This is a genomic window from Rosistilla carotiformis (genome assembly GCF_007753095.1).
GTDB lineage: Bacteria > Planctomycetota > Planctomycetia > Pirellulales > Pirellulaceae > Rosistilla > Rosistilla carotiformis.
The window spans coordinates 5896181-5953851 of record NZ_CP036348.1 but is presented as its reverse complement, the minus strand read 5'-3'; the positions used below and the strand labels follow the sequence as shown (position 1 = coordinate 5953851).

The 57671-nt window shown below is 59.4% G+C and carries 43 protein-coding genes (2 of these 43 running past the window's edge); 18 read left to right on the top strand and 25 right to left on the bottom strand.

Features of this window, described 5'->3' with window-relative positions; translation table 11 throughout:
• The 5 genes from pgsB to Poly24_RS21535 all read right to left on the bottom strand — a co-directional run.
• Window positions 1-1161 carry the 5' portion of a poly-gamma-glutamate synthase PgsB gene (gene pgsB, locus Poly24_RS21555; protein ID WP_145100511.1) on the bottom strand. 72 nt of this gene lie to the left of the window's left edge, so the window shows 1161 of its 1233 coding nt (coding positions 1-1161); the start codon lies at window positions 1159-1161; its stop codon lies off the left edge, out of view.
• 1493 nt (window positions 1162-2654) lie between these two features.
• Entirely contained in the window at window positions 2655-3947 is a 1293-nt protein-coding gene (locus Poly24_RS21550) for a DUF1501 domain-containing protein (protein WP_145100508.1), read from the bottom strand.
• A gap of 13 nt (window positions 3948-3960) precedes the next feature.
• Window positions 3961-7656: a DUF1553 domain-containing protein gene (locus Poly24_RS21545; RefSeq protein WP_145100505.1), complete on the bottom strand. Its 3696-nt coding sequence runs from the start codon at window positions 7654-7656 to the stop codon at window positions 3961-3963.
• Between the two features lie 68 nt (window positions 7657-7724).
• Entirely contained in the window at window positions 7725-9479 is a 1755-nt protein-coding gene (locus Poly24_RS21540; RefSeq protein ID WP_197452084.1) for a FecR domain-containing protein, read from the bottom strand.
• Window positions 9476-10072, bottom strand: a complete 597-nt coding sequence (locus Poly24_RS21535) for a sigma-70 family RNA polymerase sigma factor (RefSeq protein ID WP_145100500.1) — start codon at window positions 10070-10072, stop codon at window positions 9476-9478. The genes Poly24_RS21540 and Poly24_RS21535 overlap by 4 nt, the downstream gene beginning before the upstream one ends.
• A 178-nt stretch (window positions 10073-10250) precedes the next feature.
• On the opposite strand from Poly24_RS21535, the gene Poly24_RS21530 reads away from it, so the two are divergent.
• Window positions 10251-11333: a formylglycine-generating enzyme family protein gene (locus tag Poly24_RS21530; RefSeq protein ID WP_145100497.1), complete on the top strand. Its 1083-nt coding sequence runs from the start codon at window positions 10251-10253 to the stop codon at window positions 11331-11333.
• A 177-nt stretch (window positions 11334-11510) separates the two neighbouring features.
• The gene (locus Poly24_RS21525) at window positions 11511-11966 is read left to right on the top strand and encodes a DUF1569 domain-containing protein (RefSeq protein WP_145100494.1); all 456 of its coding nucleotides are present in this window, start codon (window positions 11511-11513) and stop codon (window positions 11964-11966) included.
• Window positions 11967-12029: 63 nt separating this feature from the next.
• Here the strand turns inward: Poly24_RS21525 and ppk2 are convergent, their stop codons facing one another.
• The 4 genes from ppk2 to Poly24_RS21505 form a co-directional block, all read right to left on the bottom strand.
• The gene (gene ppk2, locus Poly24_RS21520; protein WP_145100491.1) at window positions 12030-12944 is read right to left on the bottom strand and encodes a polyphosphate kinase 2; all 915 of its coding nucleotides are present in this window, start codon (window positions 12942-12944) and stop codon (window positions 12030-12032) included.
• A gap of 102 nt (window positions 12945-13046) precedes the next feature.
• Window positions 13047-14189: a 5-(carboxyamino)imidazole ribonucleotide synthase gene (locus Poly24_RS21515; RefSeq protein ID WP_145100488.1), complete on the bottom strand. Its 1143-nt coding sequence runs from the start codon at window positions 14187-14189 to the stop codon at window positions 13047-13049.
• The gene (gene purE, locus Poly24_RS21510) at window positions 14186-14707 is read right to left on the bottom strand and encodes a 5-(carboxyamino)imidazole ribonucleotide mutase (protein WP_145100485.1); all 522 of its coding nucleotides are present in this window, start codon (window positions 14705-14707) and stop codon (window positions 14186-14188) included. The genes Poly24_RS21515 and purE overlap by 4 nt, the downstream gene beginning before the upstream one ends.
• 94 nt (window positions 14708-14801) lie before the next feature.
• On the bottom strand, window positions 14802-16061 hold the full coding sequence (locus tag Poly24_RS21505) for an LL-diaminopimelate aminotransferase (protein ID WP_145100483.1): 1260 nt from the start codon (window positions 16059-16061) through the stop codon (window positions 14802-14804).
• A 334-nt stretch (window positions 16062-16395) separates the two neighbouring features.
• Between Poly24_RS21505 and Poly24_RS21500 the strand changes: the two genes are divergently transcribed.
• Window positions 16396-17319, top strand: a complete 924-nt coding sequence (locus Poly24_RS21500) for a sugar phosphate isomerase/epimerase family protein (RefSeq protein WP_231753278.1) — start codon at window positions 16396-16398, stop codon at window positions 17317-17319.
• Window positions 17320-17337: 18 nt separating this feature from the next.
• Here Poly24_RS21500 and Poly24_RS21495 read toward each other — a convergent pair whose 3' ends face one another.
• Together Poly24_RS21495 and Poly24_RS21490 are read right to left on the bottom strand one after the other, a co-directional pair.
• Complete coding sequence (locus tag Poly24_RS21495) at window positions 17338-18252, bottom strand: sigma-70 family RNA polymerase sigma factor (protein WP_145100480.1); 915 nt, start codon at window positions 18250-18252, stop codon at window positions 17338-17340.
• Window positions 18253-18533: 281 nt separating this feature from the next.
• Window positions 18534-21095, bottom strand: a complete 2562-nt coding sequence (locus Poly24_RS21490) for a hypothetical protein (protein WP_145100477.1) — start codon at window positions 21093-21095, stop codon at window positions 18534-18536.
• A gap of 471 nt (window positions 21096-21566) precedes the next feature.
• Here Poly24_RS21490 and Poly24_RS21485 point away from each other — a divergent pair, with 471 nt between their 5' ends.
• Window positions 21567-21857, top strand: a complete 291-nt coding sequence (locus tag Poly24_RS21485) for a transcriptional regulator (protein ID WP_145100474.1) — start codon at window positions 21567-21569, stop codon at window positions 21855-21857.
• 99 nt (window positions 21858-21956) lie between these two features.
• Window positions 21957-23444, top strand: coding sequence for a serine/threonine-protein kinase (locus tag Poly24_RS21480; RefSeq protein ID WP_145100470.1), 1488 nt, complete (start codon window positions 21957-21959; stop codon window positions 23442-23444).
• A gap of 78 nt (window positions 23445-23522) precedes the next feature.
• On the opposite strand, the gene Poly24_RS21475 is transcribed toward Poly24_RS21480, so the two are convergent.
• Window positions 23523-24725 (bottom strand): hypothetical protein, encoded by a 1203-nt coding sequence (locus Poly24_RS21475; protein ID WP_145100467.1) that lies wholly within the window; start codon window positions 24723-24725, stop codon window positions 23523-23525.
• A gap of 276 nt (window positions 24726-25001) precedes the next feature.
• Between Poly24_RS21475 and Poly24_RS21470 the strand changes: the two genes are divergently transcribed.
• Together Poly24_RS21470 and Poly24_RS21465 are read left to right on the top strand one after the other, a co-directional pair.
• The gene (locus Poly24_RS21470) at window positions 25002-25922 is read left to right on the top strand and encodes a hypothetical protein (protein ID WP_145100464.1); all 921 of its coding nucleotides are present in this window, start codon (window positions 25002-25004) and stop codon (window positions 25920-25922) included.
• Window positions 25923-26090: 168 nt separating this feature from the next.
• A complete protein-coding gene (locus Poly24_RS21465) occupies window positions 26091-28169 on the top strand; it encodes an FAD-dependent oxidoreductase (RefSeq protein ID WP_145100461.1) in 2079 nt (692 codons plus the stop codon).
• Window positions 28170-28238: 69 nt separating this feature from the next.
• On the opposite strand, the gene Poly24_RS21460 is transcribed toward Poly24_RS21465, so the two are convergent.
• Together Poly24_RS21460 and Poly24_RS21455 are read right to left on the bottom strand one after the other, a co-directional pair.
• Window positions 28239-29681 carry a PP2C family protein-serine/threonine phosphatase gene (locus Poly24_RS21460; RefSeq protein WP_145100458.1) on the bottom strand — a complete coding sequence of 481 codons (1443 nt, stop codon included), beginning with the start codon at window positions 29679-29681 and terminating at the stop codon, window positions 28239-28241.
• A gap of 477 nt (window positions 29682-30158) precedes the next feature.
• Window positions 30159-31160, bottom strand: coding sequence for an LOG family protein (locus Poly24_RS21455; RefSeq protein ID WP_145100454.1), 1002 nt, complete (start codon window positions 31158-31160; stop codon window positions 30159-30161).
• Between Poly24_RS21455 and Poly24_RS21450 the strand changes: the two genes are divergently transcribed.
• Together Poly24_RS21450 and Poly24_RS21445 are read left to right on the top strand one after the other, a co-directional pair.
• The gene (locus tag Poly24_RS21450) at window positions 31071-31898 is read left to right on the top strand and encodes an NADPH-dependent F420 reductase (RefSeq protein ID WP_261343127.1); all 828 of its coding nucleotides are present in this window, start codon (window positions 31071-31073) and stop codon (window positions 31896-31898) included. The genes Poly24_RS21455 and Poly24_RS21450 overlap by 90 nt on opposite strands.
• Before the next feature lie 72 nt (window positions 31899-31970).
• Window positions 31971-32990 (top strand): DUF6807 domain-containing protein, encoded by a 1020-nt coding sequence (locus Poly24_RS21445; RefSeq protein WP_145100450.1) that lies wholly within the window; start codon window positions 31971-31973, stop codon window positions 32988-32990.
• A gap of 41 nt (window positions 32991-33031) precedes the next feature.
• On the opposite strand, the gene Poly24_RS21440 is transcribed toward Poly24_RS21445, so the two are convergent.
• The 4 genes from Poly24_RS21440 to Poly24_RS21425 all read right to left on the bottom strand — a co-directional run bounded on the left by Poly24_RS21440 (window position 33032) and on the right by Poly24_RS21425 (window position 37915).
• Complete coding sequence (locus Poly24_RS21440; RefSeq protein ID WP_145100447.1) at window positions 33032-34072, bottom strand: aldo/keto reductase; 1041 nt, start codon at window positions 34070-34072, stop codon at window positions 33032-33034.
• 21 nt (window positions 34073-34093) lie between these two features.
• Complete coding sequence (gene sdhB / locus Poly24_RS21435; protein ID WP_145100442.1) at window positions 34094-34939, bottom strand: succinate dehydrogenase iron-sulfur subunit; 846 nt, start codon at window positions 34937-34939, stop codon at window positions 34094-34096.
• Window positions 34940-34978: 39 nt separating this feature from the next.
• Complete coding sequence (sdhA, locus tag Poly24_RS21430; protein ID WP_145100439.1) at window positions 34979-36952, bottom strand: succinate dehydrogenase flavoprotein subunit; 1974 nt, start codon at window positions 36950-36952, stop codon at window positions 34979-34981.
• Window positions 36953-37021: 69 nt separating this feature from the next.
• A complete protein-coding gene (locus Poly24_RS21425) occupies window positions 37022-37915 on the bottom strand; it encodes a succinate dehydrogenase cytochrome b558 subunit (RefSeq protein WP_231753277.1) in 894 nt (297 codons plus the stop codon).
• Window positions 37916-38316: 401 nt separating this feature from the next.
• Between Poly24_RS21425 and Poly24_RS21420 the strand changes: the two genes are divergently transcribed.
• Both Poly24_RS21420 and Poly24_RS21415 read left to right on the top strand, forming a co-directional pair.
• Window positions 38317-38733, top strand: coding sequence for a response regulator (locus Poly24_RS21420; RefSeq protein WP_197452082.1), 417 nt, complete (start codon window positions 38317-38319; stop codon window positions 38731-38733).
• Between the two features lie 282 nt (window positions 38734-39015).
• Complete coding sequence (locus Poly24_RS21415) at window positions 39016-39801, top strand: hypothetical protein (protein ID WP_145100432.1); 786 nt, start codon at window positions 39016-39018, stop codon at window positions 39799-39801.
• Between the two features lie 102 nt (window positions 39802-39903).
• Here the strand turns inward: Poly24_RS21415 and Poly24_RS21410 are convergent, their stop codons facing one another.
• Entirely contained in the window at window positions 39904-40497 is a 594-nt protein-coding gene (locus tag Poly24_RS21410) for a peroxiredoxin (protein WP_145100429.1), read from the bottom strand.
• Window positions 40498-40921: 424 nt separating this feature from the next.
• Between Poly24_RS21410 and Poly24_RS21405 the strand changes: the two genes are divergently transcribed.
• Window positions 40922-42658 (top strand): methionine-R-sulfoxide reductase, encoded by a 1737-nt coding sequence (locus Poly24_RS21405; protein WP_231753276.1) that lies wholly within the window; start codon window positions 40922-40924, stop codon window positions 42656-42658.
• A 361-nt stretch (window positions 42659-43019) separates the two neighbouring features.
• Complete coding sequence (locus Poly24_RS21395) at window positions 43020-44267, top strand: hypothetical protein (RefSeq protein ID WP_145100425.1); 1248 nt, start codon at window positions 43020-43022, stop codon at window positions 44265-44267.
• Between the two features lie 91 nt (window positions 44268-44358).
• Here Poly24_RS21395 and Poly24_RS21390 read toward each other — a convergent pair whose 3' ends face one another.
• Window positions 44359-44820 carry a hypothetical protein gene (locus Poly24_RS21390; protein ID WP_145100422.1) on the bottom strand — a complete coding sequence of 154 codons (462 nt, stop codon included), beginning with the start codon at window positions 44818-44820 and terminating at the stop codon, window positions 44359-44361.
• Between the two features lie 119 nt (window positions 44821-44939).
• Window positions 44940-45800 (bottom strand): OmpA/MotB family protein, encoded by an 861-nt coding sequence (locus Poly24_RS21385; RefSeq protein ID WP_145100419.1) that lies wholly within the window; start codon window positions 45798-45800, stop codon window positions 44940-44942.
• A gap of 257 nt (window positions 45801-46057) precedes the next feature.
• On the opposite strand from Poly24_RS21385, the gene coaE reads away from it, so the two are divergent.
• The 3 genes from coaE (at window position 46058) to ribH (ending at window position 48880) form a co-directional block, all read left to right on the top strand.
• On the top strand, window positions 46058-46666 hold the full coding sequence (gene coaE / locus Poly24_RS21380; RefSeq protein ID WP_145100416.1) for a dephospho-CoA kinase: 609 nt from the start codon (window positions 46058-46060) through the stop codon (window positions 46664-46666).
• A gap of 211 nt (window positions 46667-46877) precedes the next feature.
• Window positions 46878-48374, top strand: coding sequence for a transcription termination factor Rho (gene rho / locus Poly24_RS21375; RefSeq protein ID WP_145100413.1), 1497 nt, complete (start codon window positions 46878-46880; stop codon window positions 48372-48374).
• A gap of 2 nt (window positions 48375-48376) precedes the next feature.
• Window positions 48377-48880 (top strand): 6,7-dimethyl-8-ribityllumazine synthase, encoded by a 504-nt coding sequence (ribH, locus tag Poly24_RS21370; RefSeq protein WP_145100410.1) that lies wholly within the window; start codon window positions 48377-48379, stop codon window positions 48878-48880.
• A gap of 51 nt (window positions 48881-48931) precedes the next feature.
• On the opposite strand, the gene Poly24_RS27690 is transcribed toward ribH, so the two are convergent.
• Together Poly24_RS27690 and Poly24_RS21360 are read right to left on the bottom strand one after the other, a co-directional pair.
• A complete protein-coding gene (locus tag Poly24_RS27690) occupies window positions 48932-51301 on the bottom strand; it encodes a transglutaminase domain-containing protein (RefSeq protein WP_145100407.1) in 2370 nt (789 codons plus the stop codon).
• Window positions 51298-52551 (bottom strand): DUF58 domain-containing protein, encoded by a 1254-nt coding sequence (locus Poly24_RS21360; RefSeq protein ID WP_197452080.1) that lies wholly within the window; start codon window positions 52549-52551, stop codon window positions 51298-51300. The genes Poly24_RS27690 and Poly24_RS21360 overlap by 4 nt, the downstream gene beginning before the upstream one ends.
• A 284-nt stretch (window positions 52552-52835) precedes the next feature.
• On the opposite strand from Poly24_RS21360, the gene Poly24_RS21355 reads away from it, so the two are divergent.
• Complete coding sequence (locus Poly24_RS21355; protein WP_197452079.1) at window positions 52836-53852, top strand: AAA family ATPase; 1017 nt, start codon at window positions 52836-52838, stop codon at window positions 53850-53852.
• Window positions 53849-56017, top strand: a complete 2169-nt coding sequence (locus Poly24_RS21350; protein ID WP_145100399.1) for a tetratricopeptide repeat protein — start codon at window positions 53849-53851, stop codon at window positions 56015-56017. Before Poly24_RS21355 ends, Poly24_RS21350 begins: the two co-directional genes overlap by 4 nt.
• A 213-nt stretch (window positions 56018-56230) precedes the next feature.
• On the opposite strand, the gene Poly24_RS21345 is transcribed toward Poly24_RS21350, so the two are convergent.
• Together Poly24_RS21345 and Poly24_RS21340 are read right to left on the bottom strand one after the other, a co-directional pair.
• The gene (locus Poly24_RS21345; protein ID WP_145100396.1) at window positions 56231-57571 is read right to left on the bottom strand and encodes a DUF1552 domain-containing protein; all 1341 of its coding nucleotides are present in this window, start codon (window positions 57569-57571) and stop codon (window positions 56231-56233) included.
• Window positions 57561-57671, bottom strand: the end of a protein-coding gene (locus Poly24_RS21340) for a DUF1592 domain-containing protein (RefSeq protein WP_145100393.1). Its footprint extends 2349 nt past the window's final position; only the last 111 of its 2460 coding nucleotides appear in the window; its start codon lies off the right edge, out of view — the gene reads right to left on this strand; its stop codon occupies window positions 57561-57563. The genes Poly24_RS21345 and Poly24_RS21340 overlap by 11 nt, the downstream gene beginning before the upstream one ends.

Below are 57671 nucleotides of genomic sequence, written 5' to 3'. Positions count from 1 at the left end.
CAGCAGATCCATTCCTGGCCCGGCAATGTTTCCCATCCCCATGACCATCGAGCTACGCCCCGATTGGCCCTGCATCAATTCGACGATCCGCGCGGCCGGTTGATGCTCCGCACAGGTCAAGCGATCTTTGGAGAGTCCCTTCTGGATCGCTCGGCGAGCAAACGTCTCGGTCCCCGTTCCCGAAAGAATGTAGTGGTCGGCGGGGCGCCAACGGACACAGGCATCGGCCAGTTGCAGCGATCGGTCGATCCGATCCTCGCGGCAATTGAACAATGCGATCCGCCGTTCGACCTTTTCGTAGCGGTCGAACAAGGTGTTCCAGCTGTGCCCGGTCGATTCGGGATCGTTGGCGGCAAATCCGTTGACGAAGACCATCTCCCGCTCGGGATCGGCGATCCGATACAGCCGCATCACTCCCGGATCGGCGTCGGCGGCCCACATCCCTCGCAAAGCGGTCTGCCGGTCGACTCCCAGATCGCTGCAGATCCGCAGCGCGAGAGCCAGGTTGTCGGGATGTTCGATATGAGAAAACCCGGCCAGTTCATCCCAAGTGACTTCGGCGACGCTGTCGTCCAGAATCGAAACCATCTTCGATCCGCGATCCTTCGCCGCCGCGGCGATCACGTCGCGTGGTATCTGCCGCTGTTCGGCGGTGTACATCGTTCCGCCGACCGGCACGGTTCCGGACAACGCCTGAGCGACGCCGCGAACATCGGGTCCCATCACATCCAAGTGATCGGCGCGGGCGTTGGTGATCACGCCGTGAGTCGATTGGATCAGCTGCAATTCACACAGCGATTGCAGTTGAGGTTGCAGCGCCATGCACTCGACGACAAGCGCTTCGGCTCCCAATCGAGCGGCCGCGCGGACGACCCGTCGCTGTTCGATCACGTTGGCTCGCGAGGGACGAAAGACCGCTGCCTCGCTGCCGTCGGGGAAGATCATCCGAGGCACGGTACCAGTTGTCTTTGCACACGTCCGAATCCCGCCAGCTCGCAAACCCGCAGCAATTAAGCGCGTAACACTCGACTTCCCACGCGTCCCATTAACATGAATCCGTACCGGGATCTTATGCAGATTGTGGTTGTGCCACCAAGATTCGGCGATACCCGCAGCAGACAACGCGAGCGCACCACCAGCCATTACCAGAGTGCCGTCCATGGCCTCTCCTTTGCATCGAAGCAATTGAGTTAGAAAAGATAAGCAGAAAAGTTTTCACATCTCGGGGGGCGAACCGCTTCGTGTCCGCAACGCCGATGTAAAAATGTCGGTTCGGGTGGTAAACGTTACAAACCCCGTACAGGCCTGACTACCAACCCGTCTGATTCCCAAGGCTTTGCAGTCCCGAGAATCGTTGGGAAACAAACACCAAGCTGATTTGTAAATTTTTCAAATCGGCTTGGACATTCCCCAACCGCCATCTGGAAAGAGAACAGTTGCAACCTGCGTGCCAAACGCAAAAAGAAACAAGCGACAGAAAAGCTAGCATCCGGTTCTTAGGCCGGAGGCCGACACATGCCGGCGACGGAGGTGTCGCTCCAACCAGAAGTGCGGTGCCCGCCTCTACAACGGCGAAAGCAACGGCGAAAGGGACAGGCACATTCCTCACACGCCTGGCGCGGGCCGAAGGTCCAGCAATTTGCATAGCCCAGCCAGCAGGGCTGGGTATCAGTCGACGGCGCCCGGTTTCATTTCACAGCGGGCGAAGGGGCAACGCCCCGGGGGAGGTGGTGACAATCGACCGGGCCTACAGCCCAACCATGTCAACCATCGCCGCTAGAACCCAGGCCGATGGCCTGGGCTAGGCAAATGGTCGAGCCTGCGGCCCTGACTCGGATGAATGCGATGGGCAACGGCGAAAGGGACAGGCACATTCCTCACACGCCTGGCGCGGGCCGAAGGTCCGGCAATTTGCATAGCCCAGCCTGCAGGGCTGGGTATCAGCCGACGGCGCCCGGTTTCATTTCACAGCGGGCGAAGGGGCAACGCCCCGGGGGAGGTGGTGACAATCGACCGGGCCTACAGCCCAACCATGTCAACCATCGCCGCTAGAACCCAGGCCGATGGCCTGGGCTAGGCAAATGGTCGAGCCTGCGGCCCTGGCTCGGATGAATGCGATGTGGAACGGCGAAAGGGACAGGCACGTTCCTCACACGCCAGGCGCGGGCCGAACGTCCAGCAATTTGCATAGCCCAGCCTGCAGGGCTGGGTATCAGCCGACGGCGCCCGGTTTCATTTCACAACGGGCGAAGGGGCAACGCCCCGGGGTAGGTGGTGACAATCGACCGGGCCTACAGGCCAACCATGTCAACCATCGCCGCTAGAACCCAGGCCGATGGCCTGGGCTAGGCAAATGGTCGAGCCTGCGGCCCTGGCTCGGATGCATGCGATGTGCAACGGTCTGCGACGAACGAAAGACTTCTCACTAGATTGGCAAGCGTTCGGTCGCGACAACTCAAAATGACTTACGTATAACTGCCGGAGGTGCAAGCCTCCGGTCCACAGCAGCCCCCCAAAACAAAGGCCGGAGGCCGACACACGCGGGCGATGGAGGTGTCGATCCAACCAGAGGTGTGATGTCCGTCTCTTAGAGAGACATCAGCCGCCGACGTTTTGTCGGCGGCAGCTAAATCGAGCAGTTACAAATCGAAACGCTAGCTTTGCAGCAGCTTCGCGATCGGTTCCCCGCGATCGGTGATCGGGACCGGGCGGTCGCCGGCGTACAGATTCTTCGTCCAATCGATTCCGACGGCGGCGCAGATCGTGGCGAAGAAGTCGGGGACGCCGACCGGGTCGGAGACGATCTTCTTGGACAGTTCATCCGTCTCGCCCCAGGCGCCTCGATGCGCCAGCCCGCCGCCGGCCAAGACGCACGTAAACGCACGCCCTTGGTGGCCGCGACCGCCACCGCTATCAAACTCCGGCGGCCGGCCAAATTCGCTGGTGATCACGATCAACGTTTTATCGAGCAGCTTCTTTTGCTCCAGGTCCAAGATCAACGTCGAGACGGCGGTATCCATCTCTTGGATCAGTTTGTGCTGCTGCAGGATGCCCGCATTGTGCACGTCCCAGCCAGCCCCGTTTAAGAAGTTCAGGTTGTGAGAGACTTCGATAAACCGGACGCCTCGTTCGACCAGTCGGCGGCTGAGCAGACATCGCTGCCCAAACTCCCCTCCGTAACGCTGACGCAGATCGTCCGGTTCGTTATCGAGATCGAAGACGCGCGTGAATTCCGGACCACTCAGCTTTAAGCTCTGTTGGATCGCGGCGTCGTAATCGGCCAGTCGCTGCTGTGCCGCCGCCGCACCGTTTTGTTGCAGCGTCGCCAAAAAGCGTTCGCGGCGCGATTGGCGATCGGGCGTGATCCCATCGGGGCGACTGAGTCCCGCCGGTCCGCGACTGGTGTCGGTCAGATAGAGATAGCTGTCGCGAGCTCCCAGGAAACCGGGGCCTCGCGTGACGTTCGGATAACCGATCAGAACGTACGGCGGAGCGATGTCGTTAGCCGCACCGCGCTCGTGAGCGACGATCGATCCGATCGACGGATAGGAGATCGTTCCGCTGATCGGCCGGCCGGTGTGCATCCGGTTGGTCGCCGCGGCATGTTCGTCGATCATCTCATGATGCACGCTGCGGACCGCCGTCACGCGATCCATCAACGGAGCCATCTGCGACAAGTGCTCGCAGACCTGCACGTCGGGCACGGCGGTATCGGTCGCGTCGTAATAGGCGCCCGCTTTTCGGTTGGCCGGATCCCCTTTGCGTTTCGGATCGAACGTGTCGATCTGCCCCATGCCGCCGCCCAGCCAGATCGAGATCACATGCTCGGCTTGGCCCATCATCGACGGGAGGGAGGATTCGGCGGAGGCCGATCGTGGCAGGGCGATTCCGCCTGCGGCCAGCGCACCTGCACTCAACAGGTCGCGGCGAGTGATAGATGATTTCATAAGAGTCTCTCCGTTACGGAATCCAAACAAATTCACGGTGGTTTACCAGGCTCCAGACGATGTCCTCGTAGACCTCTCGCCAATCTGCTTGCAGCCGGGGGTGGGGGATTGGGCCCGCGTTTGCGCGGCGTTCCATTTCAACTTGAATTTCATTTGCCTTCGGACGCAGATGGTTAAACCACGTCACCTGTTGCAGCCGCGGTGGCGGCTCGGGCATCACGACCTCGTCGTCCAGGACGATCCGCGCGTCGAAGCCATCGGCCAACGCCAATGTGAACGCTTGGCGTTCGGCTTCGGTTGGCGTGCGACATAAAAATCGTAGGAACAGCGTGTCGACAAGCTGGTCGGGGGAATCGGCATCGATCGCCAGTTCCGCCAAATCGCTTTTATAAGCGGCCCGCGTTAGGTTCATCGAAAGTGTACCGTTGGCGAGGATGCCAGGCTGCAAGACGTTCGGATCGGTCTCGCGGTCGACGATCGGCATCTGCCGGGCTCCGGTCCAACCGAAGGCTTCCAACACGTCGACGACAGCCCGCGCCTTGGGGAGCGACAAGCTAGGTCGATCGCGTTCATTCTTTAGATCGCCAAACATCCACGCCCGGCTCGGGCTGCCAAGCGTTTGCCGGCTGCCCAACAGGGCGCGGCCGTCGTGCACGAAGGTCAGCGGTTCGACATCGATCTCGCATCCGGTCGCTTGATGCAGCGAATCGACCACTTGTTCCGCAGTCAATCGACGACGCTCGGTCGCATTAAAAAATCGCATCTCAGCCGACGCGTCGAGATTCTTTCCCGTCGCGGCCCGTTGGTAAGTCTCCGACGTCGCGATCAACCGCACGATGTGACGGGTGTCGTAACCGCTGGAGACCAGTTCGCGAGCGAGCCACTGCAGCAGACCAGGATGGCTGGCGATGCTCCCCTCCCAATCGTGGACCGGTTCGACCAAGCCCGCACCGATCAATTGCTTCCAGATCCGATTGACGATCACTTCGGCGAACCGCGTGTTTTGCGGCGTGGTGATCAGAGCGGCCAGTCGTTCCCGCGTATCGGACGGCTTCATCATCAACGCATCGATCTCGGGACCATCGACGGCGCCGGTCGCCGTGGCGAAAGGCCACTCGGCGGTGACAGGTTCATCCGGCTTCAGCGTCACTTGGATCAGCGAGACGCGATCTTTTTGGCTTTCAAAAAACGCATCCGGCACGCGACTGGTCTTCGGCACAGTGACCGACTTGCGTCCCATCATCGCCGCCAACGAATAGAGATCGCGTTGCGAAGTGCTGTGGTAGGGAGAATCGTGACAGCGGGCGCATTGCAGTTCGATCCCCAAAAACGCCGATGCGATGATGTGCCCTTTGGCCGCCATCGGAGCATCGTTTTCGGCGGCGATGCCAAACCCGGCACTTCCCCCTTCGGCCGCCCCGCCTCGCAGCATCAGCAGCTCGGTCACCATCCGATCCAGCGGCTTGTCGTCTCGCAACGCTTCGTACACGAACCAACGAAACGGTCCGGTACTGTTGAGCGATGCGTTCAGCAGCGACGGGTTTTCGGCGAGCGCGTCGAGCCAGAAACTCATCCAATGGTCGGCGTATCGCGGATCGTCCAGCAAGCTGTCGATCAGTCGCGTTCGCTTGTCGGAATGCGAATCGGCGAGAAACGCCTGGGCTTCGGCGAACGTCGGCGGAACGCCCACGGTATCGAGATAGATCCGCCGCAGAAACGCTTGTTCGTCGACGACCGCCGCCAACGCGACATCGGCGTCAGCCAGCGGCGGCGCGGGCCAAACCGCTCCGTCGCGAACCCATTGCTCCAGTAGTTCAATCTGTGGTTCGGAGAGTCCATCGTCGGTCGGCGGCATCGCGCCGCTGCGAATTTGCGAAATCAATTCGCTGGCATCGAGATCGCCCGGCACCACCGCGGGGATCTCCGATTCGCCAGCCTTCAACGCCGCTTCGCGCGAGTTCAGCTTCAGATCCCCTTTGCTCTTCTCTCCGTGACATCGGAAGCACTGCTCCCGCAACAGCGGCAAAACTTTGCCGTGAAAATGTTCGGCTTGCTTCGGATCGGTGTCCGCGGATGCGGCGACGGCGCCTGCAATCTTTGCGGCGATAAACCTGTCGATCGGATTTTGATCGTCGCCAGCCTGCACTGCGACAGCCACGTCGGCAGGATTTTCAGCCGCCCATTGCCGCGCGATTTCGTGACGCCGATCCCAATACGGATCTTCAGACGCTGCAGCGGCACGCCGTCGCTGGTCGTCCAGTTGAACGAGTTGTTGTTCGATTCGATCGATCGCTGGCACAACGGCCGCGTCGGTCAGTGGTAATCGTGTGTCGTTGGCACCCAGCAGGTCGTACCGCTTGCCGTCGGGAGAGAGCATCGCAACGCAGATCTCTCCCGTTTCGGTCCGGCGGCCAGGACCACCCACCACCAGTTCCAAGACGACGCGGCAGCGACGCGTTTCGCTGTCCCCTTCGGTCTCGATCGTCGCTTCGCCAACAACCTCCTGCTGGCGGTAACCTGGCAGTCGATGTCCGGGCAACGGCGGCTGAGTCAGCGGCTGCATCGGCTCCTCGCCATCGGGCGGACGCCCCGTCGACGATTTCGTCTTGGCTACCAATTGGCCGTCGACCCACAATCGCGCTTGATCGCGAACCCGCATCAAAAACGGATGTGTTCCCGCTGGCAGATCGACGTCGGCCGCCATCCGCAACAACAGCGGCGCCTTCCAGCTGGACCGGATGCCCCAGCTGTCGTATTCCATCGGAAGCCGCGACAACAGGAATTCGTCTCCGTTCCAACGCATCGATTCGGCCGGCCATTCCTCGCCTTCATACAGCCACCGCTCTCGCGACGGCAAGCCGCCCGAAATTTGGAACATCACGCGTCCCTTGGGAAGGTCTTGCAACTGCGGCATAACTTCGGGTTGCAGCCGGGCGATGCGAGCTTCACCAACGCGGCGGAAGCGAGCCGCCATGACTTTTTCGTCCAACACTTCGCGATGGACCGCAACCGCATCGATCAGTCCTTTGAAACCGCTGCCGATGCGGATCTCATCGTCGTCGACCACCGGCGCCAACTTGGTCGCTCCGCCCATATCCCAGGTCCCCGGCGTCGGTTCGCCGTTGATGTAGCCGCGGATCGAACTCGGATCGCCAAAACGATAGGAGATCGCGATGTGATACCAACCGGTGTTCGTGCGGAAACTCTGCTTCGACGTCCAACGATGCCAATGCCGATCGCCGCTGCCTAACTTCGACGCGAACAGGAAATTGACTTTCGCTTCGCTTCCCTTCCCGGCCAATCGCAACGCCCAGTTCTGGTTGTCGCGAGCGAATTTCGGAGAACCGGTCCGCCCCTTGCCGATCACCACGTGCGGCGAACCAGTAATCCCGCCGATCGGACTGACCCAAGCTTCCAGCGTGATCGCGTCGCCGTTGGTGAAGTCGAACTCGCTGTCGGCTCCCGCGTCGGGAATGCTGAAGTAGCCCCCGTCGAAACGGACCGCGGTGTTGCTGGCGTCCAAATCGGGGAACTCCGGCGGACGCGGGCCGGCCTGGTCGCGTTGGAGATTGCCGTTGGCTTTCATCGGCGTCGCTTCTTCGCTGCCAAAGTCCCAGCGTGCGACCGGCGGAGAATCACCGGGCGTTCGGCTGGCGGTTGCGACAACAATCGAAATGACGACAAGCAGGGTGGGAAAGAATCGGTGCATTGGGGAATGAACTCCGAGCTGGCATGCACTGCCAGCAGGTCGGTTGAGCAAAGGGATGAAGGGGGAAATCATGGAGTCTCTCCTGAGGCAGCCGCCATCGCTGGCAGGCCTCCAATAAATACGGGATCGACGTGGTGGCGGTCGTCCATCGCATCTTGAATGAACAGGCCGTCGACGCGCTGGCCATCGGCGTAGCCCAAATCGGAAAGGTCGATGCCGACGGCCAAGCCGCGAAATTTGAGCACCTTGCCGTTGGGGAAACACTCCTGCGTCTGCAGGTCCGCAATCGAATCGACCGGCTGGGCGAACTGATGAATGTAGAAAGCGGTCAGATCCCGCGCGTTGGGCGATTCCATCGTCAGGTCGTAGACGCGGATCGAGTGCGATCGCAGTCCCTCGCGGAAGCGAAGCGGACTGACGTGAAAGGCATCGCCATCGGGCGGGTTGGAAAACGTTTGTACGTCAAAGAACACGACGTCGGGTCCGGGACCGTTTTCGACCGGGCTGGCGAACTGGATCGCCATCCCTGGCGTTGCCGAGGGGCCGCTCAACACGGGGCCGCTCAACACGGGGCCGCTCAACACGGGGTCGCTCGTCAACGGTTCGCGGCTTCCGCCGGGATTGATCGCGCCGGTGACCAGGCTGCGGTCCGAAGAGGTGCCGATCCGTCCGTCGGGAAGCGTCTGGCCGGTGCTAACAAAAAGCGGCCCCGGTTCGGTCGCTTTGAACGACGCAACGCGAATCGGAATCAGGTCTTCCACGGGAACGGTCACGACGCGGCCACCGCGCTGCAGCGTGACGCCGGTCAGATTTTCTGCGCCTCCATCTTCGGCGGCTGTTGTTGTTTCGTAAGCGATGATGCGATCGGGCAGTCGGCTGCGATAGCGGCTGGCATCAAACGGAATCGCACCGCCGGCAAAGGCCTGGCCGCGGCTGAATTTTTGAGCGTCGCCGTCGGTCATGCGGATCGTCGGATCGCGATCGGGCATCGGTTCGCCATCGCCACCGATGTCGTAGATGTCCGCCGCTCCTTCGATCACTTGCACCTCGGTCTCGCTGGTCTCCGAAACGTTTACCGAGAACCGCGTGCCACGATCGACCACGCGCGTGGCGGGTGTCTCCACGCGAAAGCCTTCGGCGCCGTCGGGGGCGTGAACCGAACAACTCCCCACATCCAAGGCGAGGCATTCGTCGGACATCACGCGAAAGACCGCAGGGCCTTCAAGGATCGCCGACGCGCCGGCGGGGAAGGCAACTTCGATCATGCCGCTCATCAGCACATAATCTCGCTCGCCAGCAAGCACCGCTCCCACGGGAGGCGACAGTTCGCCGAAGAACTTCGCATTGGAATTGCTCGCCAAACGAACATCCGCTGCCACGGTCGCGCTGCCGATGGGCTGGTTCTCGGAATCGTGAGCGATCTGCGGTTGAGTTGGATTTCCGAAGTAAAACGCTGCCACAGCGGCCAACATGATGGCGGCGGCGATTCCAATCGCGGCAGCTTTCGTACGAAACGCGTTTCGCTTCGGCGGCGTCGCAGACGTCGACGCATCGGGTTCCATGTTGGACATCACGCGACGGACGAAGGCATCCTGATTGTCGGGCAGCCGCGACATCGCTTCGCGGACAAACTGATCTTGTCGCGATTTGGATTCGTCGACGGCCAACGCTAACAAACGATGCGTCTGAAACATGTCAGCCGCCAACGTCACGCGCCGAGGATCTTCCGCCATCAGTTGGCGAAGCTCGGCCAGACCTTGCTCGTCGAGCTCGCCTTCGAGATAGTCGGTCCAGAGCTGGGCAAAACGATCGAAAGCGTTCATTGCAGACCTCCATCGGCCCGCGCCAGTCGCGTTTCCACGCATTGTTGGAGCGCCTGGCGAGCCTTCCAAAGTTGTTTTTTGACTGCGGCAACCGAGCGGCCGCAGCGGGCAGCCATCTCCTCGAGCGGGATTTCTTCTTCGTATCGCCAGTCGACGAAACGGCGGAGCGGTTCGCTCAGCGCATCCAGGCAAAGGTGCAAGCTATCCAAACGCGTGTCCCAGCGCTGGGGAGCTTCCTCGCTGCGTCGGTCCAATTCGCGTTGCAGCAGATCGGGCCCGTAACGCGAATGGTAATCGGCGATCCGCCGCAGCCGAGTGGTTTCGGTGCGAAGCTGGAATCGGGCGATCGTGAACAGCCAAGCGGCGAATTGCGTGCCGGGTTGGTAATCGGACAGCCGGCAATAGGCGGCGACAAACGTTCGCTGGGCCACTTCGTCGACATCGATACCGGGGGGCACGTGGCCAGCCAGCCAACTGCGCAGCGGTTTCTCAAACCGGCGAATCACGGTTTCGAAAGCAGCCTTGTCGCCATCGCGGGTGCGGCGGATCGCGTCTTCAAGGTGGGCGTCGTTGGAGGGGGGGGGATCGGTCATCAGTAGATTATGGCAGCACTGGCGGTGAGGTTACCCGTGACGCCCGTTTTTTGGGAAAATTAGTCACCGCGATGTCGGATTGCACGTTTTAGACGTCGCGGGCAAGCTCGGGGCGTTGGGATCGGCTAAACTCAGCCCTTTATTTAGTTGCGTCCCCACCTCATGCGAGCCGTGAACGATGTCGGATTTCAGAAATGTTTGGGTACCCGTTGCCGCTCTTGCTCTTTTGTTGACGGGGGCGGTCAACCGAGGGCTGGCGGAAGATCCGGTGCAGGGCGCAACACGGATTGTCGATCTTGGCGACGCGGTCGATCTGGAGCTGGTGTTCATTCCCGCGGGCGAATTCAAGATGGGCAGCACGGCGGAGGAGCGAGCTTGGGCGACGGGCATCGAAGGCGGCGCGACGCCGGGAACCGAACGCGAGTCCTATGAAGGGGAGCAACCGCGGGCGATGCGCGTTGCCGACGGGTTCTGGATGGGACGGACCGAGGTCAGCGTGGGGCAGTTCCGCCGCTTCGCCGATGAATCGGGATATGTGACCGATGCGGAAAAGCCGGGAGGCCAGCCGCATTGCTTTGATCCCGAGTGGGAGATCTCCGCGATCGCCCCGCCTCATCCGTGGATCCCCAGCCCGGGGAAGAGTTGGCGCGATCCGGGCTTTGGTTTTCCTCTACGCAGCGTCTATCCCGTCGTCTGCGTCAGCTGGAACGATGGCCGCGCGTTCTGTGCTTGGTTGACCGAACGAGAACGGATGGCCGGCCGCTTGCCGAAGGGGCTCGAATACCGCCTGCCGACTGAAGCGGAATGGGCTTATGCCTGTCGCGGTGGCCGCGAAAGCACTTATTTCTGGTGGGGCAATGATTTGAAAGAAGGCGAAGGGCGGTTGAACATTTCGGCTGTCGATTTCCTGCCGGGGCGAAACAAGATCTGGCCGCTGGCGAACGTTCCGTGGAGCGACGGTTTCGCGTTCGTCTCGCCGGTCGACCACTACGGCCCGCAGGGCCGCAATGGTTTCGGGCTGGCCGATATGTGTGGCGGCGTTTGGGAGATCGTCTTGGATCATTTCGATCCCAAGGGAGGGCATGAGCAGCTGTATGTGACCGATTCGAACTACCGTCCGGTCTGTCGCGGCGGCAATTATTTCGATGTCCCCGGCAACGCTCGCTGCGCCGTTCGACTGGGACTGCAAGGTCCCGCCTACGGTGACTCCCGTGACGGTTTTCGGATCTGTCTAGGCGTGCCACGCGGAGTTCGCGATTAAAAAGATCCCGACTTGCATCGGTGGGGAATCCTTCAAAACACTGTCCGCATGGGGCTGATAGGGCTACGTCACAATCGTGACTTCCCTGAGCACGGACTTGCGAGATTTCGCCACAGCGGGAACGCTGGTGTCGAATTCCTATATCAACTTCAAACCAACAAGGTTCTTTACGATTCCATGTCCCGGCGAAAATTAGATTTGGAAAACCTCGACGATGCGGCGACGGAATGTCAGCGGTTGTTGCAGTCGGGGTATGAACGCAACGGCAATTGGTCGTTAGCGCAGATCTGCAATCACATGCGGATGACCATCGATTCGAGCATCGACGGCTATCCCAAATGGATGGCGATTGGGAAGCCGTTGAGGCCGCTGCTGCGCTGGTTGATGCTGCCCAAGCTGCTGCGCGGCGATTCGCCCGCGGGGATCAAGACCGCTTCGACTTTTGTGCCCGCGGAAGATTTGAGCGACGCCGAAGAGGTAGCGCTGTTTACCGAAAGCGTCCGGCGGTTCCGAACGCATACCGGATACCTGCATCCCCATCCAGGGTTTGGGAAATTTGATCACGCCTCCCTGGAACAATTCCACGCCTGCCACGCGGCGCATCACCTGGGCTTCCTCGCAGCCCGCGAGTGAATTAACTGGCGGTGGGTTCGACGCGGGGCTGCCGCGAATCGAGACTCCTCGCCTCGGCTCGCATCAATAAAACGCGGGGACGATCATATCCGAGGGGATCGGGTTGCGTTCGTAGTCGGGTTCGCGCTGTCGGCTCGGCAGTTCGACGGTCGACTGTTCGACTTCGGCATAATCGATCTGATCCAACAGATGGCGGATGCAGTTCAATCGGGCGCGCTTCTTGTCGTCCGCTTCGATGATCCACCATGGGGATTCGGGGCGGTGCGTCGCTTGCAACATCCGCTCTTTCGCCACGGTGTATTGTTCCCATCGACGTCGCGATTCGAGATCCATCGGGCTCAATTTCCACTGCTTCAACGGATCGTGGATCCGGCAATTGAAACGGAACTCTTGCTGTTCGTCGGTGATCGAGAACCAGTATTTGATCAGATGGATTCCCGAATCGACAAGCATCTTTTCGAAGACGGGAGCGGTTTGCAGGAAGTCTTCGTATTCTTTATCGGTGCAGAAGCCCATCACCCGTTCGACGCCCGCGCGGTTGTACCAGCTGCGGTCGAACAGCAGGATCTCGCCTCCGGCGGGCAGATGGGCGATGAAGCGTTGGAAGTACCACTGCGTCTTCTCGCGTTCGCTGGGGGCTGGCAGGGCGGCGACCTTGCAGACCCGTGGGTTCAGTCGCTGCGTGATCCGTTTGATCGCGCCCCCTTTCCCCGCCGCGTCGCGTCCTTCGAAGATCACGACGATCTTGGCGTTTGTTTTGACGACCCAATCTTGCAGCTTGACCAGTTCGCGTTGCAGCCGCAGCAGTTCGCGGAAGTAGGTCGTGCGGGCGAGCTTCTTCGCATCGCTCTCTCCCACGCCCCGTTCGCTCAGCTGTTCAAACCGAGAGTCATCTAGCTCCAATTCGATCTCTTCATCGATCGAATCGAGGAACTCTTCTTGCAGTCGATTCAGATGCTCGGCGTATTGGTCACTCAATGGTCGTCTCCTTCGCAGCGGCTGGGGATGTTTAGAGCCTCATCGTAAAATGTGGGCGAAGAAGATTTGTGAAGTTACTGGATTCAATCCGTGAAGATTGTGTTAGCGTTTCAGCTGGTCGCGTGCCGCCAGTACATTGGCCAACGCCGCTTCGATCGAATCGGCCGTTGCGGTCAGGTGTCCCATCTTTCGCCCCGGTACAGCGTCTTGCTTGCCGTACAAATGCAGTTGGACCGCTTCAACCGCCAAGGCGTTCTCGAACGCGGGAGCTCCGCCTTCCCAGACGTCTCCCAGAAGGTTCGCCATCGCGGCGGGACGCGTTTGCGGTTCGGTTCCCAGTGGCAATCCGCAGATCGCTCGCAACAACTGTTGGTACTGACAGCAGGGGAAAGCTTCGATCGTGAGGTGACCGGAGTTGTGAGGTCGCGGGGCGAGTTCGTTGATCAGCAGGCGGTCGTCCGATTGGACGAAAAGTTCGATGCACAACAGGCCGACGAGATCCAACGATTTGGCGGTCGTCAGGGCGATCTGTCGCGCGGCGTCGCGGAGCGTGTCGCTGCCGGCGGCGGGGCAGATCGAATAATCGAGGATGTGGTTGGCGTGGTGGTTTTCGATCAGCGGATACGTCCCCACGCTGCCGTTGCGGCTGCGATAGACGAGGATCGAGACTTCGCGCTGAAAGTCGATCATCTTTTCAGCGACCAGGCGGTCCGACCCGAGTTCGGCTAGCGCCGGTTCGATCGATTCGGGATCGCGAAGGATCCGCTGTCCCTTGCCGTCGTAACCGCTGCGGGCGGTTTTTAGGACGATCGGGTAGCCCAGTTCCTCGGCCGCGCGGCGGACATCGTCGGCATTGAAGACGGGGCGGAAGGGAGTCACCGGCAGTCCGGCATCGGCCAGCGTTTGCTTCTCGATGATCCGGTCTTGAGCCACGTGTAGGACGCGGGCATCGGGATGGACCGGCGTGATCGCTCCGGCCCAGCCGACGGTTTCTACCGGGATGTTTTCGAATTCCAGCGTGATCACATCGCACTGACGAGCAAAGTCTTCGACGGCCGATTGGTCGTCGTATTGGGCGACGATCTCGCGGTCGGCAACTTGTCCGGCGGGGGAATCGGCGTCGGGCGAATAGATCACCACGCGATAGCCCATCTGTTTAGCGACCATCGTAAACATGCGGCCCAATTGTCCGCTGCCAAAGACGCCGATGGTCGATCCTGGTGAGACGATCGCTGTTGGGTTCATCGCTGGAGATCCTCGAGATCTGCGTTTTCGATCTCCGCGTCGGCAAGGACGTCGGCGGTTTGTTGAGCGACAAAATCGGCGAGCCGTTGTTGCAACGCGGGATCGGTCAGCGACAGGATCCGGGCCGCCATCAAGGCTGCGTTTTTCGCTCCCGAAGTCCCGATCGAAAGCGTCCCGACGGGAACGCCGCCGGGCATCTGAACGATCGAAAGCAGCGAATCGAGTCCCTGCAACGCGCGGCTCTGAACCGGCACTCCCAGCACGGGCAGCAGCGTTTCGGAAGCGACCATGCCGGGCAGATGTGCCGCGCCGCCGGCACCGGCGATGATCACTTGGATCCCGCGATCGGCGGCCATTTGAGCGTATTCGAACATCCGTTGAGGAGTCCGATGCGCCGAAACGACTTTGCATTCGTGCGGGATCTGCAGCGCCGACAACATCGCGTCGGCGTGCCGCATCGTTTCCCAATCGGACTTGCTGCCCATGATCACGCCGACGGTTGGCGAAGGATCTGCCATCGTAGCTCTCTTCAAGTTTTTAAGTTCTGGGCGTAGCGGAAGTGTTCGACGAAAGTCTTGACGACTTCCGCTACGAGATGCTTTGCGGCTTTACCTAGAAGGTCAGGCCGGCCGACATCAGACGCTTCTTCGATTCAGCCATCAACGCATCTTCGGCCGCTTCGTCCGCCGCTTCGTAGGTGACGCTGAAACGGATGTAAGGTCCGGCGTCGTCCCAAGGAACGGTGACCATCGAGTGCTGCGTGATCAGATATTGGCTGGCCGCTTCGCCTGAATCGAAGCTGCCGCCGTCGGCCGACGCCACGGGGGCTTTGGTGTACAGGAAGTAGCTGCCGCCGGGCATCTGGCAATCGAAGCCGCATTCGTTCAGCATCGTGACCAACTTTTCCAAGCGACGACGATACTTGGCGTTCACTCGCTTTGTGATCGATTCGTCGTCGAGCGCTGTCACCGCTGCCTTTTGGATCGCGATGAATTGTCCGCTGTCGCAGTTGTCTTTGACGTCGGAGAAGGCGCGGACCAGAGTTGGATTGCCGCAGACCCAGCCCAAACGCCAGCCGATCATGTCGAAACCTTTGCTGAGCGAGTGGACTTCGACGCCGACATCCTTTGCGCCGGGAGTCTCCAGGAAACTTGTCGGCCGTCCGTCGAAGGTCAACATGATGTGCGCCGCGTCTTGCACGACGATGAACTTCTTCTCCTTGGCCAGCTTGACGACCTTCTCGAAGAACTCCGGCGGGCACAAGCGGCCGGTCGGGCTGTTCGGATAGTTCAGGACCAGGATCTTGACGCGTTCCCAGATCTCGTCGGTGATCGAATCGAGATCGGGCAGGAAGTTGTTTTCGGCCAACAGCGGAAGCTTATGGACGGTGCCGCCATAATAGGTCGTGTGAGTTCCCGCGACAGGATATCCCGGTGCGGTCATCAGCGTGATGTCGCCGGGGTTGATGAAGCAGGCGGGCAACATCGACAGGGCGGTCTTGCTGCCGATGCAGTGGTTGATTTCGGTCGCGGGATCGAGCGTGACATTGAAGTTCCGCTGCATGAACCGAGCGACCGCCTGCTGGAAATCGCCGATGCCGTTGTCGGCGTAGCCGCGATTTTCGGGCTGGTTGATCTCGACCGCCATCCGCTCGCGGACCTTCGCGTCGGCGACGCCATCGTTTTCACCGATGCCGAAATCGATCAACTTGCGATCGGGGAAATCGGCCAACGCTTTCCGCTTGGCACGCTTGATCTTTTCGAATTTGTAGATCGCCGTCCCTTTGCCATAGCCACTGCCACCAATCCGTTCGGCAAACAGCGACTGAAAGTAAGGATCCGCGGAGTTTGTTTCGGAGTTGGTCGTAGACATCAGCGTATGGAATGTTTGATTGGGAAGGGGACTTACCTGACGATTCCAAGCCTACAAGGGAGTCGACTTGAAGATATGCAGCGAATCTACCGGGCGAGGCTGTATTGGGCAATGGTGCGGGCCCCGTACGCTGCCCGGTCGATGGTTCCGACCGCGCGAATCAGCCCGTATAATCCAGCGTTTTCGTTGCGTCCCGCTCGGGGATCCGGAAGTACATCGCTTACCTAACCCTCGCTTGACGGTGCCTCGTGGTTGGGGCCGAGGTGGTCGCCGGTGCGGCGTCGCCGCGGGGCATCCCTCTCCGCTTGGACCGATTTGAAGGAGTTTGACCGCTGTGTTGCAATTAGGTTTTGTGAGTGCGATTCTGCCCGAGTTGTCTTTGGACGAGGTGTTGGCCGTTGCCGCGGAGATCGGTTACGACTGTGTCGAGGTGATGTGTTGGCCGCAGGGAAAGGCGGAGCGGCGGTATGCCGGGATCACGCATATCGATACCGCGGCGCTGGGGCCGGCGGAGGTCGACGCGATCGGGGCGCTCACGCAAAAGCATGGCGTGGCGATCTCGGGACTCGGTTATTATCCGAATCCGCTGGCTGGCGATCTGGACGAAGCGGCAGCGGCGGTCGAACATCTGTACGCGCTGATCAAAGCGTGTCAGCAATTGAGCATCCCGCAATTGAACACCTTCGTCGGCCGCGACTGGACCAAATCGGTCGACGCCAACTGGCCGCGGTTCTTGGAAACCTGGCGACCGATCATCGCGGCGGCGGAACAGCACGGAGTGCGGATCGGGATCGAAAACTGTCCGATGTTTTTCACCGACGACGAATGGCCCGGCGGCAAGAATCTGGCGACGACGCCGGCGATCTGGCGACGGATGTTCGATGCGATCCCAAGCGATCACTTCGGTTTGAACTTCGATCCCTCGCACCTGGTCTGGCAGCAGATCGATCACATCCAACCGGTGTGGGACTTTGCCGATCGGATCTTCCACGCCCACGCCAAGGATGTCCGCGTCGATCGGCATCGCTTGAACCAAGTTGGCATCATGGCCAATCCGCTGGAATACCACTGTCCCAAACTGCCGGGGCTTGGCGAGATCGATTGGGGACGTTTTCTGTCGGTCTTGGGGGACAGTGGGTATGCCGGCCCGGTCTGCGTGGAGGTCGAAGATCGGGCGTACGAAGGGACGTTGGAATCGCGGAAAGCGGCGCTGCGGCAGAGCCATGATTTCCTGCGGAACTTTATCGTGAAGGCGTAGCCATCGAGGGCGTTCCGCTTATGCCAGGCCGATACGTTCTTTGGGGTCTTTGAGGGCATCGGCCATGCGGTTGAGCGCTTCGGTTTCGATTTGACGGACGCGTTCGCGGGTCAGCCCCAGTTCGGCCCCGATTTCTTTGAGCGTGTGGGGTTCGCTGCCGTCGAGTCCAAATCGCATCTTGATCACGGTCGCTTCACGCGATTCCAGGCGGCTGAGCATTTGCAGCGCGTGGTGCATGATGTCGTCATCTTGCATCGCGTCGTCGGGGCTCTTCTGCTTCTCATCCATCACCATCTCGCCCAGCGACCATCCCGATTCGGATTGATCGCTCTGCGGAGTGCTGTTGTTGATACGGATCGCTTTTTTGATGATCGGCAGCTTCTTCTTCGGAAGCCCCAGCACGCGAGCGACCTCTTCATTGGTCGGGGTGCGGCCGAGTTCTTCGGTCAGCCGCGCCGTGGCCCGACGCCATTTGCTGAGCAATTCAACCATGTAGGCGGGGATCCGAATCGTCTTGGCGCTGTTGATCAGAGCGCGTTTGATCGACTGTTTAATCCAATAGCTGGCGTAGGTGCTGAACCGCGTGCCGACGTTGGGGTCAAACCCTTCGACAGCTCGTAACAGCCCCAGGTTTCCCTCTTCGATCAGGTCTTGCAGCCCCAGCCCTTTGCCGGTGTAACCGCGAGCGATGTTGACGACCAATCGCAGGTTGGCGCGGACCATGCGGTCGCGAGCCATCACATCGCCTTGAGCGATCCCGGCGGCCAGTTGCTGCTCTTCTTCGGCCGACAACAGGGCCGTCTCATTGATCTCGCGAAGATAGGTTTCCAGGGGCGATTGGACCGCGGGGTCTTTGGCTCGTACCGTCGTTCGTGAACGCGCCGCTTTGATATCTTCGAGACCTGGATCAACGGCCACTAGTTCTTCGACCATGGGATTGCCTTCAGCACAATAAGGAGGAAACAAAAGGCACTACCGTCGCGGATTGGGAGGTCGCGTGATGGTAGGCCGTAGTGTACGAGCATTTTTCAAATTCGCCTTACTGAAGGTTATCGGCCCGCGGTTCAGTCATTCTGCAAAGATGCCGGAATTAGGTTGTCCGTAACGCTTGGGCGGATTTGCGCGATCGCAACGAATGTGCGTTGGCGCAGGGATTTGCCTCGCAGGGGCATAACGTTCCGGAGGGGCGACACGGCCCCGGGGCAGCTTGTCGCCTAGCGGGCGGGTTCGGAGATCAACGTGTCGGAACGTTCGACGTTCAACGGACGGATCGGCAGGGCCGCCGATTTGGGAACCCATTTGGCGACGGAGAATTGCTCCAGCTGCAATTCACCTTCGCCGATCAATTCGAATGTCGCTTGCAACGGTTGATCGTTGGTTGCGGCCCGGTACATGCGGATGTTGTGCCAGCGGTTGTCGGGGCGGACAAAGAGGCCGAGTTCCGATCCGGCAAACGAATCATAAATCAACGCGCCCCGATGGGGACGGACCGGCCCGTGGGTGCGGATTCGGATTCGGGCATCGATCCGAACGCAGTCGCCTTGTTTGCAGGGGATCGCTTGGCTGCGACCGCGCAGCATGGTTCCGGCGTATCCGCCCGGCAGCGGTTGCCCGCTGAGACTGCGGACCGACAGGCTGAGGACCGTTTTGCCCGGTTCCTCGTGTTCGGTAATTTGCACATCGGATTGGGCCAGATCTTCACGACGTCGATCGTGTGTCCAACCCGATCGCTCCCACAGTTGTGGATTTTCGAAGGGATTTAAGACGGCCGACTCTTGTTTCCATTGCCCACGGTTCGATTGGGGCAGCATGCCGATGTAGAGGCTTGCGGAATTGGGAGCGTTCAGTGCCGGATGGCTGACCAGTCTGTCTTGATCAAACGCCAACGCATCGATCAATTGGCCTGTGGCTTGAATATCCCACGCGTCGGCGCGTCGCAGTAGTCGAAAGGCCGACGCGACGTCGCCCGATTGATGGACCCGGGCCGATTCGTCCAAAGCTTGGTTGGCCTGACGCAAGATCGCGTAGGCCGGATCCGCGGGCGTCGCCATTCCGTACTGTCGCATCGCGTCCCAATCGCGGGTTGTTCGCATGAGCGATTCGCGAACCAGTTGCCAGCGATCGAAACCAATTTGGCTAGACGTTTGATGCAATTGACGGTCAAAGCGGGCGGTTGCTGCGGAGTCATTGGAGACGATAAACAGTTCGACGAAATCGGGCGCGACGACGTCGACGGTCGACCCGCCCGGGGTGGCGTCGAGCTTCAAGCGTTCCAGTTGCATGCCGCTGAACCGAAAGATTTGTTGACCTCGGAGGGTCGGGGGGATGGCGATTCGCAACACCTTGCCGTTTCCCGCGTGGGGCATTGTGCCGACACTGCTGGTCGACGTCGCGATGATCAGTCCCAGGTTACCGTTGCGAAGGTAGCGGGCGCGGTAGGCGGCATCGTAACAGGCCAATTCTGCCGTGGCGGCGCCGGTCGAGATGATGGTTTGCGTTAGTGCGATGTAGCGATTGATCAACCGCAACACGTTGGCGCGTTGAAAATCTTCGGCCCGGCCACTGTCGAGCGCTCCGCTGGAACGGAACACGATCCCGCGCGGCGACGTTTCCAAAGCACGCATCGTTTGCAGCCAGGTCGCATGCCAGCCGTAATCGTCGATCGGGGTGGTGTCGGTGCATGCCGCGAGCCCTTCGATCTGATCGCGCAATGCCCGACTGGGGCCGCTGGCGATCGCCGTTAAGAAACGTGGCGAGTGACCCGTCAAGGCAATCGCTTCGGCCTGCCACGCCGTTTCTTCGGCGGGCGTTAGGCCGCGGACAGGTGGTGGCAGATCGATCGCCAAGCAATCACTGACCGAACGATATTGACGATGGGATTCGATGGGAAACGCGACCAGTTCGCGACGCATCACGCCGGGCAGTCGACGCAGACGACCGGCGATGTCGACGCTGCGGGGAAGATCTTTTTCGAGCAACGCATCCCCCAGGTTCCATGCGATCACGGGAGCCAAGAGGTTGGCGAGATCTTTGCGATCGACGGTGGCGTACGGCGCGATGATCTCTAAACCCGCTTGGTTGGCATCGCGAAGAATTGCCGCGTCGGGAACGCGCTGCAGCAGGATGCCCGTAAAACCGTTCGCCTTCAGCCATGGCAATGATTCGCCGTTGTACTCCAGGAACCGTTTGACAACGCCTCCAGGAAACGCAGGGCGTGTTGTGTCGGACGCTGAGCTTGCGATCGCGCCGCGGTTTTCCAAGCGGTTCAATTGCACCGGCAGCGCGCGATCGATGCGTAGGTCGTCGATGCGTAGGTTCTCGGTGCCAGGTCCCGCGTAGGTATTGATCGTGACGGCGTCGATGTAGGGTTGTCGCAGATCGACCTCACGCCCCAGCGCGTTCCGGACGACTGCTTGCTGCACGACCAATTGTTGATACGCATTGGTTAACGACAGTTGCTGCCATTGTCCCGGTTGGGTGTATTCCACGTTGCCGATCCGGGCGATCGCGGGTTGGCCGGTTCGTGGATCCAAGGCGAACGGGAATCGCACGCGCAGCGAAAGGCGTGCGCCGGGACGTTGCGCCCAATACCAGACCGAGGCCACCAGTTCGTTGATCACCTCGGTTGGGACGATCCTGTAGATGAATTCCGCTCGCGTTCCCGAACCGGTTTGGATGGAAAGCGATTCGCATGGCCCCGCGTCGCGGCCGCCAGCGGCGATCCGTTGATGGGTGATGATCTGCGCACCACAGTCTTCGCGGTCCAGTTGCCACACCGGAGCCCCGCCATCGAAGGAGTCTTGGATCTGGGCAGGGGAATATTTTGGGAAAAACAGCGGAGAAAGTACCGCAATCGCTAAGGTTGCCCAGACCAAATGTTGACCACCCGACTCCCTTTGCGGAAGATGGTTATCAGCGGAGGTGCTCGAAGCACTTTGCCTGCGGATGCCAATAAGGTGGTGCTGTCGCGTCATCTGTTGATTGAAAGCATCGCGATGGGGATGTGTAGGGTCAAATCGTTAAGTCGTTTAAGGACAACGGCTTGCGGCAATGTTGGAGGACCGGAGTGTTGCGTTTTTGCAACCTCATGAGATGCCGACCAATGGGGCTGATTCGCTATAAGTCGTTACCGGAAAGGGAGTTACGGTTCGAAACATGGTTCGGGTGGAAGTTTTGGCACTGAGACTGCTCTACCACAATTACCACCCACACGACAACCTTTTCTTTTTACCGGAGAGTTCGAGCCCATGGCATTCACCGCACCCCACACCAGCGAAGACACCCCGATCGAAATTCAAGAGCTGATCCAAGCGTTCGATACTCTCCCCCAAGAACATCGGGAAACCATTGCTCCGGCACTGCTTCGCGTCGTCGAATGCAGTTCGCGTCGTCGCCGAATCTTGAATCTGGTGCAAGAGGCGTTGGCCCAGTTGCGGTTGGACATGAAATATTTGGTCTTCGATTTGGAAGCGACGCGTCGTGAACGCGATTCGCTGCGGGATCAGATCGAAGGCTCCAGCAACGGCGATCACGAATAGACCAAGCGTTCCAGCTTCCTAGGCATTGCCGCAATCGCGTCGGCCGGGTTGCAGAAATTTGGTCCCTCCCCAATCGCAGGTACGCGACACGACAAGAAAATGATTGACTTCACCCCTGAACAACTCGCTTCCCGGATCGTCGACCTCGGCCTGGCACCGATGGCTGAAGTGGAGGCGGCGCGTTCGGAAGTCGGGACGGGCGAATCGACGATTCAGGACTTCATCAACATCTTGCATGGCAAGGGACTGTTGACGAACCTGCAACTGGATAAGCTTCGCCGCGGTGAGCGTTCAGGCTATTTCTACGGCAAATATAAAGTCATGTACCTGATCGGAGCGGGAACCTTTGCCCGTGTCTATCGCGCCGCCCATCGCGAGACCAATCAGGTTGTCGCTTTGAAGGTGCTGCGGAAGCGGTACCGCGACGAAGTGGCTCAGATGGAGCAGTTTCTTCGCGAGGGGAGGATGGGGTTGCGGCTGCGGCATCCGAACATCGTTTCGATCTACGAAGTCGATCCCAATGTGATGAACCCCTTCATGGTGATGGAGTTTGTCGAGGGAGAGACGCTTCGCGATCTGGTCCGGATCCGGGGCAAGCTGCAGCCCGAGATCGCGATGAAGTTGTTGGTCGATATTGCATCGGGGCTGTCTTATGCGGCATCGCTTGGGATTTCGCATCGCGACTTGAAATTGTCGAACGTTTTGGTCTCCTCCGAAGGCAGGGCGAAGCTTGTCGATTTCGGCTTGGCGGCGTTGGCCGATCGAGACAATCCCGAAAAGGTGGCCGATTGCCCCAACGCGCGGGCGATCGATTATGCCGCGTTGGAACGGGGGACCAATGTTCGCAAGGACGATCCGCGCAGCGACGTCTACTTTGCCGGTGCGATGCTGTACACGATGTTGTGCGGCGAGCCGCCGTTGCTGGAGACGCGGGAGCGGATGAAACGCCTCAACGTGAGCCGGTTCCAAGACATCAAGCCACTTGGGCAAGTCGATCCCACCATTCCGGTCCCTGCGATCCAAGTGGTTGCCAAAGCATTGGAATTTGATCCCGAGAAACGTTTGCAAAGCGCCGCTGCGTTGCAGATGGAAGGGAAGCAGGCGTTGGAACGGATGAAGCAGATCCGCCAGGGGATCCCCGTCACGCCGAGCGCTCCGGCGGGCGAGATGCCGACCAATGAAGGGGAAGGCCGGATTGTGATGTTGGTCGAATCGAAGGCCTCGTTGCAAGACGTGGTTCGCGATCGGCTGAAGAAGCGTGGTTATCGCGTTCTGGTGATTTCCGATCCCACCCGAGCGCTAGGCCGGTTTGTGCCGGGCGACGATCCCCCCGCCGATTGTGTGATCTTCTCGGCTTCGGAACTGGGATCGCTCGCGATGGAAGCGTTCAATCGTTTTGCTGAAGACGAACACACCGCCGACATTCCCGCGGTGCTATTGGCCGATCAATCGCAGCAGAATGTAATTCGGAATGCCAAACTGTCCTCCCACCGCGTTCTGATGTCGATGCCGTTGAAGGTACGGGAAATGCGGAGCATCCTGCAACGGTTGCTGGCCGGTCGACCCAAACGCGAAGAATTCATCTAACCTGGCGTCATCGTCAGGCCTTCGAGCCCGCGAACCTTCGCGCTACAAAGGTTTGTGCTGGACTGGCGTCGCGTCGGTTTAGTACCGGATCGTTAATTCGGTACGCATCAGATGTTCGGCAAAATGACGCTCCGACAATGCGTAGAGTCCACCGATGCCGAACTCAAACTTTCCACAGAAAAGAAAGCGCGTGCCGGGGCCGACATACAGGTAGGTCTCGTTGCTTGACGACTGGGTTCCGAGAACCGGATCGGTGTAAGCCCCATCTTGAAACGACCAACCGACAAAGTCGAGGTTGACGGTCATCAAATTGTCCGGGTCGCGTTGCCAAAAAATTCGGTTCCAGGCGACGCCCCAACGCAGGAGAGCGCCGGCGTATTCCGCGTCCCCTCCCAACGGTATCCATTCGGCGACCTGCGCTTGCAGAAAATCGCGATCGGTGAGGGCCAACCCCATCAACAACGCCGGTTCCAGCGACATGTGTCCAGCGCCGACACCATTTCGGGCTTTGCCTGTGGGAATCGTCGTCGTCGTTTGCATCGTGACCTGCAGCATCCGCGTATCGTGCAGCATGCTTTTGGTACCGATTTGGATGTCGCCAAATCCCGCGCCATGCCCGGCCTGTTCCATGTACAGCGATCGATAGGGGGTGACCGTGAACATCGAAAATTTCCCGTGCGCGGTCTCGGCATACAGACTCATCTCGTGGTAGTCGAGTTGGTTGATGGAGGCGGATCCGGGTTGCGGCGAGGGGCCTTTGCCGCCGATCTTGGCCATGAAATATTCGCTGCGATCGGGCAGGATCATGTCGATCCCATAATCCCAGCGGACGCGTGTACGGTTTTGCGTGCGAGCCGAATCGACCCAGAACGAGGCGGATTCGAGCAGGTGCCATTCAGGCATGTAACACGGATCGGCTTCGCATAGTGCTGCCGAAAAGGCGGAATACAATCGGCCGCTGAATGTGTCGTTGTTTGAATTGTTGGTTCCGCAGGAAACGCAGGAACCGTCGTCGCTGCAGGAACCGCAGAATCCCGAATCGCAGTATCCGATACCGGTCAGCGGTTGGTCGGTCAACACGATCGGTTCGCCGACGGTGGCCCCCGGATATTCGGGTTGTTGCAGCGGGGAGCTTGGTGAGGGGAGCAATTGCGGAGTCCCCGCCGTGGCGGCGGCGCTGCTAGGTTGCTGCAAGCTCCGCGGTTCTTGTCCGACTGCAACGATCCCCACCAACCACATCAGCGGCAGGATCGTGGATCGGCAGAGTGACGATGACGGCATCCGGTATCTTATGGCTTCGGTTAGCAATCCGCGAGCATTTCATGGACCTCGACGGTCAGCGAGTAATGTGCTCGAACGCTCGATCTGGCGGGGGGGTTGTAGGTTAGAACGGGACGGTAGCTCAAGGCCGATCGGCTTTTATTTTCAAGTTTGTGAGCGACCTTGACGCGTCGTCGTCGGAATCGTTAACAGTGCTTCCATCGGGTGCGACCGGCGGTTTTTGCCGCTAGCAATGCACCTCTTGCTTTGAAACTTGTTTCCGTTTTGGGGATTGGGATGCGACTGGCCCTTCGAACCGCCGCCACGCTGATGCTTGCCTTCGCATTGGGCTTGCCTGGCGCTTGGGTCTCCGCCCAGCAAACGTTGCCAGCTCCATCGGAACCGGAGCCGATCAGCCTCTCTGGCTTGGTGGTCCAGTCGTATCCGCCGAAGCCGACGATGATCGAGTCGATGGCGGCGGCGCGCCGGGGCGTTTGCGCTCATCTGCGAGCTTCACCTGTCTGCCAGTTGTTGGATGGATTGCTGCGGCCGTTGAGTGCGCTAACCGGTGGGATGATCCCGGGCGAAAAGATGCCGCTGCCCGGGGAACAGGAGCAGCCCGGTCCCGAGGGAACCGCCGCGCAGGTGAAAGCGGTTGAACTGCAGGCTCCGCAGCGGCAGGCTGCAATCGCTCAACTGCAAGGACTCGATGTCCGTTATTATCCGGAAGCCGAAGCGACGTTGATCTCCGCGCTCCGCGCCGACTCTTCGGTCTGCGTGCGCTTGGAAGCGGCCAAGACGATCGCGACGCTACCGGTCTGCACGCCGCCGCTGGTCAAAGCGCTGCAGGTCTGCATTGCGGGGACCGACGTCGACGGAAACCCAGGCGAGATGGTTGACGCGGTGCGCTCTCAGGCAGCCGTCGCGTTGAACCATTGCCAATGCTGTTCTCCCAATCTCGCGGCGCCCGCGAACCAACGGCCCGAATATCCGGAAAGCCGCGTCGTGCCGGCAGTCGCTTTCGGGGCGACGGCAACCGCGGTTCCGGCTGGAGCTCAATATTCGATGGCGACACCGACCGCATCCGGTGGCCCCGCCCAAGCCTTGTTCACGCAACCTGTGCCCAGCAAGCCGGAGCCGATCAAGCCGGTAGCGGTCCCCGAGGTGAAATCGCAGCCGGGCAACTTGATGGATGTCTTTCGCGCCGCCGCTCAATAGCTTTTCAGGCGTCAGACGTCAGGCGTGAGAAGGGCTGGGCGAGTCCTGGCCCGTTTCGCTGCAAAGCTTGCTTGTTGGCAACCGAGCGACCAAAATGGCGTTCTTCTGTGCGTTTCATTGCACGCCGTTGCATCCGCTCTTTTACGCCTTTTGCAGACCCCCCAACTCATGCAAATCAAATCCATCTTCTGCGCCACCGCTGCGCTATTAAGTTTCTCATTTTCCCATGCCTTAGCCAAAGAATACCATCACGACATCGTGATTTATGGCGGCACCAGCGCTGCGGTGACCACGGCAGTTCAGGCGACGCAAATGGGTCGGTCGGTCGTGATCGTCAGTCCCGATAAGCACCTGGGTGGCCTGACCGCGGGCGGCCTTGGTTGGACCGATTCGGGAAACAAGAACGCGATCGGTGGACTAAGCGGCGAATTCTATCATCGCGTTTGGAAGCACTATCAAAAACCGTCGGCTTGGAATTGGGAAGAGCAGGCGAAGTTTGGCAACAAAAATCAAAGTGGTCTCGGGGGCGATGGAGATGAGGCGAGGATGTGGGTCTTTGAACCCCATGTTGCCGAACAAATCTACGACAACTGGGTCGCGGAAGAGAAGATTCCTGTCTATCGCGATCAATGGCTCGATCGCGACGGCGGCGTGGTCAGCAAGGCGGGGCGGATCGAATCGATCCGAACGCTGAAAGGCGATGTCTTTCATGGCAAGATGTTCATCGACGTGACTTACGAAGGCGATTTGATGGCGACCGCCGGAGTCGACTACCACGTCGGCCGCGAAGCAAATGCCGTCTACGGCGAAACGTGGAACGGCAACCAAGTTGGCGTGTTGCATCACGCGCACTGGTTCAAAGAACCGATCGATCCCTACCTCAAGTCACGCGACATCGGCGGTGAATTGTTGCCCGGGATTAGCGACGAACCGCCAGGCACGCGTGGCGAAGGGGATCACCGGGTGCAGGCGTATTGTTTTCGAATGTGTTTGACAAACGTCCCCGAGAACCGAATCCCTTTTCCAAAACCCGAGGGCTACGACCGGGCACGTTATCAGTTGTTGGTCCGTGTCTTCGATGCGGGGTGGCGGGAGATGTTCCGCAAATTTGATCCGATGCCGAATTACAAAACCGACACCAACAACCACGGTCCCTTCAGTACCGACAACATCGGGATGAATTATGACTACCCCGACGCCGACTACGAGCGTCGTCAGGAGATCATCGAAGAGCATAAGGTTTATCAGCAGGGGTTGATGTATTTTATGGCGAACGATCCGAAGGTGCCGTTGGAGGTTCGTGAAGCGATGTCCAAGTGGGGCTTGCCCAAGGATGAGTTCTTGGACAATGGCGGCTGGCCGCATCAGCTGTACATTCGCGAAGCCCGACGGATGATCGGCGAATATGTGATGACCGAACACGATTGTTTGGATCGGAAGGAAACTCCCGATTCGGTCGGCATGGGCTCGTACACGCTCGATTCGCATAACGTTCGACGCTATGTGACGGCCGATGGCCAGGTGCAGAACGAGGGGGACATCGGCGTCCACACGCCCCGTCCCTATAAGGTTGCCTACGGTGCATTGGTCCCGAAAAAGGCACAGTGCGAAAATCTGCTGGTCCCGGTTTGCGTCTCTTCCAGCCACATCGCGTTTGGTTCGATTCGCATGGAGCCGGTCTTCATGATCTTGGGCCAATCCGCAGCGACCGCGGCGTGCATCGCGTTGGAGCGTGGCGAAGCCGTTCAGGATGTACCTTATGACGTCTTGCAGCAGCGACTGGTTGCCGACGGACAGGTGCTTCAGTTAGAAGATCCCCATCGGATTTCATCGCGGAAACTGCCTGGCGTCGTCGTCGATGATCACACCGCCCGGTTGATCGGCAGATGGGAGCACTCGGGAGCGAATACGAAGTACGTCGACAGCGGATACGTTCACAATCAAAACGAGCAACCGGGAGAGAAGGTCGTTCGTTTCCAGACCGAACTGAAGCCGGGACGTTATGAAGTCCGGGTTTCCTATCCACCAAACAACAACCGCGCGACAGCGGTTCCGGTGAAGGTCACGCACGCGCAAGGGGATTCGACGCATACGGTCAACCAGCGCAAGCCGCCCGAAATCGACGGGCTGTTTACAAAGATCGGCGTTTTCAATTTTGATCGCGATGCAACGGTCGAAGTCGGCACGCGCGACGCCGATGGGTATGTCGTCGTCGATGCGGTCCAGTTCCTACCGGTACCGAAGTAGCAATCGAAGTTGCAGGGCCTTGGCCACGTCGGTTGTTCGGCAACCGACGGCGTGCCCGTTGGCGGCGCGTTATTGCCGTTGCAGGATCGCGAGCGATCGATCGGCGTCCGCTTTGCCGGCTTGGGCGAACAGTCTTCGCAGGCAAGACAGGGCGGGTTCGGGGCCGTTGTGCAGTTCCCTGCGGATCGCGTCGGTCAATTCTTGCTGGGTCAAGCGGCCCGATTGCGGCGAGCCATTGCTGGCCAGCGCGCCTTGGCTGATCAACACCAACGCTTCGCCTGGCAGCAATCGCATCGATTGTACCATCGGCCGAACGTCGGGATCGTGTCCCAGCGGTTTGGTTGGCGAGGTGAGCATCCGGTATCCGTAGCGATTGACGATCAATCCATGGCAATTGCCTGCCGCGGAAAACTGTCCTTCGCCCGTTTCCGGATCGACGTTTGCGTAAAGCAGACTTGTCGATTGATCGCCGGTCGACGTCTGCCACAGCGTATCGTTAACGCGGCTGAGCACTTGATTCGTTTTATGACGGTATCCGGTATGTGATTGCCACGCCGACCGAGCGGTGGCGGCGGTCAAGGCCGATTCGATTCCGCTGGTCCCGACCGATGCGATCGCGATTGCCAGCTTGCCATCGGGCAATACATCCCAGGCGAACCAATCCCCCCCCACGGTGTCGGCGGCTTCGCACCACCCCGACACATCCCAATCTTGATCTAACGGAATTGCGGGAGGCAGCTGACGCGATTGCCAGGCAGAGGCGGAACGGAGTTCGTCGCGGATTTCCGTTTGTTCGATCGACTTGGTATGGATCACCTCGCGTTCGAGTTCAGCCGCGATCCGGCCCGCGGCGAGGGTGGCCGAAGCTTGTTGCGCCGACGTGATGTCGCGCGGCTGATCGTCCCACAACCAAAGCGTTCCCAGCGGCAGGTCGCCACCGCGAATCGCGACCACGATCGCAGCCCCGCGTTCTTCGGGACTCTCCCAGTGTGGCATCCGCGGAATGTCTTCAATTGTGACGACCGGCGAAACCAAAGCTTCCAGATCGCCCAACGATCCACGCAGGGGGCGTGGCGGCTGCATCAATCGCGACTTGGGGAGCCCGAAACACGAACGCAGCTTCAATTGACTGGTATCGGCATCCAACAGGTAGAGTCCCGCCGCGTCGCATCCGGTCGCGACCGTCGCCTCTTGCAGCACTGATTCCAGGCGGTCAGCGATGTGACCTGCGGTGGGCATGTTGCCAGCAAAAGCGTCTTCGACGGCGCGAGTCGCTTCGTCGTGTCTCAGCAAACCTTCGAATTCACGCAAACGGTCGGCGATTCGCGACGCGGCCAGTGCAAGCGTTTCCGCTGCACTTTTTGAAACCGCCGGCTGCGCGTCGGCAGAATCAACATCCATCATCGCCTCGGTGCAGGCGGGCAACAACATCGGCCGGTGCGCCGTGGTGCCAGTGGAAGGTTTGATTCGCCAACCCGTCGCATCAACATAAGCTTGCCAAAAAGCGGACATCTCGTCGCTTGCAGCAAACTTCCGTGGGGAGGTGTTGTCGTCTGCGTGAATTCGAAGGTAGTCAGGTATTTGCAAGGTCACGTCGTCGATCCAGGCTCAGGTGACGCCGCGCTGTCATCGTTGACGGCGGCTTGACATTGGGCACCAGCGAGTCCTTGCCGGAAGCTATCCCTCACGCGGCTCTGAAGCGATCGCACCGCAAACAGCAGTGCATTGGATCGATCCGGTCGCATGAAGACTTAACAGTTTTGATTCCCTTCATGGGTCACACTGCTAGCATCGGCAGACCGGAGAAGCTTTCGTGACCGCAGAAGTCGACGCAGTCGATAAAGTTCACGAACTCGATCGCGCCGCCGTCACAAGCGACACGACCGGACCACCGCCGATGCGGTCATCCCCACATCCGCTTCAACCTGTCCCGACGGGCGTCGCAAACGCCCCGAGAAAATGCCCTGCGAGCTCACCTCGACCGCGAGATCACTCGTCTTCGTTGATAAAGTCGATCAGCATTCGCAGTCGCCCCATCGCCCGACGATTGAACAGAAAGACCAGCCGCGGCAATTCGGCGATCTCTGCTTCGGAGTGCTCCTCCGGCAGTGCAGCCATCTGCTCGAAACCGCCTTTGACGACGATATCGGAGAACCGATCGTTGACCGCTGCCAACTTCGCCGCTCCCAACGGTCGCTGCAACCGCAGCACCAGCTTGCCGTTGACATACCGCATGCTGTGATAGACACGATAGAAGCGATCGAGTTCGGCGACCGCTTCGTCGACTGATTCGGTGATCTTGTACAACCGCAGATCCTCGGGCGAGATCATCCCGCCGTCGAGCAGTTGCGAATCGACAAACTTGCCAAACTCCTTCCAATACGTTCCACCGGGCGAATCCAACAGAACGACTGGAATCATCGGGTGCTTCCCCGTTTGCAGCAGGGTCATCACTTCGGCGGTTTCGTCGAGCGTACCAAAGCCGCCGGGCAGGCTGACCACCGCGTGGCACTCTTTCACAAACATCAACTTGCGAGTGAAAAAGTACTTCATCGTGACCAGCTTGCGATCGCCTTCGATCACCGGGTTGGCACCCTGTTCGAAGGGCAACATGATGTTCAGCCCCATCGAATGCTCGCGTCCCGCGCCGCGGTGCCCCGCCTCCATGATCCCGCTACCCGCACCGGTGACGACCATCCAGTCCTCGGCCGCCATCCGCCGACCAAACTCCTCGGCCGCCTTAAACGTTGGATGCGACGGCGCGGTCCGAGCCGACCCGAAGACGGTCACTTTGCGATGTCGCCGGTAGGGTCGGAAGACGCTAAACGCATATCGCAATTCGATCAACGTGCGGCTGAGGATCTTCAGATCGCCGCGCGCGGTCCGGTCGCGGACCAGCCGATCGATCGTCTTCCGCATCACTTCGATCAAGTCGGGGCTGCGCAACCGTGTCTCTTTGTTGCTTCCCGAATCGTCCGGTTTTTCGGTCATTCTCGTTCTCTTCCGGGGGCGTGTAGCAGGATATCAAGCCATGCGGGTTGCCAATACAATGCAACCAGTCATTCACATCCCCGTTATAGTCAAAGGTTTGAAGCATTGGATATCGCAGTTTTAGGTACGGGCAACGTCGGTGCAACCCTGGGCCGCCGTCTGGCCGGGCTCGGTCACAACATCGTCTTTGGCTCGCGACTGCCACAAAGTGAGCGCGTGCAACAGTTGATCGAAGAGAATCCGCACGCCCATGCAGCCGAAACGATCGCCGAAGCGGCGCGGCAATGCGATACGATCCTGTTCGCCGCCCCATGGACCGCCGCCCGCGAAACGCTGACCAACGCAGGCGATTTGACCGGCAAGACCTTGATCGATTGCACCAACCCGCTAAACGAAACCTTCGACGGGATCACGCTCGGCCACACCGAATCGGCAGCCGAAAAGATCGCGCACTGGGCTGCCGGAGCACACGTTGTCAAAGCCTTCAACACCGCCAGTTTGGCGACGATGGAAAACCCCGATTTCGATGGCCAACGCGCCACGATGTTCTACTGTGGCGACGACGTTACAGCAAAAGCGACCGCAGGAACGCTGATCGACGAGCTTGGTTTTGAGGCGATCGATGCGGGCGACCTGCAATCTGCACGCTACTTGGAACCGATGGCGATGCTCTACATCCAACTCGCCATCCATCAGAAGATGGGCAGCCAGTTCGCTCTGAAAATGCTCCGTCGCTAAACCGCGATGGCATCGGCCTCGCACCGCCCCAACTAGACCTCCCACGGGCCCTCACCAACACAGGACGAATCGATGACACACACGCCCGCATTGCGTTCATTGCTCGCAAGCCTGCTTGCGGTCTCGTCTCTGATTGCATCCCCGCTTGCCGCCGCCGAACTGCAAGTAACGGAGACCGATGCGGCGATCGAGATCGCCAGCGATGGCAAGTCGGTGTTGGTTTACAACAAGCAATCGCCGCCGGTCCCCGACGGAATCGATCCGATCTATCACCGCAGCGGATTCCTGCATCCTGTCGCTTCGCCAGCGGGAAGCGTCGTCACGGCAGCTTTCCCCGCAGATCATCCGCACCAACAGGGGATCTTCAGCGCGTGGGTGAGGACCAACTACGACGGACGCGAGATCGACTTCTGGAATCTTGCCGGAGGCGTCGGACGCGTGTCGCATGAACGCGTCGTCAAGACGTTTACCGTAAATGAATCGGCAGGGTTCGAGGTCGATCTGATTCACCATACGGTCGCCGAACCGAAGGTCGATATACTGCGTGAGCGATGGCGAATCACGGTCCAACCGACCGACGGATCGTACCGCTGCTTCGATCTCCAGACGACTCAGCAAGCACTGACCGACAAGCCGTTGACGGTTGAAAAGTATCATTACGGCGGCGTTGCGACGCGCGGCCCCGCTCGCTGGAGCCTGCCATCGGGAAAGAAAGCTGCCGCCAAAGCAAGCGACGCGAGCAACGAAAGACCAAGCGAACCGATCAGCGAGATCGTCGACGAGCACGGCCATGTCCGGATCACAGGAAACCATCACCCGACGCGATGGGTAACGCTTTCGGGAACCGAAGGGGACGACGTGGTCTGCATCACGATGCTTGGACACGCCGACAACTTTCGCGCCCCGCAGCCGGCGCGGCTCCATCCCAGCATGCCCTACTTCTGCTTTGCACCTTGCGTGACGGGAGAGTTCCAGATCACCAAAGACCAGCCCTACGAAGCGAGCTTTCGATTCCTGGTCACCGATGGAAAGCCCGATCCGGCGTGGATCGAACAGCAATGGCAAGCGTGGTGCGGCGACAAAGCCGAGTAGATCGCAGGATCGTCCGATTCGATCGGCGCCTATCGCGGCTGCTAGCCCAAGAACGGGAACGACGGATCGATCACGTGCATTTCTTTTAAATGCGACCAGAAGCTTGGTGGCGCTGCGCCGTCGACCGCCGCGACGGTTCGTGCGATGTTGTGTGGACTGGAACTGCTGATCGCGACAGCTTGGATCCCTGGAACGCTGCGAGCAAACTCCAGACAAGCCGCCGCCGGCGCGACGTCGAACCGCTGGCACGCGGTTTGAAAACGCTGCCGCCAATCGAGCAGTTCGCGATCCTCGGCCGATTCGCCGGTGACGACACGGTAATCGTAGAACTTGCCGCCGAGCGCGAAGCCGGCGTTAAAGACCGCGGCGTTTAAGATCCCGACTCCGGCTTCATCCAACTGTTCGATAAACGCCAGCAACTCCGGCGGATGTTTCATAATCGTCAGCGAATTGGCCAGCATCACCCAGTCGAGATCGACGCGATCGCAGACGTGGCGGATCGAAGTCCAGTCCTTGGCTCCCACGCCAACGCCCAGGACCTTCCCGTCGCTGCGCAGCTCACCTAGCGCACGATAGGCCTCTTCGATGTCGTGCCAACGCTGCTTGCGATCGGCGGGATCGACTGCCGCAGCGAGATACTCATCGGGATCGTGAACCGAAACCAGACCGGCTTGGTAATCGCCAAGCAGTTCGTTCCCTTGGTGATAGCAGCGGAGGATCCCCTCGTAACTGATCTCCTGACGCGCGTCGTGCGTCAGCCCAAACCAAGCACCCGGTTCAAACGTAGGCTCATCGCCAACCAACGGCTGGCGAGTCCAAGCAAGCTTGTTGCTGATCACCACGTCGGCGGGATCGATGTTCAACCGCGCCAGCTCGCGACCGATAATCTCCAACGACATCCCCGCGCCGTACTTGCCGGCGGAGTCGATAAAAACGGGGGCTTCGACGCGGCGAAACCACTCGGCAACCACCTGCTGCTTCGCCTCGTCGGGGACCTCGGCAAACAGGTTCCCCAAGCTGGTCGAACCGAATACGACCGGCGGAATTCGCAAGCCGGTTTTGCCAAACAGCTGTCGTTGCATCGAGCTTTACCGATTCAGAAATTACCGGTCGAAGAACTGCTTGATCGCGTGAACCGTCGCGGCGCGACCGGCGCGAGCGATCGAGGTCGTCAACGGAATCTCTTTCGGGCAGACCGCGACACAGTTCTGAGCGTTACCGCAAACCTGGATTCCACCTGGCTCGGTCAGCGCTTCCATCCGTTCATCAGCCATCATCTTGCCGACCGGATGATCGTTGAACAGCATTACTTGGCTGATCGCATTGGCACCGATAAATGCGTTGTCGTATTCGGCGTTGCAGCGAGCTTGGTAATCCTCTTCCGACTCGCCAGTGATCCGATCGACTTCGATCTTCTTGTACTGCGGGCAAGCGTCCAGACAGCAACCACAGCTCATGCATTGGCTCAACGGATAAGCCTGTTCCTGCTGTTCGCGACTCTGCCGTTCTCCCGGTCCCATGTCGTAATAACCATCGACGGGCACCCAGGCTTTGATCTTTTTCAGTCCACGGAACAGACGCGATCGATCGACCAACAGATCGCGAAGCACGGGGAACTTGGTCATCGGAGCCAGTTCGATATGTGACGGCTGGTCGGCCAACAACTTGTCGACCAACGCCGAACAACTCTGTCGCACGCGGCCGTTGATGACCATCGTGCACGATCCGCAAACCTCTTCCAAGCAGCCGCAATCCCAAGCGACGGGAGCAACGTCTTTGCCTTCGACGGTCTTCGCTTGCGCGGCGACCTTCTGCAGCACGCTGATCACGTTCATCTCGCGCTCGTACTGGATGCGATGGCGTTCCCAGTATGGCTTTTTACCGGGTCCTTCTTGGCGCAAGATCCGGACATCGATCGTATCGGGCATGGATTTTTCAGGTGCAATCATTGGTATGAAACCGGTAGGCGTGGATCGATTTGATTGTTGTTAGTTGGCTGCGTCTTGAGAGGCTGTCGCGGCGGCGGCTTTCTTCTTGGCAGCCCGTTCGTTCCAGACCTCGCTGATCACTTCAGCACCCTTGAGGCCATACAGCCGTGGACGCGGAGGAATCAGCGACGTATCGACATCTTCGTATGCGATCGACACATCGTTCCCTTCCCAAGTGGCAACGGAACTCTTCAAGAATTTCTTGTTGTTCTCTTCGAAGCGATCGCACCACGCTTCGGCTTCGCGGCGACGATCGGCATCGTTGTCGCTTGTCAATTCGGGCATCGAGAAGGCTGGCTTGAAGTGAGCACCGCGGCACTCATCCCGCTGCAACGCACCCTTCAACAACGCCTTGGCCAACGGGAACATGTCCTGAACCGCTTTGGCAAAGATCACGTTCTGATTGGTCCAGGTGCCGGTATCGGACAGCGAAACCTTCTGCACGCGTTGATGCAAATCGTCGACTGTCTTGATCGCTTCTTCGAGCTGTTCGTTCTTGCGGACCACGGTCGCCGCGCGAGTCAACACGTCGCCAAGTTCCTGATGGATCAAGTAAGGGTTCTCGCCGCCGGCACTCTGGTTCAACAGAGCATCGTGACGTTCCTGTTGCTTGCGAACCGCCGCTTCCACATCGCTGGTCGTTGCTTCGCTGCGACCTTGGATGAAGTTGGCGATGCCAGGACCGCTGAAGAGGCCCGTGAAGATGCAACTGAGCAGCGAGTTGGCACCCAAACGGTTCGCACCGTGGTAGTGGTAATCGCATTCGCCCATCGCGTACAAACCGTTGATGGTTGTCATCTGGTTGCGAGGGTTGCCCGCTTCCATGCCGCCGTCGGCCGAACGGACATAATCAGCCCACAGGCCGCCCATGCTGTAGTGAACCGCGGGGAAGATCTTCATCGGTTCGTCGCGTGGATCGACGCCTTGGAACTTCTCGTAGATCTCCAAGATGCCGCCCAGCTTGCGGTCCAGTTCGGATCGCTCGATATGGGTCAGATCCAAGTAGACGCACATCCGTCCCGCTTCGACGCTCAATCCGTCGTTGACGCAGACGTCGAAGATCTCGCGGGTCGCGATGTCGCGTGGGACCAAGTTGCCGTATTCGGGATAACGTTCTTCCAAGAAGTAGTAGCGTTCGTTCTCGGGGATCTGGCGAGGCGAGCGAGAATCTTGCGGCTTCTTCGGAACCCACACGCGTCCACCTTCGCCACGCGCCGATTCGCTCATCAGTCGCAACTTGTCGGCGCCAGGAATCGCGGTCGGGTGAACCTGAATGAACTCCGCGTTGCCATACTTGGCACCGGCTTGGAAACAGCGACTGGCCGCACTGCCGTTGCAGAAGACGCTCATCGTGCTGCGGCCGTACAACAAACCGCAACCACCACTGGCGACGACAACTGCCGACGCGGGGAAGCCGCGAATTTCCATCGACACCATGTCTTGAGCGACGACGCCGCGACATTCGCCATTGCTGTCTTGGATCGGTCCCAAGAAGTCCCAGAATTCAAACTTGCGAACCAGTCCTTCGCTCTCGCGGCGACGCACCTGTTCGTCCAACGCATACAGCAACTGCTGACCGGTGGTTGCGCCCGAGAAGGCGGTTCGCTTGTACAGCGTTCCGCCGAAGCGACGGCGGTCGATAAAACCTTCGCCGGTGCGATTGAACGGAACGCCCAAGCGATCCATCAACTCGATCACCTTTGGCGCCCACAACGTCATCTCTTTGACCGGCGGTTGGTGCTGCAGGAAGTCACCACCGTAGACGGTATCGTCGAAGTGCTTCCATTCGCTGTCGCCCAACTGACGCGTCTGGTCGTTACAGGCGTTGATGCCACCTTGGGCACACACGCTGTGTGAACGCTTGACCGGCGTCAGGCTGATCAGATCGACCGGAATGCCCAGCTCTGCCAGCTTCATCGTGGCAGACAGACCGGCCAGGCCACCGCCGATAACTACGACCCGTTGCTGGGACATTGATGACTCCAAATGATATAAATCGGTGTGTGTTTGATGATTCGTTAGGTAGGATGCGACGCGGCGAGACTACTCTGCCGCGGAGGTCTCAGACGCGTCAGCTTTTTCCGCATCCGCGTCCGCTTCGTCGGCTGCGTTTGCGTCGCTGTCGGCTTCCGATTCCTCGGACTCAACCGCTTCGGGAGCCGAGCGTTTGTGCGGGTCGTCGAAGACGGCGCCCGATTCCAAGCCCGCTTCGTACATCCGATCCTCGACGATCCGAGCTTCCTTAGGATCGACAGTCAACGCGCCAACCCAAGCGGTGATCGAGATGATGCCGACCAACAGGCCGATCCCGCCACACAACATCGATGCACGTTTCTGAGCTGCAGGCGAAACCCACAATCCCCAGGTGATCCCGGCGGTCCACAGACCGTTAGCAAAGTGATAGACGCACGACAGAACACCGACCAGGTAAAAAGCGGGCCAGAAAACGCCGTCCATCGCGTGAGCCAAACTGGATGCCGCGTTGTAAGGCTTGAACTGAGCCATCCCCAGCGGCGTGGCGATGTAGTCCAACCAAGGACCGAAGTGGAACCAACCATGCAGATGGAAGACATGCATCGTGATGTAGACAAACGCGATGTAGCCGGTGATGCGTTGGAACCGGTAGCGGCGATTCGCCGTGTATTTGTAGCGATCGGTGTTCGATTCGCCGGTCATTCCAATCCAAATGCCAATGATGGCGTGGAACAGCAGCGGCAAAAAGATGAAGGCCCATTCGACGACCGGTAGCGCCGGCCCCAGGCTGTGGATCTGATTCACCATCCGCTGGAAGGCCCCAGGCCCCGCCATCAGGCTAGCATTGGTTGTCAGGTGGACGCACATGTAGAGTCCGATTGGCACGACACCCAGCAAAGAGTGGATGCGGCGAATGGCAAATTCGTGCTTCAGAAAAAATGAAGGTTCAGGTTGCGTTGACACAGAACATACCTACCCCTCATTAGAGGGCGCTGATGGTGAGGTAAAGTCTCGGTGGGTCTAACCGAAAGTCGCAATCGTGCGTAACTTTCGGGATAGTTTAAGGTTGCTACGGCAGGCCGCAAGCGTGGTTGGTGGATTCCCCCAACCCAAATTGCTAGCCTAATCACATCGCCCCATGGAAGAAAAGCGCAAGAATGCGGCTGCGACGATTTGGCAATCTGTGTAAGTTACCCGGACGCGGCAACGATTTATCAGCCATAATAAACAAGACCCGCGTGGTGCAAGCGTTACGAGACCGCTTGGTCTCGAATTTGCTACAACCTGTGGATGCCATCGATTGCCTGACAACTTGGCAGGAAATTTCCTGTCGGATGAGGCAATTTGCCCCAGAGGCCCGTGTGATGAAACTGACGAAGCCCAACCTATTGATTACCGACGACGATCGCGCGTTTCGAGAAACGCTGCGAAGCGTGTTGGATCGGTTCGACTTTGAGATGTATCTGGCCGAAGATGGCGAAGAGGCTCTGGACATCATCAGCCGCCACCAAGTCCACTTGGCGCTCTTCGACGTCCACATGCCCCGATTGAGCGGAATCGAAGCGCTCACGCGAATGCGTGCCTCGGGGCTCTCCCTCCCCTGCATCCTGATGTCGGCTGCCCTGGACGAAGCGATCTGCGACGCGGCAAGCAAGCTGGAGGATGTCTCGGTGATCCCTAAACCGCTGAAAATCCGTGAGATCTCCAGCGTCGTCACCCATCTGCTCGCCAAACGCTACGGCTGGCAAGCCGAATCTCGTGGCGCCGATCGTCCCGAATGACGTCAATCTGACGACATCAGTGTCAATGTGACGACACTTTGCCGCGTTGGGCAACTCTTCATTGTGTCGTCTGCAACCGAACGCAACCTATTGTTGCACAGCGACTTAGCGTCGTCTTGGCGGTCGTCCCCGGCGGTTTGGCACGCTCCCTGCGATACCAATCTATCAGGCCGCTTTGATGGCGGCCTGCTGTCGCCAAGCATGGCACCGCAACGATTGCGGCGACAGCCAAACGATCGCCGACCCTGAGCCATCCCGGCTCCCTCCCCAAGGAACACGAAGATGCGTTACTTGACTGCAACCCTCGCCATCGCCCTGCTGTCCACCGCCGCCACCACCGCACAGGCCGACCACCGGTTGGAATCGGTCGCCCGCGACTATCACCGTTCCGTTCATGTTCTGGCCGATTACATCAAGCACGATCGCCACAGTTCGCCTTACTTGAGCCGTTATGTCAGTCGATTGGACGAAGCTTCGCACGAATTCTACGAAGCGGTTGTCCGCGATCCGTATCGCTCTCGAACTCGCGGCCTGTTCGACGACGTGCGTTCGCTGCACTTCCGCGTTCGCAGCCTGCTGGGGCACGATTGCCGCTCGCTTCCCGGTGCCGCGGGCGTTTGGTACAACGCCGATCACCTCTACTCGCGATTGTCGCACGCATTCGCGGACAGCCACCACCACTCCCATCGGGTGGGACGCGTGATCCTGCCCCCGACGACGGTCCCCTTCCCTCAGCATCGCGTCGAGATTCGCCTGGACGGACCGCGTAGCCCAGGCAAAGGCCGCGATCATGACCGATTTGATTCGCGTGGCCCCTCCAACAACCGCGATCGAGGCGATGCGCGTGGTCCTTCGAACAACCGAGACCAAGGCGATGCACGAGGTCCATCGAACGACCGCGACCGCAACCGAGGCGACGCGGGCCAACCTCGCCATAACCTGGACCGCGAACGCGGCGAACGCAAAGAGAACGAATCGCGCAAACCGGACCGACGCCCTTCGACCTCGCTCCGTTCGGATGCCTCCAACGAAGCGGTCGGCCGATTGCTGACCTCGCTGTTCAACTGAACCGCTCCGGACGAGCCAACACTCCATAAAAAAACCGCGAGTCGGATTCGACTCGCGGTTTTTTATTGGTTGGCTCAGCGGAACGCGTTCGTTCCACTGACGTTACGCCGAGTATTCTGCTCCGAAGAACTCTTTGCTCGCGTCGACGTCTGGCTTGATGGTGCGAGCGCCTTCGGTCCAGTTGGCTGGGCAAACTTCGCCGTTAGCTTCGAAGTATTGCAGTGCTTTGCACATTCGCAACGCTTCGTCGACGCTACGTCCCAGTGGCAGATCGTTGACGACTTGGTGACGGACAACGCCGTCCTTGTCGATCAGGAACAGACCACGCAAAGCGATGCCGCCGTCCAACAGGACGTCGTAATCGCGAGCGATCTGCTTGTTCAGATCGGCAACCAATGGGTATTGGATGTCGCCCAAACCGCCTTGAGCGCGGGGGGTGTTACGCCACGCCAGGTGCGAGAAGTGGCTGTCGACCGAAACGCCCAACAGTTGCACGTTGAGCGCTTCGAACTCTTTGGCCGCTTCGCTCATCGCGATGATTTCAGTCGGGCAGACAAAGGTGAAGTCCAATGGGTAGAAGAAAAGCACGACGTATTTGCCGCGATAATCGGTCAGGCTGATCGATTTGAACGATCCGTCGGCCATCACGGCCTGCGCGGTGAAATTCGGCGCTTCGTGGGTAACGAGCTGTGTCATATTCGGTCGGTCTCCAGATTGGGATGCCCATGGATTGTCAAAGCACCGCCTGATGCGGGGCCCGTCGCGACGACACCTTGTGTAGCCAGGGTTGACATAAACGCCCGGTTGAGAGGACGCAATGGTGTCAATCCGAGCCACAATTGGCATCGAGCCGCGAGCGGTATTGTAGGTCCGATGGCAAGGATCCGAAACTAGGCCAGCGCCGCAAAACACCTTTCCCTCGGCCGGTTTGCCGCGAGAAGCGTTATGTGGGAATGACCGTCGGTTTGTGCTAACCTAGTGAGACCGTGAGTGGCTTCGATGAGGACACTCCGACGCTTTCCCGGCACCGTCCGTGGCTGGGCCTTCCCCAACCGAGCGTCTTGAAATACGGCAACATCCCCCCATGCCCCCACCTGTTTCATTGGAGATCCCGAATCCCATGCGAGCTTTGATCCGTTGCACGTTCCCCGTGAACTGCCTGTTTGTGTTTGCATTGCTTTCCGTCGCGGGTTCGACCAGCTTCGCCCAACCGGCGGCGACCGCTGAATTTGCGATCCCGGCGACCGACGAGGGACTGCCCGGCGCCGGACCGCTGCGACGCGCCGATTGGTTCAAGAAGCTGTGGGAAAGCCGCCGCAGTCTCTGGGCAACTCAGGTTCAACAGGATCAAGGGGCTGTCGTCTTCTTGGGCGATTCGATCACTCAGGGCTGGGGCGCTAAACTGAACGACTATTTCGCCGGAATGAAAGTTGCCAACCGAGGCATCAGCGGCGACACAACCCGCGGCGTGCTGATCCGTCTGGAGGAAGATGTTCTGTCGCTCAATCCAGCGGCTGTGGTCATTCTGATCGGAACCAACGATCTCGAAGATCAAGCGGCCCCCGAGGTGATCGCCAGCAATTTGGAATTGATCATCGCGGCGCTGAAGCAGCACAATCCGAAGATGCCGATCGTGTTGTGCGAAACCTTCCCCAGCTCGGCCAGCAAAGCCCGCCCCGCCGACAAGATCCGCAAGGTGAACGACCTCTATAAGGCGGCCGTCAAAGGGGACAAACAGATCACCGTCGTCGACACCTGGACCTTGTTTGCCGACGAAAACGGCGACGCTTCCAAATCGGAATTCCCCGACCTGCTGCATCCCAACGGCAAGGGCTACCAAAAATGGGCCGACGCGATCCGGCCGATCTTTGCGACGCTTGGCTTCCTGGAAACCGAAGCGGACGACTTCAAGGTCGAACCCGGATTTATCAGCCTATTCAATGGCAAAGACCTCTCGGGCTGGGGATATCGCCAACGGAAAACCCTCAAGCCTCTGGCTAGCTTTGAAGGCCCCGCCAGCACCGACGGACGTTACGTTGCGATCAACGGTCGCTTAGTTGTGACGACGCCCCCCGAAGGTCGCAAAGGTCAACAAATGTGGACCACCCAAGAGTTCGGCGACGACTTTACGTTGAAGCTGCAATTCCGCGCGACCCCCAACGCCGATTCGGGCGTCTTCATTCGCGCTCCCCAATTGCAATGCCGCGATTATCCGCTGGCCGGTCCGTACAAGGATCTGAAAAACTACAAGCCACAACAATGGAACGATCTTGTCGTGACGGTTCGCGGCAACGTGGCCCACTGCACCTGCAATGGCGAAGTCCTCGAAGCCGAAATGAAGGTCCCCGATTCGGGGCCGATCGGACTCGAAGGAGACCGTGGTCAGATGGAATATCGTCGCATCCGAATCAGCGATCCCAAAGCCAACCAATTCAAAGGAGCCACGTTGATGAGCTTTAACAAACTGACCCCCGAAGAAGAATATGTGATCGTTCGCAAGGGGACCGAGCGTCCTGGGACCGGGGCGCTGTTAAACAACAAGAAGAAAGGGACCTACATCTGCCGCCGTTGCAACGCGGCGTTGTACAAGAGCGACAGCAAGTTCGAGAGTCACTGTGGCTGGCCGAGCTTCGACGATGAAATCGAAGGGGCTGTTCGTCGCAGCGTCGATGCCGACGGACGACGTACGGAAATCCTGTGCGAGAACTGCGGCGGCCACTTGGGACACGTCTTCTTAGGCGAAGGCTTTACCAAGAAGAACACACGACACTGCGTCAATTCGCTGTCGATGGCGTTTGTCGAAGAGGATGAAGAACTGCCGCCAGTGGTCAAGCCACCGGCCGACGCCAAGCCCTAGTCTCGATCGTAGCCACGATATCGCTGTCGTCTGTCGCTCTTGGAGCCGGACGCAGCGATCAGGCGTCACCGACGAGAATCTGGCCGATCAGGACCCAAATGCCGGTGAAAACAATGCCAAGACATGCGTGAAAGAAGTCGGGTGTCATGATTGTGGGGATCCTAATGCGTAGCGCGGACAGTTCGATTGCCAGCTCGGCTAAAATCCATAGCCTGTCCAAATTGAGATCCCTCTCATGGCATCAGTGACCTAGATCGGAACTCCACCGAGAAACCTTCACCCTTTTTTTTGCTGCCGGCACGTTTTGCGCAATCGGCCCCTCTTAACATCCAAGCCTGCGACGCGGATCTCAACAAAATACATGCCCTCCAGCCACGACCTCCCCGCGTCCGCGGATCCCGATCCGCAGGTCATCCCGTGGCTTTCTTCTCCCGAGGCGCTCGAAGCGATCGACCGCGCCGAGGCGGCCGGCCAGGCAACCGTCGCCCGGACCGCTGCGCTACGAAAAAAGATCGGCCCCGACCGCGCCGCAGCGGTTCTGTCCGCGGCGGCAGCGCGTAGCAAGGCGATCGACAAATGGGGCGCCGGCCCATGGCTGGTGACCGACCGCGGGATCCAACAAGCGACCGATCGGGCTATCGCTCGCTACAAGTCGCGACGAGTTCCCGCCGGGTTGGAGATCTTCGACTGGTGCTGTGGCGTTGGCGGCGAAGCGATGCCACTGAGCGACCGCGGCCCGCTGACGGCGATCGACCGCGATCCCAAGATCGCTGAAATGGCGAGGCACAATCTGGGCGTGCACCGCGACCAACAAGCGGCCAGCGACAACGAGCCCGTTGAATATCGGTCGACGGTAATCTGCGACGACGTCTTCGCTCATCATCCCCCTGCCGCTGCCTGGCTGAACCTCGATCCCGATCGCCGCAGTGAATCCAACACCTCGGAGACCAGCCGAGCGACGCACTGCGATTACCTGCAACCGCCGTTGGACGATTGGATGCCGGTCGCAAAACAAGTTGCCGGCGCGTCGATCAAACTCGCTCCAGCGACCCAGTTGCCCGAGGAGTGTCACGAGCTGGGAGAGCGTGAATGGATCAGCCATCGCGGCAGCTGTCGCCAGCAAGTGCTGTGGCTCGGGGAGGCGAGTCCGCCTGGAACGATCCGAGCGACCGTTGTCACCGGAGACGATTCGGCGACAAGTTTTGCCGTCGACCAACTGCAGCAGTGCGATGAAACCGACACCTGCGAAGCGTTTGCCTTCGACCTCGATCCGGCGGTTCGGGCGGCGGGATTGAGCGAGTCGTATGCGGCGGCCAAAGGCTTGCGTTCGCTCGGTGGACCGGCCGGATTTTTCACCGCACCACAAAGCGATGTTGACGCGTTGGCTCAGCCGTTTGAAGTCCTCTGGCACGGCGTGGCCGATATGAAAAAGCTCCGCCAAGCGGTCGCTGCGCTCGACGGGTGCGTGACCGAAGTGAAGATCCGCGGCCTCGATTGGAAGCCGCCGACGATCATCAAGAAGCTGGGGCGGCGAGAGGGCAGAAAACTGACGCTGCTGGCCAGCCGAATCGGTTCGTATTGCGGAGCGATCCTGGCGATCCGGCCATAAAAAACGCGGCCCGTTTTGGTGGGACCGCGTGTCGATAAATCGAAGGCGTCGTCGCGGAACGATCGACGGCCGGTGGCAACGTCAGCTGGCGTTACTTCTTGACGATTTCAAAGCCGGTCTTGAACGCTTTTTCACCGAACAGCATTTCCAGCTGAGCGTCCCCTTCGGCTGCCGCTGCTTTGCCTTTGCAGCCGCCACAGCAGAACGCAACTTTGTGGTTGTCGACGGTGACCGATTGATCGGGGTTCGCATCGCGGCCAGCGATCGGGCAATGGACCTGCTTGGCTTGGCCGGTGACGAACAATTGCAAGTTCGCTTTGGCTTCGAATTTCTTTTGATCGGCGACAAATCGCTTCATGCAGCCAGGGCAGCAGAAGTAGACCTTCGCATCCTTATACTGGGTCGATGCAGCCGCGTCGCCGACGGTGAACTCGGTCCCGGCAACGGGGCACTTGCACTTCTTGGTCGCAAGCGTGTCGTCAGCTGCATTGGCGAAGCTGGTGAGTGCGGCAACGGCTAACAGAACGCAAAAGACAGGATTGGAAGAGCGCATGGTTTTTCTCTTGGTACGTGGAACGGACGGTAGGAATCCAGAATCGAAAAATCTCGATCCCCGATAGCGATGTTAGCCAAGTCCAGCGGATACCGCAAATCTTACCCAAACCGACGAAATTAGAACGTCTCGGGATAGATGACGATTTCGACGCGGCGGTTGGCCGCGCGGCCGACAGCTGTCGCATTGTCGCCGCGAGGGTAATTGGATCCTTGCGCGAGCGTGAACAATTGCTGCGGCGGCAGATTGTTGCGTCGCGTCAGATGCTCGAAGACCGCCGATGCTTGGGCGGCGGAGAGTTGATGGTTGCTGCCATACATTCCGCCATACAACTGCTGGTCGTCGGTGTAGCCTTCGATGCCAATCTTTTGGCGTGGGAAATTCTGCTGAATTGCGGCCGCGATGGGATCGAGCAATGCGGCGGCGTTGCCAGCGATCTGCGCCGAATTGCGCTGGAACAACTGGTCCGATGGAACGCGAATCCGGATCGCTTCGTTTTCGAACGAGACCGGCAGCCCGCCCAGACTCAATTGGCTGGCGGCTTGGCGAAGGTTGGTGTTCGGAGTGATCGTCGCTCCGCCACGGAAGCGGCTGGAGGCTTGCAACCCTTGGAACTGTTGCTGGGCGTCGGCGGCGGCCAGGTGTGCCTCCTGCATCCGCCCGGTCACTTCGGCCAACTGAGTTCGCATCAGATTGACTTCGTCTTTGTAAACCTGCGACTGCTGTTCGGCTTGGGCGAGTTGTGTATGCAGTTGGCGGTTGTTATCGTCCAGGTGCCGGACGCGGCGTTCGAGATCGGCCAACTGAGCTTGCGCGGCCTGCAGCGAATTTGGATCGGCGGCCAGCGCAGCTGCAGGTTGCCCGCCGGGCCATGGGGCCGCGCCGCCGGAAGCCAATCGCGGGTTCTGCGTACATCCAGCCAAGCCTGTTGTAAGACAACAGATCCAAAGCAAGGCGAGTGTTGTTTGGGTGGTACGCATGATGGCTGATATCGAAGGCGTGCGAGGGAACGTCCCTGTGGCGAAGCGTAGCAAGGCGGGCGAAATGGGAGCAAGCCCAGTAATCGCGGCGGGCTCCGGCAGGGGAGCCAGGGATGCGGAGGCCGGAGCGATGTCTTGGTAAGTGTCCTGCACGATCGTGGTGGGAAAGAAAAATATTTACTCCTGGCGACGCAGTCTGCCGTAGGGGCGAATCGTTCCAAACGCAACGGGCCTCTTGAAAACAGGCGACATGCAAGATGATAGTGATCGGAATTATAGGCCCACCTGCGGGTGGAAAGTCGGCCATTGCGGGGGTTCTTGCGGCACAGGGGGCGGCATGGATCAACGCCGACCGCTTGGCGCACGCTGCGCTTCGCATGGGTCGGGTAAAGATTAAGCTTCGCGAACACTTTGGCGATTCTATTTTTAATGCCTCTGGGGCGGTCGATAGATCGCAATTGGCAGCGAAAGTTTTTGGGGATGACCCTACCAGTGGACGGCAGTTAGAATATATTGAGAGCGTGCTTCATCCGATCGCTGGGCAGTTAGCGACTCGGAAATTGCAACGTCTTGGCGCGAAACAGCAGGTCGTCGTTGTGATCGACGCACCGCTGTTGATCGAAGCGAATTGGCATTTCCAATGCGATGAAGTTTGGTATGTCGATTCCCCATGGGAGCAACGCATCCAATGGATCGGCAAGCGATCTTGGACACCGGAACAGCTTCGCCAGCGCGAGGCGCGACAGCTTCCGTTAGCGGAAAAGAAACGATACGCGACGCGGATCATCGACAACTCGCGGGGCCCTCATCAGACCAAGCAGCAAGTGATTGCTGGCTGGCGGCGACTGACCCACCCTACAGACTAACAACAAAATCCACCGAAGCGATGCGTGCCCCTGCGCATTATTGCTCTGGCGTGTAAGATAAACACAGCAAGCCCTTATCCTTGATTCGCTTGTCGATGCAGGATGCATCCTCAAAACTCAACATTCCTGCCGATAACGATTACCCATCTGCTTCCTCTTTGCCCGCTTGTTCGCAAGTGCGGTGAGCTCTCCTTATCGATCGATCCTAATCATGGAACCTCGCAAACCCAACCGCCACATTTCGTCACGACCACTGCAACGCGGCCGCAACCAAAATTTTGGTGGCGCAGCGCGACAGCGTCATCCCGACGCGGAGGTGGATCAACGAATCCGTGAGCTCGATGCCGAGCGCGACCCACTGTCGTTGCCCGAGGAGATCGTGGTCGAAGCGACCCGCTCCGGTGGTTCGGTCGGCGTGCCGCAGCAACGCAGCGACGATGCGCCGCTGAATCTAGCGCATTTGCAGTTGTTGTCGCGCGAGGAACTTGTCGCTTTGGCCGAGGCCGAAGGGGTGACCGACATCGAAAAATGCAGCCGCTTAGATCTCAGCTTCAGCGTGCTCAAACGGCGGATGGCCAACAACGGCTTGATGTACGGCGAGGGAACGCTGGAGATCCTGCCCGACGGGTTTGGGTTCTTGCGCAGCCCCGACGCCCATTACATCTCCTGCCCCGACGACATTTATGTCTCTCCCAGCCAGATCCGCCGTTTCGGTTTGCAAACCGGCAGCTCGGTCGCTGGACAGATCCGTCCCCCAAAAGAGAACGAACGCTACTTTGCGTTGCTCCGCGTCGAAGCGATCAACCGCCGCGATCCGATGGACCGCCAACGCAACACGCGGTTCGAGGACCTGACTCCACTGCATCCCAACGCGCGGATCATCATGGAGACCGATGCGCACGAGATGTCGACTCGGGTGATCGACCTGCTGGCGCCGATCGGGTTTGGCCAACGCGGCTTGATCGTCAGTCCGCCGCGAGCGGGCAAGACCGTCCTGATGCAGAAGATGGCTCGCTCGGTCCTGGAAAACTATCCCGACGCCTACGTGATCGTGTTGCTTGTCGACGAGCGTCCCGAAGAGGTCACCGATATGGAGCGGGAGGTCAAAGGCCCGCACTGCGAAGTCATCAGCAGCACGTTCGACGAACCACCGGCGCGACACATTCAAGTCGCTCAGATGGTGATCGAGAAGGCGAAGCGAATGGTCGAATACGGCATCGACGTCGTGATCTTCCTCGACTCGATCACACGCCTAGGCCGCGCTTACAATTCCGAGGGTGGCGGCACCGGCAAGCTGCTTTCCGGTGGTTTGGACGCCGGGGCGTTGCAGAAACCCAAAGCTTTCTTCGGATCGGCTCGCAAGCTGGAAGAGGGTGGATCGCTGACGATCCTCGCAACCGCACTTGTCGACACCGGCAGTCGCATGGACGACGTGATCTTTGAAGAATTCAAAGGGACCGGCAACATGGAGATCGTGCTGGATCGCAATCTGGTCGATCGACGAATCTGGCCCTCGATCGATCCGGGCCGCAGCGGCACGCGTCGCGAGGAGATGCTGATGGATGACGAAGAGCATCGTCGGATCAGCATCTTGCGGCGTGTGATGGCGGAATTGAATCCGCCCGAAGCGATGGACATGTTGATCAAACAACTCAAGAAGACCCAAAACAACGCCGAGTTTTTGCTCAGCCTCAAGGAAGTCGATTGATCATGAAGACAGAGATTAACGGAACGCAAGGCCCAATCCCCGAAGGCAACATCGCCATCGTGGTATCGCGGTACAACGAATCGATCACCGGTCAATTGCTGCAAGGTGCCCGCGAGACGCTGCTGGCCGCCGGGATCGCCGAAGAGGACATCCAAGTGATTTGGGTCTCGGGGGCGTGGGAACTGCCGCTGCCGACCTCCTACGCCGCCCGTCGCAAAGAGACGCTGGCGGTGATCACCCTGGGGGCGGTGATCAAAGGGGAGACGACACACGACGAACACATCAACCGCAGCGTCTGCAACGCGTTGATGGATATCGGTCTGGCGACCGCCAAGCCGATCCTGCTGGGCCTGCTGACCTGCAACACCGTCGACCAAGCGATCCAACGCGCCGGCGGCAACATGGGGAACAAGGGATCCGAATGTGCTGAAGCGGCGCTGGAGATGATCCGCGTCGTCGAAGAGATGCAGGACCAAGGGACTCCCAAAGTCGGCTTCCATCGCTAACCCGATGGATTCCACACGGCCGCCTGCTTGCCTTCCGGGGCGTCGGGCCGTCTAGCGGACGAGCGTCCAGAAACGGGGATCCAGGCGACCGAGGATCCACCGTGTCAAACCGTTGGCCTGACGGATGCGGCGGTTGGTTCGTCTTTGTACTTCCAAACAGGTCTGCCGCGGCAGCTGGTCGCCGCGGCCGTAGTGCTGCCGAAGATGAAACTCGGTCAGCTTGGCGAATTCCGGATAAATTGTGGTTACCCTCGCGGCAAACTCCGTTCGCGTTTCGCCATACTCTCGCTGCATGCCCGTTTCGGCCAACTGCAAGATCGTCGCGCGCTGGGTGACGCGGATCAGTTCCTGGTCCGGGGCGAACCGAGGCGACAGGAGGATCCACGCCTTGGCGAAGTAGAGCAATACAATTGCGGCCACCAACGCCCAGGGAAGATGGATCATCCGCAACGGAAAGCCGCGCGAAGGCTTGGACGTTTCTTGGATGTGCTTTTTGTGCTGATCCTTCTTCCGCGCCTTGTCGGCCAGGAATTGGCTGACCGTTTTATCTGGTTCTGAGGGTGCCTGCGTCGATTCGTCGATCTGTTCGGGCATCGCATCGATAATCACCCAACCGACGGCCTCCAGATAAATCTCTGCCCAAGCGTGCGCATCGGTCGATTGAATCAAGATCGATGACGACTTGCCGCTACGTTCGGTGGGGACCATGTAACCGCCGCTGATCCGCGCGGGAATGCCCAGCGAACGCATGAGATAGACGCTCGCGTGGGCGATGTGAACGCAATAACCGTGACGGGCACCGAAAAGAAACTGCTCGGCCGGATTGTTGTGAGGGTCGTCGAATTTCGGGTCGTGCGAATACGTTGTGTTCTTCTCCAGCCAACGCTGAATCGACAGTGCCTTGATCATCGCGGAGTTTTCCAGGTCGTCTTCCAAGTCGGCTGTCGTTTGCTTTTGGACGATCTCTTCGGCCAACGCTTTGAAGCGAGGATCGTCGGGAGCCTTGGTGTAGTGAGCCCACACGGCGTCGTCCCATTCGGAGTCGCCGGCATCGCAGTAAAACAGGTTGGCGTATAAATCGAAGACCTCCTCGTCGACGACCGGATCGATCAACGCACAACTGGTCGCGCGGTAGGACTGACGAAAGTACTGGGGGGCGGGATTCGGCAGCGGAGCAAACGAAATCATGCTCGGCAAACCAAACGGCCGCGGCTGCTCCGCGATCAGATTGACAACCATCGGCACGATGCGATGCATGTCCTCAGGCCGTGGGATCTCTTGGATGAAAACCTCGTCGTTGGAAAAGCCGCTGGGAATGTCGGTGTCGAACCGCTCGTCGGCCGCCACCACCAAACGCTTGCCGTTGAAGAGGCTGATGGCCGTCTGCCGAAAATACCAGAACTTCTCATAGGGCTGAAAGTCGTCTTCCAATAAGACCAAGGCGGTTGGTTGAGGAGTGATCTGTTGGGAAGAGGCCGAAGGAAACGGATCGTCATCGACCGCTCCTCGCGACGCCGAAGAGGCTCCGCCTCCCGAAACGCCGCCCCCCTGGGAGCTCGAACCGCCGGAACTTGTGGCCCCCGCCGCTCCCGAGCTGCCGGTTCCCGCTCCACCACCACCACCGTCGGCTCCCGAGTCGCCGGCATCGTTCGCGTCTCCACTGCCATCGTATGCGGCGATGGAACGCAAGCCTCCCGGAGGCTCGATGAAATCGGGCGTTGGGTTCCGCAAGAATCGACCGCCAATCCACATCAGCAGAACAAACAGTGTTAAAAGCGTCAGCACCGACGTCGCGGCATGCCGCGCGGTGGTCCGCCGCATGCTGGCGATCAGCCCGGTCGTCAGCGCGGCCAAGCCTAGCAAGGCGAACAGCGTCGGAAGCTCGTAGCCCTCGATCCCGGCCCAGTCGGCGAAGAACCGCGGATTCCCCCAGTGATAGTTGCGGTGCGCGGCGAACCGGAGACAGATCGCCGCGATCATGACCACTGCGTCGAGTATCGAAAACAGGCGGGCACTCTGGCTGATCGATCGAACCAACAGCACGACGCCCACCGCCAACATCGCCAGCGTCATCCCTTGTATCGCGATCAACGTCGCCGGAATGCCAATCAAAGTCGGCACCAACCCCCAACGGCCCAGCAGTGCCGGCCCTACCAGCCCGACTGCGATCAACGCCAAGCCGATCGACGCCGGTACAACATTGCGTAGCGATTGACTGGCATGCCAACGGTACAGCCAGACACCCGCTACCGCACCCATTCCAGCGGCGAACACCGCGGCGGGACTGGCGACTGCGGAGCTGAGAAACATCGCTGACAAGGCATACCCGACGGTCAACAGGATCGCCTGCAGTCGCGTTTCAGGCTGTCCTAACTGGACGCCAGCGGCAGCTTGATTCGGTGGGGCCTCTACATGACTCATGCGACCTGCCCTCGATATCCTGCGGTCGACCAAGCTTGTCCCGAGCGTCGATGGATGATCCGTGTCGAGATCCCCGCAGCCGACAACCGGTCGACTACGGCCTGCACTTGCTGCAATTGAACCACGTCCCCCGGATCGCGATGGAACGCCCAGGCGGGAAAGAACCGATGGCGTCGCGGCGTTGCGGGTTCGTCGACGCCGATGATCGCATCGATCTGCAGTTGCGATGCAGCCTGTCCCGCGATGACCCGATCGATCCAAGCTCCCGGTTGGCTCGGAACAAACGCGACGCAATGCTTGATCACATGGTCTTCGAGCGTCGATCCGATCCCCGCGACAATCCCACCTCCACTTTCCCGTGCGTCCGCCGACAGGATGATCTGCTCGATCGCTTCGGCCGAACTATCGGTTGCCGCCGCTGAGCCATCGGCTTGAAACAAGATCTCTTCGCCGGCCTGCTTCAGTTCGGTCACAATCGTTCGGGCGACACCAGCCGACGCTTGGTCACCAGGCCCCGCTACGAAGCATGCGATGGTTTGCGACATGCTGGCGATTGAATTCTCCGGCTGCCGAACCAACAGTTGCCGCGTTCGCGCGTAATGCTTCCAGAGCACTAATTTCAAGGGATCGCCCGGCCGATAGTGTCGCATTTCGATCAGGTCGCCATGCGGTTTGCCATTGGGATGAACCAAGTCGTCTCCCTGTTGGTCGCGACGAATCTGAGTGATGCTGCATCCGGCGGCCGGCAGCGGTTCGACACGGACGGCTTGTGCAAAGGTCTTGCAAAACTTCACACGGCTCAGCCCAAATACATCACTAACTTCAAACTGCCGCACGATTTCGCTGCGCTGCATCCGCTGGCTGGCAAGGAGGGTTTCGTGACAACCATCGCGGCCGCGCGATAAAGCGACCTGCACGCCGTCGCAATTCACCCAACGGATCCCCACGGCGACACAAGGAATCGACGCGAGCAACGGCAGCGTCAATCCAGTCTCGCACTGGACTGACTCCATCGCGTCGATCCGATCGGGAACCGGCAGCTTGCGAAATTGCAGCCACAACCCGATCGCCAAGACCGCCAACGCCATCACCGCGATCACAAACAACCCGCCCACACAAGCGGCCAACAGCAAACGATCATGCTCCTGTAGCGCCAGATACCGCAGCGCGAATCCGGCCACTGGAATCAAGACCGCCCCGCGTGCGGTCAGCGGGATCCAATCCATGATCGCCCGAAGAGAGCGTTTCATCGTATCGAACATACGCATCCTCGCAGCGGCCTCGAAGGGAATTGGAGTTCGGTCGACCGCGGGGCGAATGGCGGCCAACCCACGTTTTATAGGGCAACTCGATTAAGATACCGAAATAATGGTCAACCGCAGGGATGCTTTCACTACTTCTTTCAGCTATTTTTTAGTTTCCTGCAAGGTCTGCATCGGGGTTGGCTCGTTTGCCTTCTCTAGCGTTCCGAGGCGTTGCGGTAGCTGTCGGCAAGTAGCAACCCGTCATCCCGTTCTTACGCGAGCTTGGCACAGTGCAAACGGTCACAACCCTTTCGGATGTCTCCCAAATCTATCGATCGCTCAAGGCATCCTGTGAAGCGGAGGTGCAGGGGCGTTCCGATGTGATCGATCTGATTCTGATCGCATTGTTCGCCGACGGGCATGTGCTGCTGGAAGACCATCCCGGATCGGGAAAGACGACGTTGGCCAAAGCGCTTGGGAATTGCATCCATCGTCCCTCCGATGCCGATCCACGCTTCGCGGCGTTCCGCCGGATTCAATTCACCCCCGACCTGTTGCCTTCGGACGTGACCGGCACGACGGTCTTCGATCCCAATCAAAACCAGTTGACCTATCATCCCGGCCCCGTCTTTGCCAACGTCGTCTTGGCCGATGAGATCAATCGCACCAGCCCCAAGGTGCAGGCGTCGATGTTGGAAGCGATGGCAGAGAAACAGGTCACCGTCGACAACGTGACCCATCCGCTGGAAGAGACGTTCTTGGTGATCGCGACGCAAAATCCACTGGACCAAGCTGGCACCTATCCGCTTCCCAAAGCCCAGCTCGATCGCTTCTTATTCAAGGTTCGGATGACGTTCCTATCGCGGGAGCACGAATTGGAAGTGTTAGCGATGAAGTACCCGCACTGTCGTTTCGATTCGTTTGTTACGGCGGAACTGATCGATGCGCCCTCGCGAGAGATCCGTCCCGAAACGATTGCCCAGGCGCGGCAGGTCATTCAGCGGGAGGTTAAGATCGACCGGTCGATCACCGAAGCGTTGGTCGAAATTGCCGGCCGCTTGCGCAGCGAACCACGCGTCGCTCAGGGGATCTCGACGCGGGCATTGGTCGTGACGATTCCTGCACTTCAGGCGCGGGCGATGATGCACGGTCGCGACTTCGTATCCCCCGATGACATCAAATCGCTGGCGTTTCCGATCTTCAGCCATCGCTTGGAACTGCAGCCGGGCATCTCCAGTGGCGATCTGGTTGTCGAACAAGTGATGTTACCCGTGATCGAATCGTTGTGCCGCAAGTCGATCCGATGAACCGTACTAAGAAAACCCCTTCGACGTTCGCGACGCGTCTGATTACGGATGGGTGGCTTTTGTTAGTCGCCTGTTTCGTTGTGGGCTGCGACAGCGAAATCGACATCTATCCGCCCGCTCCTTTTGAACATGTCGGAGAAGGATTCCCGGAAATCATTCCGCTGACGAGCGAACCGTTGGTCGACGACCAACCGGCATTCGACGAGTACTGGGAGCGAAGGACCGCGGTTTTCGAAAAGGCAACCAATGAGACAATCCTGGCGGGGGCATCGCAAATCGAAAAGGATCTCTTTGACGCAGCCCACGACGAGAACTTCGCGTTGGCTCGAAAACTGGCCGATCAGGTTCTCCAAGAGAATCCCGATTCGCTTGTCGGTCTGTACGCGATGGCTCACGTGGAAGCCTACGCCGAAAACGATTTTGCCTACGCGCTCCATTCGATCCGCCGAGCGCGTGCTCAAGCCGAGGCGATAGGGCGACGCAACCCACGCGATCCAATCGGGCAGGAGTGGTACATCTGGATTCTCGCGACCGAGTGGCACATCCTGTTTTCGTTGGACCGGTCCGAAGAAGTCATCGCGGCGGCGGAGCGGATCGAACAAATCTATGCGCCGGTCCCTTGGATGAAAGACTTTGCGTTGATCAAGCTGGAACGCTTCGACAAGGCCCGTGCGGAGATCGCCAAGTATCGAGGAATGGGGACGTTCGACCTCGAGGCCGACAATTCCGTGATGGTCATCGAAGACAAGCTGAAGCGACGTGAGTCGAGCCTGGAGGCGGCGCGAGCGATGTGCCAACGGTTCCCCGAACGCCGCGTGCTGCAATACAACCTCGGCTTGGCGGCCATCTCCAACGCGAGTTTTGCTGAAGCGGAGCAAGCGTTTTTGGCGGCGGCCGCGGCGACCGATGACTCAGCCAGCACGACACCCTACGTTCCCTTGGCGGCATTGCTGGTTCAGCAGGGACGTTTTCCCGAAGCGCTCGACGCCCTCAAGCAAGCGCAGATCGATCGCGGCCAGCGCGAGCCCTATACGCTTCATAACGACGAGGCGAATACCAACTTGGCGATCGCGTCGGTCCTGCTCGCGTACAACGAAGCGGACTTGGCGTTGCGGTTCGCGCGTCGTGCCACCGGATCGCCCGATCGCGCCGGTTCGACCTCCATTAACGAACGCGAGCTACGGATTTCGGACGGCTTGGTCCTCTGGACGATTCAAAAATATGCGCGCGAGGAATTGCAGGAGCAGTTGTCGATCGGCGCGGTGCCGTCGGGGGCCGCACTCGCTCAACTGGCCGGCCTGCAAACGGCGCTGTGGCAGACAAAGCAGAAGTTCACAAGCGAACTGATCCACTCGTTGACCGTCGATCTGGTCCGTCCGCACCGGGCGGGCGGTATCGGTATCGAATCGCAGATCCTGTCGTGGCACCAATTCATGCTGTTGGATCTGATTCCGCTGGGCGTTTTGGAAGTCGCCCTCTCCGCCGCCGGAAAGGGCGAGAAACCGGATTGGGTAGCGCCCTATCAGCAAGCGATCCGATCGGGGATCCGGATGCGGAAGCACGACGATGCCGAGGCGTTGCGACTGGCAACCGCTGCGCTCGAAAAATTACCGCCGCGCGCCGAAAAGGTCTTCCGTGGCTTCGTCGCTGCGATCGCAGGACAAGCTGCCTGGCGGCTGGATCAACCCGACGAAGCGATTGGGTACTGGAGCACCGCGATGCGCGATTTCCCGCAAGCGTTCCGATTGTTAGATATCCAGATCCCCATTCGACTGAGCCACCAGGGTTCCGACTTGGCACAAAAAGTCGCCGAGACATTGGCGTCATCGAGTCGATTTTTTGAAGATCCTCGCGGTTGCGAAATCATTGTTCGCCCGTTTCAGGACCAACAGCTATTGATCGAAATGTTCCGCAACGATCGATCGAGGCATTTGGAATTGGTGGTTCCGATCGGCAGCGAAGAGGGTTTTGTTGAAACGACGGTCGAGCTGTTTCATCAGCGATTTTTTCAGCCGCTTGTCGAATTAACACAGGCCGATCTGGGATCGCTCGATGGATCGCCTGTCGCAGCTCGGATGCGAAGAGAAGTCGATCAACTGCTCTCCGACTTCATCGAGGCGGAACAACCGAGCAATGATCCAGAACCGCCAAGCGATGCGAACTGAGCTCGCCGCAGCTCGCGACTTCAATGGCGTGGATGACGAAAGAGAATCGCAACTGTGGCCGCTGCCAGCTTGAACCGCGAGGGCCCTGCGTTTGAGTGCCCGTCATTGCGACCGAGAGCACGATGGGAAACGTGCTCGTTCTGCGAGTTCCTACGACGTGGTGGCTTCTTCGCTTGCGAAGCCACCGCGCCGAATCGGCCGTAATCTTGCGGATTACGACGTCGTCAATTGATCGAGACGTCCGGTGCTGTCGCCGATCGATTCGACGGGAGCTCCGACGATATCGAGCATCGACATAAATAGATTCGCCATCGGCGTCTCTTCGGCCAGTTCGATGTGGCGATTGGTCTTGATGCGACCGCGAGCACCGCCGGCGATTACGATCGGCAGATCTTCGTGGCGGTGACGATTTCCATCGCTCAATCCGCTGCCGTACAGGACCATCGAATGATCCAACAGCGTTCCGCCCGCCTCTTGAACCGAGTCGAGTTTTTGCAGGAAGTAAGCCAATCGTTCGGCCAAGTGGGCATCGATCTTCTGCAGGTTGGCAACCTTGCCTTCGTGGTTGCTGTGATGGCTGATCTGGTGATGGCCGTCGTTCACGCCGATGTCAGGATAGCTGCGGTTGCCACCGGCATTATCCAGCATGAACGTCGCCACGCGGGTCGCATCGGTTTGGAAGGCGACAACCATCAGGTCGGACATCAGGTCGGCGTGTTCGACAAATTGCTTCGGTCGGCCGTGCGGTAGCTCCAGATCGGGAACGCCCTTGCGGTCTTCCGCTTCGGTCATTTCGATCCGTCGTTCCAGCTCGCGAACGCCGGTGAAGTATTCGTCGATCTTGCGGCGGTCGGTCGTCCCCAGCTGCTTGTCCAGCTTGCGGGCATCCTGAGCAACGACGTCCAAGATACTCTTGCGGTAGAAGTCTCGCTCGCGCGTCGCTGCGTTGTCGCCGGTTCCGAACAGTCGCTCGAAAGCCAGTCGCGGCACGGTCTCCTTGGCAGCCGGTTGATTCTCGCTTCGCCAGCTAACGTTGGACGAATAGGCACAGCTGTAACCGGAGTCACAGCTGCCGGCGTTGCGGCTGCCCAAAACACCCAGCTCGATCGAAGCCAAGCGTGTCTCTTGGCCGATCTGTTGTGCTGCCAATTGATCGACCGAGACGCCAACCTTGATATCAGTCGATGTCTTCACTGGGCGAGCGGCGGTCAAGAAGGTCGAACCGGCACGGGCGTGATCCCCGGCACCGTCTTTCTTCGCGCGACCGTTGTCCAACGCCAAACCCGAGACCATCGTCAGCTTGTGCTTCAGCGGTTGCAGCGCCTGCAAGGATTCCCCGAGTACCAACTCCGGTCCCTTGGCGGGTTGCCATTTCGGAACGATCACACCGTTGGGAAAGAAGACGCAGGCCATCCGCGTCGGCATCGTTTTCGACGACGGTGCAGCCATTACCGAACGGGCCATCGGCGTCATCGCTTCGAGCAGCGGCAACCCCATCGCGACTCCCAGGCCACGCAACATGATTCGTCGATTGATTTGTTGATTATGTAGCATCGTTTTCATCCTCGAGAACTGGGGCCGTTTGAAATCGGAAAGGCTTACTCAACACGATCGCCGTTGCGATGTCCCGGAATTTCCAGCCATCGGCTTCGGT

What these genes read in the sequence shown, in the direction of transcription:
- Poly24_RS21410 (WP_145100429.1), bottom strand. Translation starts at nt 40,497, where the DNA reads ATGACACAGCTCGTTACCCACGAAGCGCCGAATTTCACCGCGCAGGCC.
- sdhA (WP_145100439.1), bottom strand. Translation starts at nt 36,952, where the DNA reads ATGTCCCAGCAACGGGTCGTAGTTATCGGCGGTGGCCTGGCCGGTCTG.
- Poly24_RS21485 (WP_145100474.1), top strand. Translation starts at nt 21,567, where the DNA reads ATGGCATTCACCGCACCCCACACCAGCGAAGACACCCCGATCGAAATT.
- Poly24_RS21475 (WP_145100467.1), bottom strand. Translation starts at nt 24,725, where the DNA reads ATGCCGTCATCGTCACTCTGCCGATCCACGATCCTGCCGCTGATGTGG.
- Poly24_RS21385 (WP_145100419.1), bottom strand. Translation starts at nt 45,800, where the DNA reads ATGCGTACCACCCAAACAACACTCGCCTTGCTTTGGATCTGTTGTCTT.
- Poly24_RS21470 (WP_145100464.1), top strand. Translation starts at nt 25,002, where the DNA reads ATGCGACTGGCCCTTCGAACCGCCGCCACGCTGATGCTTGCCTTCGCA.
- rho (WP_145100413.1), top strand. Translation starts at nt 46,878, where the DNA reads ATGGAACCTCGCAAACCCAACCGCCACATTTCGTCACGACCACTGCAA.
- coaE (WP_145100416.1), top strand. Translation starts at nt 46,058, where the DNA reads ATGATAGTGATCGGAATTATAGGCCCACCTGCGGGTGGAAAGTCGGCC.
- Poly24_RS21445 (WP_145100450.1), top strand. Translation starts at nt 31,971, where the DNA reads ATGACACACACGCCCGCATTGCGTTCATTGCTCGCAAGCCTGCTTGCG.
- Poly24_RS21535 (WP_145100500.1), bottom strand. Translation starts at nt 10,072, where the DNA reads ATGACCGATCCCCCCCCCTCCAACGACGCCCACCTTGAAGACGCGATC.
- Poly24_RS21545 (WP_145100505.1), bottom strand. Translation starts at nt 7,656, where the DNA reads ATGCACCGATTCTTTCCCACCCTGCTTGTCGTCATTTCGATTGTTGTC.
- Poly24_RS21550 (WP_145100508.1), bottom strand. Translation starts at nt 3,947, where the DNA reads ATGAAATCATCTATCACTCGCCGCGACCTGTTGAGTGCAGGTGCGCTG.
- Poly24_RS21465 (WP_145100461.1), top strand. Translation starts at nt 26,091, where the DNA reads ATGCAAATCAAATCCATCTTCTGCGCCACCGCTGCGCTATTAAGTTTC.
- Poly24_RS21525 (WP_145100494.1), top strand. Translation starts at nt 11,511, where the DNA reads ATGTCCCGGCGAAAATTAGATTTGGAAAACCTCGACGATGCGGCGACG.
- Poly24_RS21530 (WP_145100497.1), top strand. Translation starts at nt 10,251, where the DNA reads ATGTCGGATTTCAGAAATGTTTGGGTACCCGTTGCCGCTCTTGCTCTT.
- Poly24_RS21345 (WP_145100396.1), bottom strand. Translation starts at nt 57,571, where the DNA reads ATGCTACATAATCAACAAATCAATCGACGAATCATGTTGCGTGGCCTG.
- ribH (WP_145100410.1), top strand. Translation starts at nt 48,377, where the DNA reads ATGAAGACAGAGATTAACGGAACGCAAGGCCCAATCCCCGAAGGCAAC.
- Poly24_RS21360 (WP_197452080.1), bottom strand. Translation starts at nt 52,551, where the DNA reads ATGAAACGCTCTCTTCGGGCGATCATGGATTGGATCCCGCTGACCGCA.
- Poly24_RS21455 (WP_145100454.1), bottom strand. Translation starts at nt 31,160, where the DNA reads ATGACCGAAAAACCGGACGATTCGGGAAGCAACAAAGAGACACGGTTG.
- Poly24_RS21515 (WP_145100488.1), bottom strand. Translation starts at nt 14,189, where the DNA reads ATGAACCCAACAGCGATCGTCTCACCAGGATCGACCATCGGCGTCTTT.
- Poly24_RS21350 (WP_145100399.1), top strand. Translation starts at nt 53,849, where the DNA reads ATGAACCGTACTAAGAAAACCCCTTCGACGTTCGCGACGCGTCTGATT.
- sdhB (WP_145100442.1), bottom strand. Translation starts at nt 34,939, where the DNA reads ATGATTGCACCTGAAAAATCCATGCCCGATACGATCGATGTCCGGATC.
- Poly24_RS21405 (WP_231753276.1), top strand. Translation starts at nt 40,922, where the DNA reads ATGCGAGCTTTGATCCGTTGCACGTTCCCCGTGAACTGCCTGTTTGTG.
- Poly24_RS21505 (WP_145100483.1), bottom strand. Translation starts at nt 16,061, where the DNA reads ATGTCTACGACCAACTCCGAAACAAACTCCGCGGATCCTTACTTTCAG.
- Poly24_RS21480 (WP_145100470.1), top strand. Translation starts at nt 21,957, where the DNA reads ATGATTGACTTCACCCCTGAACAACTCGCTTCCCGGATCGTCGACCTC.
- purE (WP_145100485.1), bottom strand. Translation starts at nt 14,707, where the DNA reads ATGGCAGATCCTTCGCCAACCGTCGGCGTGATCATGGGCAGCAAGTCC.
- Poly24_RS21495 (WP_145100480.1), bottom strand. Translation starts at nt 18,252, where the DNA reads ATGGTCGAAGAACTAGTGGCCGTTGATCCAGGTCTCGAAGATATCAAA.
- Poly24_RS21415 (WP_145100432.1), top strand. Translation starts at nt 39,016, where the DNA reads ATGCGTTACTTGACTGCAACCCTCGCCATCGCCCTGCTGTCCACCGCC.
- Poly24_RS21460 (WP_145100458.1), bottom strand. Translation starts at nt 29,681, where the DNA reads ATGTCCGCTTTTTGGCAAGCTTATGTTGATGCGACGGGTTGGCGAATC.
- Poly24_RS21440 (WP_145100447.1), bottom strand. Translation starts at nt 34,072, where the DNA reads ATGCAACGACAGCTGTTTGGCAAAACCGGCTTGCGAATTCCGCCGGTC.
- Poly24_RS21540 (WP_197452084.1), bottom strand. Translation starts at nt 9,479, where the DNA reads ATGAACGCTTTCGATCGTTTTGCCCAGCTCTGGACCGACTATCTCGAA.
- Poly24_RS21420 (WP_197452082.1), top strand. Translation starts at nt 38,317, where the DNA reads ATGAAACTGACGAAGCCCAACCTATTGATTACCGACGACGATCGCGCG.
- Poly24_RS27690 (WP_145100407.1), bottom strand. Translation starts at nt 51,301, where the DNA reads ATGAGTCATGTAGAGGCCCCACCGAATCAAGCTGCCGCTGGCGTCCAG.
- Poly24_RS21390 (WP_145100422.1), bottom strand. Translation starts at nt 44,820, where the DNA reads ATGCGCTCTTCCAATCCTGTCTTTTGCGTTCTGTTAGCCGTTGCCGCA.
- Poly24_RS21395 (WP_145100425.1), top strand. Translation starts at nt 43,020, where the DNA reads ATGCCCTCCAGCCACGACCTCCCCGCGTCCGCGGATCCCGATCCGCAG.